The sequence below is a fragment of the Aminobacter sp. Piv2-1 genome, assembly GCF_037625995.1.
GTDB lineage: Bacteria > Pseudomonadota > Alphaproteobacteria > Rhizobiales > Rhizobiaceae > Aminobacter.
Window position 1 is genome coordinate 1 of the sequence record NZ_JARKMU010000017.1, and the last position, 57,671, is coordinate 57,671.

Sequence of the window (57,671 nt, forward strand, 5' to 3'; positions counted from 1 at the left end):
GAACGAAACCGACACCCCAAAATGCGCCGCGGCCGCGCGGCGTGAACGGCCGGCCTCGACATAACCGACAACACGTTCCCGCAGATCCATCGAATAGGGCTTGGGCATCGCAAATCACCTCCTGCCGGAAGTGAATCACCAACGTTGCCTCAACGGAATCCCTCTTGATTCAATCTGAGCGTCCGCCGCTCTAGAAGTGTACTAGAAAGCCAAGGACGATCCGACGGATGTCAAAGCCGAAGAATTCGACATCTCACGGCTCTTCAGCACGTCTATTGTGCATCGGCTTTCCCAGAGCCCTTGGCCAGCTCCAGTGTCAACTTTCAAGGCGTGACAGGATTCAACTCGACGGCCTGGATAAGGCCGTTGGCCTAACGTCGGCTTTGTCAGTGTCTTGGCCAGAAACGGACAGGCTGCAGTCGGCCCCTGAGCCGTCACTCAGCCGTCCTAAGCTCAAGTCACTGGCGGGCGGTCCGCCACCAGCTTGCTGCGCGCTTCTCCGAGCACTTAGGGACATCCATAGTGACCCCTGAACCGGTCGCGGTAGAAATGATATTCTTCTGCGACCTGCCACGACAGCGCCGTGCCATCGCCTGCTCTGGACGCTTCAAACACAAATGCCCGGCTGGCTTCCAGGGGCACTTGGGGCGCTGCGTTGGCGACACCAGCCATTTGGCAAAGCACCGTGGGCATGGCGATCATCGTTTTCAGCATGCGTCAACCTCCTTCTGTCTCGACTAAGGTTTCGGGCGCAGCGTAAGTGGCGCTTAAGAGTGCGGATGCCGGCTACGTCAGCGGCCCCTGTAGGCCGTGCGCCGTCTCACATCCGTCCGGGGTGAAATGCAGAAAGCTCGCCTGTGGTTGATAGGCGGGCCTCCCTATCTGGTAGTTGTCGCAACTGCGATAATCATGCCATTTGGTTAGGCATGCTCCTTGCGGCGCCCACCCTTTTTACGGTTCCCACAGGTTCGAATGCTCGGACTGAACTTCTGTACTCTCCTTGCAGCGAGTGGGGATCGTGAACGCCCCGTCGTGTCGGATTGATCGGTGCCGGCAAGTTCGGCGTTACACACCAGATCGAATGAGCGCTGGCCGGTTTCACCGATCGTTACGACCAGTCGCGAAATTGAACACCAGCGGATAGCTGATTGCCACTCAAGCCCGTTCCAGCATTCGCAGCTCGCTCGGCAGCACGCCGAGATGATCGCGAAACGTCTTCGAGAAATGCGAGGACGAGACGAAGCCGCAGGCCACGGCCACATCCATGATCGGCATGTCAGTAAGTTCGATCAACTGCCGTGCCCTTGCCAATCGCAGGGCCAAATAGTGCTGGAAGGGAGTGCGTGATAGATGGCGTTCGAAAAGCCTCTCGATTTGCCGGCGCGAGATCGCTACACAGCGCGAGATGTCCTGCAGCGACAGCGGATCCTCCAGATTTGCTTCCATCAGCTTGATGATCGGCAACAGCCGCTTTCCGGCCCCGCTGTAGCGCAGGCCCGGCGGCACTGACTGGCAGCTGGCGCCGTCACGCCACCGATCAGCAGCCACATGCTGGCAGATGCTGCCAGCGAGGCCAGCGCCCGCCCGCTTCTGGACCAAATCCATGGCGAGATCGAAGGCGGCGAACTCTCCGGCACAAGTGACGATGTGTCCATCTTGGACAAACAGTGCATCATCGACCGCAATATCTTCGAACGTTTCGGCGAGGGCGGCCATTCGTCCCCAGTGGATGGTGCAGCGCGCGTTGCGCAAGACAGATGCATCTGCCAGCAACCACGTTGCGGTGCCGAGCGCGTAGATTGGGGTCCTGGCGCGCACTATTTGGCGTAGACTACTGCGCAACGCGGCACCGCCGAACCTTTCGACATTTTCGCCGGCGCACATAACCAGGCTGACGTTCGTATCTAGGTCTTTTGCTGCATCCTCAAGTCGCCCGGCCACCCCTACCAACACACCGCTCGCGCATCGAACGGGTCGGCCGTCCAGGCTGATGATCTTCCAATCGAAGACAGCGGAACGCGTCAGCGAATTGGCTAACCGCAGTGGCTCAAGAAACGACGCAAGGCAGAGCTGGGAAAAGCCAGGCATTACCAGGACAACGAATTCCGTCAGCGGCGTCGGGTCGGGAAGCTTGGCTGAGACATTGGCGTCCTTTAGCGGCACTGCTGCGGAAAATGCCGCATGCTTGTTCGGCGCGTTCATGCGTTTCTCCTGATGCGTTAAAGTCGGACACTACGCGACTGCTTGCGCGATCCTGTTCGCGCTTCGCGTTTGGGCCAGCTGGCGCGGCCATTTCCGCCCGCACCAGCCTTTTTGAACGAAAGCGAAGCGCACGCTTTCGTCCGTCTACAGTCAATTACATTGTCGCCAGCCAATGGGAGACCGCCACGACCACAACAGCGCCGGCAAGCGCCAGATAGGGCAGCATGCCGGCCTTGGTGGCGACCCCCTCTTCATGCCCCAGGTGCATGTCTTCTTTCATGGCAGCGGGAAAATGCCCCTTGTCCTGGATGTAGTGACGGAACGCGAAGACAGGCAGGATGAGCGACGCGAAGAACAGTCCGGTCACCAGTGTCCCCTCGCCCCAGACGTCGGCACCCATGCCGAGGAAGACGAGGTTGACGTAGCCGAGCAAGGTGCCAGCCGCGAGCAGCCAGTTGGGCGCCCGGAATGGACGCTCCCAGTTGCTGCGGTCGATACGATGAATCCACCCGGAGTTCAGGTTCATGAAGATGAAAATGATGTAGCCGACATTGGAGGCCGCCAGGATGAAGACGATGTCCGACAACAGAAGCAGCATCAGGTTGAAGCCGAGATCGGTCCACATCGCGCGGGTGGGCGCTCCATGTTCGTTGACATGGTCGAGGTAGCGCGGCAGCCAGCCGTCGACGGCACCTTGATACAGCGTGCGCGACGAGCCGGCCATCGCCGTCATGATCGACAGCAGCAAGGTGCAGACGAGCATCACCACGATGACATTGGTCATGACGCCGCCGGCATGGACCATCGCCGCCATCGCCTTGGCCACGCCCATGCCGCTGTAGATATCAGGTGCGAGCATGCCGTCGAGCCCGAGCGAGCCCTGGAATGCGAGCGGGACGAGGATGAAGATGGCGAGGCAGAAAAGGCCTGAATAGAGCAGCGCCTTGAAGGTGTCGGCGGCAGGGTTCTTGAACTCGCGCGTGTAGCAGACCGCCGTCTCGAAGCCGTATGTCGACCACGCCGCCATCAACATGCTGCCGGCGACGACCACCACGCCCGGCCAGTTCCAAGCACCGTTGACGACGTTGCCACCCGCATCGTGGGTCAGCGGAACGAAGGGCGTGAAATTTGATGACACGACGTCGCCGGTGAAGAGCGGGACGATGCCGATCAGCACCAGCGGCAGCAATGACGAAACGGCGAAAATCTTCTGCAGCTTTGCGGTCGACAGGATGCCGCGATGCTGAATCGCAAAGACGACCAGCATCAGTACGAAGCCCAAAAGGAAAGTCGAGTTGATGCGAAGCGTCAGACCTGTGCGCAGCCATCCGAGATCGACGAGTGTGATCTGCCAGGTATTGACCACCGAGTCGGCGGGAAACAGGACGCCGAGGATGTAGCCGGCACCGAGACTGACGCCGATTGCCAGAACCGGCGACCAGGCAAACCAGTTGCACCAGACCGAGATCGGCGCGAGCAGCTTGCTGTAGCGCACCCACGCGATCGCTCCGTAGACCGACGCCCCGCCCGACTTGTGCGGGAACAGGCTGGCGATCTCGCCATAGGTAAAGGCCTGGATGAACCCGATGACGATCGAGGCAGTCCAGATCGCCACTGAAATGTTGCCTGCGGTCGCAGCGATTGGCCCGATGGTGAACAGCACCAGCGCCGGCACGCCGCTGGTGACCCAAAAGGCGTCAACCCAGGTCAGGGATCGTATCAGTTTGTGGTCCCGGTTTGCGGGGACCGACACAGCTATGTCCGTCATTGATTTTCTCCTCCCAGAGCTACGCCGGCATTTTGATTGCCATGGTCGGTGAACCCTCCTCACGGCTGTCGGCAGCGCTTTTATTAGTATTGCGCTACGATTAAAGCAAGGCGAATGCTGAAGATCAGGGGCGGCACGGCATGGATTTTTTCAAGGGGAAGCGCGAAAAGTTTTTTTGTCGGCGATCGCCAACAACCCCACGAGAGCGAGCGATCCGCAAGGCACTCCACCTAATTAACTGATAATAATGGCTTATTTTTCTAACTCGGTTCCTGACTGCGCGCTCCAGACGGTCGCAACCCAGTCACCGCGGTCATGAACGGCCGCACTCGGCAACCAAAATGCCACTTGATATTATCGTATTTCCATACTATTTACGGCGCCACATGGTTGATCAATGGCGGAAATGTTCCGCAGCTCGGCGTCATGTGGAATAACGGGAGGAAGGAATGAAATTGTCGGTCACGAGGAGTGATCTCGACGAGACCGTTAGCTCGCTCGTCGGAAACTTCTCCATAGAAGCTCTACCGAAAGATACGCAGAAACTTGACGACCTTCGGGATCATCTTCCGGCGGGAACGCGCGTCTACGTTGCCTACACGTCGGGCTCGACCTCGGAGATCGTCGACGCTGCCGAAAAGCTCAGGCATCAAGGCATGGAGCCGGTGCCACACATCCCCGCGCGGCGCTTCTCGAGCCATGATGAACTTAGGGAGTTCCTCGGCAAGCTCGCCGCACGGGCCGCGGTCAAGCAGGTCCTGTTGGTTGGTGGTGACGTTTCGCGACCTGAAGGCCCATACGCCGCTTCGTTGGATGTGCTGAGGACAGGCATGCTGGAAGGCCATGGCATCGAGGCTGTCGGTCTGGCTGGACATCCTGAAGGCCACCCCGCAGTCAGCCGCGACGAGCTGCGCAACGCCCTGATCGACAAGTGCGAATATGCAGACAAGGCCGGCCTGGAGGTGTCGCTTGTCACGCAGTTTCTGTTCGACACGGACAAGCTGTTTGCCTGGCATGCCGATTTTGTCGAAAAGACCGCGCCCGGGATCGCCGTAGACGTCGGTTTGCCTGGCCTCGCCAAGATCACCACGCTCATGCGTTTCGCCAAGGACTGCGGTGTTGGCGCTTCGCTCGGCATGCTGACGCGCCACGCCGGTCGCGCCTTCAAACTGGCGACATCCTTCTCTCCCGAAGACACGCTGCTCGACCTCGCCGGCGGTGTGCATAAGGCTGGGCGACCAATCTTCCGCTCAGTTCACTTCTATCCGTTTGGCAGTTTCGAGCGGACCGCCGATTGGCTTCGCGTCTTGCGATCGCAAGGCGCGGTGCACGATCCGCGGGATCTGGCCGAGGCGCTCTGACCTCAGTCCGGCATTTCTGCCCAATCACCAAAAACCAAAGTCGTCATCAAAGGAGGAACCCATGACGGACAATCTCACGCGCCTTGTCGTTTCAGCCCATGAAGAACCCGGCTGGGACTATGGCACCATCCGCAGCCCCTATTCTCGCTTCCATGTCGCCAATGGCGCAAAGTACTGCGTCTACAACAATCGGCTGATGCCGGTGTCGCAGAAGATCGACCGCCTTGACGGTTACTGGGCCCTGCGCACCAAGGCCGGGCTGTTCGATACCGGTGAGCGCCCGATCCAGATCAAGGGGCCGGATGCCGCCAAGTTCTGCAACCGCGTCTTCACCCGCGACTGCGCCAAGCTGAAGCCGGGCCGCGCCGGCTACGGCCTGCTCTGCTACCCCAACGGTACCATCCTGTGCGACGGCGTCTTGATGCGCCTCGAGGAAGACAATTACTGGTACGTCCAGGCTGACGGCCCCGTCTTCTCGTGGTTCATTGCCCATTCGCAGGACCTTGATGTGGAGATCTCCGACCCTGACTCCTGGGCCACCCAGATCCAGGGCCCGGCCTCGCTCGACATCCTTGCCAAGCTCAGCGATACCGGCGTGCCGGCCGAATTCAAGTACTTCGCCGTGGCCAGGACGACGATCGGCGGACAGCCGGTCATCCTGTCACGCACCGGCTGGACCAACGAGATGGGGTTCGAAGTCTACACGCTGCCGAACGGTGGCAAGTTCGATGGTGCGGCCATGTGGGAGCGTTTCCTTGCCGCCGGCAAGCCGCACGGCATGGAAATCTGCGCGCTCGACACCATGGACATCCGCCGCATCGAGGGTGGAATTCTCAACAGCGGTTCGGACATGGACGAGACGATGACCCCGTTCGAGGCCGGCCTCGGCGCCTTCGTCGACCTCACAAAGGACGACTTCGTCGGCAAGGCGGCGCTGGCCAAGGCAAGCGGCACGAACCGGGTGGTCGGCCTCAAATGCCCCGGCGGTGAACCGCTGCGCCTGGGCGCGGTTTCGGTCGGCGGCAAGAAGGTCGGCTTCGTCACCGCCGGCGCCTGGTCGCCCTATCTCAAGCAGGGTGTCGCCATCGTCCGCCTCGACAAGTCCATGGTCGCGGGCACGGCGGTCGAGGTTCTCTGCCGGGACGGCAAGTCGCATGCCGCACTGCTCGACGACATGCCGCTCTACGACAAGGAAAAGAAGATCCCGCGCGGGCTCGAGCCCAGCATCCCCGTCCAGCACGCGGCCGAGTAAGTTTGAAAGCGTCGGCCGGACGTTGCTCCGGGCGATCCCTGCAATTTTCGGACCGTGGGCGGCAGCTGCTGCCCACGGTCCGTGTCTTTTCAGCAGTTCAAATTCACGAGACCACATGTCCCGAGCGCAGCGCCACCCACGCGGGAAGGTCGTAGCCTGCCGCACACTGGAGCTGCGTTCCGAAACCGGGTATTGCCAAATTATGCCGCAGGCTTCAGCATCCGACGGCTTTTATGCTTTGCGAGGCACCGCAAGATGCTTTCGCAACCTGATTGCGCATGAGGAATATTTGAAATGCCAAAATTGGGCATGGCGCCCATTCGCCGGAAGCAGCTGATCGATGCCACCTATCTGGTGCTGCATCGCGAGGGCATCGATAACCTGACGCTCAAGAAAATCGCCACCGAGGCAGGGGTCGCCACCAGCATCATCACCCACTATTTCGGGACCAAGGAAGCGCTGATCGCCGAGACAATGTCGGATCTAGTCGGCTGCCTGCTGCGGGAGGTCCGCGACCGGCGCAAGCAGGCCAAAAGCACGATCGACGAGATCGTTGCGATCGTCGACGGCAATTTCGCGCCCTCGCAGGTGTCCCCCATGGCCGTGTCGGCTTGGCTCTATTTCTGGAGCCGCGTCCCTTACGATCCAGCTTTCGATCGCATGCAACGCCTGTGCGATTATCAATTGCGCAAGTACCTTGCCAGGTCGCTGAAGGATCTGGTGTCGAAAGAAGAGGCCGCTGATATTGCCGAGACCATCGTCTGCCTGTCCTACGGGTTCTGGCTGCAATTTGCGCATCGCCAGGGCGAATTCGACGTCGCCCGCGCCCATCGAATGGCACTCCAAGTCATCGAGGCCCGTATTCAAACTGCTTGGCAGAAGAACCTCCACCTCACGGAGCGGACAACTCTGACAGGGTGAACACCTTGCTGTTGGACGGATCCGGCCATGATGGGTCCTCCGAACTCATTCAGCCTCGTTTTGACGCGGCACATATCTTCGTGCTGAGCAGAGAGCCAAGGCAAATCCAATCGACCATTTACAAAGAAACCTATAGCTCCTGGTTCGGGAACGGGTCGGCTACGGTTCGCTAGGTCCTTCGCTGCATGCGCCACGGCCTACATATGAGCTGGTAGAAATATCCCGCCAGCACTGCACGCCCAACCAAAAGAAACGCTCCGATCTCGCAGCGAGATCGGAGCCAATATGTGGGTCGGCGTGTTTGCGGCAGCCTAATCTTCCTGCCGCCTGGCAATCAGGCGCCCCATGAGAGGACTGCTTTGAGTTCACAATAATCGTGAATGCCCCAACCGCCATATTCGCGCCCGTTGCCAGAATGCTTGTAGCCGCCATAGGGTGCGAAGAGGTCCCAGTCCGGATCGCCCAGATAGGGGTTGTTGAGATAGACGTGCCCGACCCGCAGGCGGCGGGCGATGGACTTCGCTTCCTCGTGCGGCCCGGCAATATAGGCGGCCAGGCCGTAGACGGTGTCATTGGCCTGCTCAATCGCCTCCTCGACCGAGTCATAGGGCTGAATTGCCAGAACCGGTCCGAAGATTTCCTCCCGCGAGATGGTCATGGTATGCAATACGTCGCCGAAAACGGTGGGGCGAACGAACCAGCCGCGTTTGAGACCGTCGGGACGGCCTAGGCCGCCGGCAACGAGGGTCGCGCCTTCGTCAATCCCGGCCTGGATATAGGCCTGAACCTTGTCGAACTGGATTTTCGAAACAAGCGGCCCGATCGCCATCGTCTCGTCACGGGGGTCGCCAACCTTGATCGCGTCGGCGACTTCCTTAGCAATCTTCAGCGCCTCGGCGTGCCGATCACGCGGCACGAACATCCGGCTCGGGGCGTCGCAGGATTGGCCGGCATTCGACATGACAGCGGTTACGCCACCGGCCACGGCCGTGGCCAGGTCAGCGCCAGGCAGGATGATGTTAGGGCTCTTGCCGCCCAGTTCCTGTGCCACGCGCTTCACCGTGGGTGCGGCGGCGGCGGCAACGGCGGTGCCGGCGCGGATCGAGCCAGTAAAGGACACCATGTCCACTTCGGGATGTTCCGACATGCGCGCGCCAACCTCAGGCCCAGATCCGTGCACGAGGTTAAACACGCCGGCCGGCACGCCCGCGTCATGGCAGACCTGCGCGAAAAGCGTGCCAGATATTGGCGAAATTTCCGAGGGTTTCAGCACCATGGTGCAACCCGCGAGGAGAGCAGGCGCTACCTTGAGAACAATCTGGTTAACTGGCCAGTTCCAGGGCGTGATCATGGAACACACACCGATGCCCTCATAGAGGATCCGGGTTTTACCGCGACTATGTTCCCAGACCATCTCCTCGGCAGCCTGGATCGCGGCCTCCAGATGCGCCTTTCCGGACCAGGCCTGCGCATTCCGCGCCCAGCTGATCGGCGAACCCATTTCGGCCGACATGACCTGCGCAAACTCTTCCTGCCTGCCATCGTAGACTTCAAGAATCCGCTTCACCAGCGCAATACGTTCCTTGACAGGCGTGTACGTCCAGCCGTTGAAAGCGGCACGGGCAGCCAAAATAGCGCGGTCGGCATCCTCACGGTTGCCCATCGCAACCTCGCAAAGGATTTCCTCCGTCGCTGGGTTTTCGACGGCCAGCCGATCCCTCGAAACGGGATCGACCCAATCGCCGTTGATATAGAATTTCAGCATTGTGGAGGGGATCATAAGCAGACTCCTGAACATTGGAATTCGGTAGTCGCATTAAATAGTAAGGGGCCGGAACGGAGAAACCGTTTAATCTCGCTCCGGCGTTCAGGGAATCTATATGTTCGGACAACAAAATGGAGAGTCACTTCAGCAAAGCGCGACCGCTCTGCCGGCTGGTAGAATCGTGAAACCCTGCTGTCTTCGAGCTGCCCTCAGCGCGGAGATGCAGCCAACGATCCGCTCGCTTCGGCTGTCACCCATTTTACGAAAGCGGCCACCTCGTTGCGCTTTAGGGCCAGTTCGTTGACCACCAGATCATAGCCTATGTCGGTCTTCACACCGCGCTGAAACGGGTTAATCAGCAGGTTAGCCTGAATCAAGTCATGCAGGATCGGCCGACTGCCGATGATCATGCCCTGGCCAGCAATCGCCGCCTGCACTGCCAGATTATAGTCGCTGAACTGCATGCCGCCACGCGGATGGATGTTTTCCGCGCCCATCTTGGAAAGCCAGTGTTCCCAGTAATTCCACTTGCGCGTATTTTCGGCCCAGCTGAATTGCGAGAGGTCCCAGCGCAGCAGCTCGACATGTTCAAGATGTTCCAGCTCCGTGATACGCGGTGGGCCTTCTGCAAGCCGAGGGCTACAAAAGGCGCAAAGCTCTTCATCGAACAGTCGATAAGATCGAAGCGGGCCATGATCTTTGACACCAAACCGGATGCCCACATCGGCTATGCCGTGATCGAGATCGACGATTTGTGGCGTTGAGTCGATCAGCACATCGAAAGTCGGATTGGCTGCCTTGAAGCGTTCGAGCCTTGGAACTAGCCAAGAGGCGGCGAACGACGGCGTAGTGGACGCTACCACACGCTGGCGACCACTCATGGCCCGCATCCGCTCGACCGTATCCGCGATCTGACGAAACGGCAGCGACAGGCCTTCGCGGCCGACGACACCAGTGGCTGTGAGTACGAGCTTGCGCCCTTTTTTCTCCAGCAGCGGACCGCCGATGGCCTCCTCCAGTTTTCGAACGAGCTGGTTTGCCGCGCCAGGGGACACATGCAGTTCCTGGGCTGCTTTCCGATAATTAAGGTGCCGGGACACGGCCTCGAATGCGCGCAGACCGTGCAGGGACGGGAGCCAGTTACTCATGATATCGCCCAGTAGGTCGCATATGTGCGAGTCTGTTAGCGCCGCAACATTGGGAGCTTGACGGGCGGCAGACCCGGCCAGCCTGATGGTGACGTCCCAGGCGGAAGGATCTCAATAAGCGATGCATATCATCTATATAGCTTCCATCGTCGGATATTCCTCCACATCCGAAAACAGCCAGCTACCCTCCCGTTACTGCGACTTCGTTCGCCACCTTTCGGCACATTAAATGATCAGCCGATGTGCGCAACCACCGGCACAGGCTTTCATCTTTCAGAAGCCTCGTTCGCCTGGTCGAGCCTTCACGAGGTCGTCCCCAGTCGCCTTTTCGTGCCGGCCTACGGAGAAACGCGACGTAGAGACAAACCCGGTAGCGACGGTCACATCGACGATCGGCAGGAGGAAAAGCGGAGCAGTTCGTGGATCGTGTCCAACCGCAACAAGGCTCCATCGCGGGTGCCGACACTCAAGGTTTCGATCGCCATGTACTGCGCGAGATCACGCCCGAAATAAGCGTACATACCGAATTCGCGCGACGGCCCTCAAGTGGAGGTTGCACTAACGGGCGACCGAAAGCTCCCTAGTATTGAGAATGGCAGACGTAATCCGAAACCACCGCGACACCCTTCGGCAAAACAAATGTCACTGTTATCCGGTCAGTGCATTTCGAACAGTCTTAGACCATTCATAGTGCCACGGTGCGCACCGGTTTGCCGGGTCTCTGCTGCAGCCGCCAACCTGGGTCCTGATAGGTCGCGACCTCAATCGGGGATAGCAGCCCCTTGCCCAATACATGATCGGCTCCCTTCTCACCGATCATGATGGTCGGTGCGTTGAGATTGCCGTTGGTGATCGATGGCATGATCGAACTGTCGATTACGCGCAGCCCGTCCATTCCATGTACACGTGTTTCAGGATCGACCACGGCCATCGGCTCTCGACCCATCTGGCAGGTGCCGCAGGGATGATAGGCCGTCGCCGCATTCCGTGCGACGAAATCGTCCATTTCATCATCGCTGCGCACATCCGGCCCAGGCAGTATTTCGGGACCGCGATAGGCGTCGAAAGCCGGCTGGGCAAAGATCTCACGGGTAAGCCGAATCCCGTCACGGAACACCTGCCTGTCATACTCGTCGTGAAGATAGTTGAAAAACAAACTTGGGGCTTCGCGGGGATCTCGCGATTTCAATTTCAGCTGGCCCCTGCTCTTGGGTTTTCCGGGAATGACATGCGCCTGAAATCCATGGCCCTTGAATGAGGACGAACCGTCATAGGCGATGGCGCCGCCCAGCAAGTGATACTGGATGTCTGGATAGGGAATTCCGGCGCGGCTCCTGATATGCCCATTGGCTTCCAAGTGATTGGAGGCCCCCAGCCCGGTTTTAAACAGCAGCCATTGCAAACCGATCCAGGCTTTGCTCACCGGGTTCAGTACTCCGTTGAGCGATATGGGCTGCGTGCATTCCTGTTGCATCCAGATTTCGAGATGATCGTGTAGATTGGCACCCACGCCCGGCAGGTGATGGACGACTGGGAGGCCGAGCTGCTGCAAGTCCTGGGCAGGACCGATGCCGGACAGCATGAGAAGCTTTGGCGAATTGATCGGCCCCGCGGAGACAATGACTTCCCGCCGGGCCTTCGCCCGCATCGTTTCACCTTCGCCGCGTGAATATTCGACGCCCACCGCACGGCGTCCATCGAGCAAGATCTTGTGCGTCAGCGCATGGGTCACAAGCCGAAGATTGGGCCGTTTCAGGCTGGGTTTGAGATAGCTGTTGGCCGTTGACCATCGCACGCCATCTTTGATCGACATGTCCATGATGGCGAACCCCTCTTGCATGTAGCCGTTGTAATCGGCGCCGACGGGATAGCCCGCCTGCCGTCCGGCCTCGATAAAGGCGCCATAAAGCGGGTTGCTCATGAGCGCACGAGAGACATGCTGCTCGCCATTTTGACTGCGATAGGCGTCTGCACCCCGCACATTATGCTCGGCTCGACGAAAATAGGGTAGGACGTCTTTGTAAGACCATCCCGTCGCGCCGCCCTCATGCCAGCTCTCGAAGTCAGCTGCATTGCCCCGAACCCAGACCATGCCGTTGATCGATGACGACCCACCGATCACCTTTCCTCTCGCTTGGTGAATGCGTCGTCTGGCCAGCCCCGGTTCGGGTTCGGTATGGAACCCCCAGTCGAACCGTTCCATGTTCATGGGGATGGACAGCGCCGATGGCATCTGGATGAACACGGAATTGTCCCATCCGCCGTGCTCGAGGATCAGAACTTTTGTGTCCGGATTTTCCGACAGGCGCCGTGCCAACACCGATCCAGCCGATCCGGCTCCGACAACGATGTAATCGTACTCTTCCATCTCGCTTCCCGCTGTTTCCGGCTCTTCAGAATCGCGCGGCATGCCGGGCGGTTACCGCCACGGCTTCCGACATTTGACTATCGCGCCAGTAAAGATGCTTCCGCTACGTCGACGGGGCTCGAGGCCGCCGTGCGTTTCTAGATCCGGATTCGCTGCCGCAACCGATCAAGAAACACCGCCGCCACGATGACTACACCGAGAACCACCTGCTGAAGGAAGCCGTCGATGCGTGTCAGGTTCATGCCGATGGACAAGACCGAAACCAGGAGTCCGCCGAGAACGACGTGACTGACGCGCCCCTCACCGCCGCGTAGCGACACCCCACCTGCCACGGCAGCGGCGATGCTGAGAAGCACGAGTCCCGCGCCCGTGCTGGGCTCACCGGTGCCGGTGCGCGCCATCATCAGGATGGCGCCGATCGCAACCAGGATAGAGCAAGCCACATAGGACAGCATTGTGAAGCGCCGCCATGGCAATCCGCCCACCTCTGCGGCTTTCGGGCTCGAGCCGATGATATAGAGACTCCGGCCAAAAACTGTGCGGTTCAGCACCAGAGACGAAATCAGCATGGCAGCCAGGCAGATCGCAACGGGCGGCGGCACCGGGCCGAATAGGGACCCGTTCTGGCCCAGCAAGCCAGTCAGCGCTGGCGGAAGGTCCATCACCGGAAAGCCGCCCGATATGGTGGTGGCGATCCCGAAGGCAACACCCTGCGTGCCGAGCGTCACCACGAAGGGATTAATATCGAGATATGCTACCAGTGTCCCGTTGATCACCCCCGCGAGCACGCCCATCGCGATTGCCGCGCAGAAGCCGACAAGCAGCGACAGCGCCACGGAACCTTCTCCGCCGGGCGCGATGGCCACGATCAACATCGCGGTCGCAACGCCGATCGCCGACACTACCACGCCCAACGAAAGATCAAATCCACGCACCAGCAGCACGAACATCTGGGCCAGACCCAGTACGATGAGATAGCTCGACTGCTCGATGATATTGAGAGCGTTGTCGAAGGTCAGGAAGCGCGGCTCCATCAAGCCAAACGCAATGCACAGCACGACGAGGATGATTGGCAGGAATCCGTAGTTCGCCAAAAAACGCAATGCCGCCTGTTTTGAGCCGCCATTCTGAATACCATTGGCCGAAACCAGATTTGTCATCGCCGAGCCCTCCGCGATTGGAGACGGTCAATGCCGACCGCCAGGATAAGGACAACCCCAACCACGATGGCCTGGAGCTTGCTGTCGATTCGCATCAAGTTGAGGCCATTGTTGACGAGCGCCAGGAAAAGTGAGCCAAGCGCAACCATTTCAACCCTTCCGACGCCGCCACGCAGCGACACGCCGCCGATCACCGCAGCCGCGATACTCTCCATCATCATATTGCCGCCAAGCGTTGCTTCACCCGAACCGACTCGCGCGGTTAGAAGCACACCCGCCAGTGCCGCGAATGCACCACACGCCGTATAGGTAGAAATGACGATCAGATTGACCGGCACGCCAGACACCCTTGCCGCGTGCGGATTGCTGCCGATGGCGTAGACGTAGCGCCCGTAGCGCGTCCAGTTCATCAGCCACCACATCACGATCAAAACGAAGGCTGTGAAATAGATGATGGCGGGAAGGTTGAGGAAGTGCCACTTGGCGAAATCACGCGTGAAGAGCTCCGGCATCCCATAGATCGGCACACCTTGGGTCAAATAGAGTGCCAGGCCTGAGGCGATCGAGAGCGTTCCAAGCGTGACCATGAAGGGATTAACCTTCATCAGCGCCGTGACGAGCCCATTCATCAGGCCGACGGCGGCGCCCGCGACAATCCCCGCAGCACCGCCCAGGGCAATGACCAGAAGTGGCGAGTCGGGCATAACGATCAAGAGGGCAGCCATGGACAGCGCCGCAGCCACGCTGGCGAAAGCGACAACCGCACCGACTGCCAAATCAAAACCGCCAATGATGAGAACGAGCATCTGTCCTGTCGCAACCAGCATCAGGAACGAGGCGTTACGGAGGACATTGATGAGATTGCCGGCGCGCAGAAATTTCGGCTCAACAATGCTGAGCAGGACGAACAGCGCGATAGCGACGATGGGCAAAAGTCCAATGGCCAGACCACGGTGCCCGTACCATGTGGCAAATCGCGTTTGTTGCGTGAGAGCGGGACTACCGGTCATACGGCGTTCCTCCGTGCAGGGACCTCGGGAAGGGCGTGATCGCGTTCGAAGAAATGTGCGAGGATCGTTGCCTCGTCGATCGACTGGCCTGACAATTCCGCGACAATAGCGCCTCGCTGCATCACGTACGCCCGGTTCGACAAATGGATCACCTCCGGCAACTCCGAGGAGATCACCACCACTGCGGCGCCCTGTTCGGCCATGCCGGCGATCAGCTTGTAGATTTCCGCCTTGGCGCCAACGTCGATGCCGACCGTCGGTTCATCAAAGATATAGACCGAGATTTCGCGCGCCAGGCCGCGGGCCAGCATGACCTTCTGCCGGTTGCCGCCTGAAAGGAATTCGACGCGCTTTTCAGGATCGGCCGGCGCGAGCGCCAGCTTGGCGATCATGGCAAGCGACTGAAGGCGCTCCTGCTGGAGGCGCAGGAAACCGCGCACCGCGATCGGTGGCTTGTCGAGAGCAGTGAAGGACATATTCTCGCGCACCGGCCGGCCTAGTGCCAGCCCTTCGGTACCACGGTCCGATGGAAAATAGCACAGGCCGCTACGCAACATCTGCGCCGGCGATGGCGAGCGGATTTGGTTCCCATCAAGATGAATGGTGCCTGATGCCAGATCCTTCAGGCCGAAGATCGCACGCGCCAGTTCGGACTTGCCACAGCCGACGAGGCCGGCAATCCCCACAATCTCACCTGCACGAACCTGAAAGTCGACGCCGCGTACCAGCCCATCGACGGTGCTGAGCCCGGTGGTCTGCAGCATCACCTTGCCCGGGCGATGGCTGATAGTGGGAAACACGGCCCCGACCTGGCGGCCGGTCATCATTTCGATCAACCGGGTCTCGCTGACTTCTGCGGCGGCCACGGTGCCAACGAGGCGGCCATCGCGCAGCACGGTAACCCGATCGGCGAGCCGCTTGATTTCCGCCATTCGATGCGAAACATAGATGATCCCAACGCCTTTGCGTTTGAGATCAGCGATAATCTCGAACAGACGCTCTGATTCACGTTCGGTCAGCGAGGCAGTCGGTTCGTCGAGAATGAGCACCCGGATGTCGTGCAGCAGCGCCTTCGCAATCTCGGTCATCTGCTGTTGGGCGCGTGAAAGGCTACCCACCAGGCCGTCGAGCGGCAGATCGAAGTCGAGGTCAGCAAGCAACTTGCTGACCTGGCTACGCATTTCGCTCTTCTGTAACACGAAGCCGCGGGTGCGCTCCCGACCAAGAAATAGGTTTTCCTCAACCGTGAGATCGGGCGCCAAGCTGAATTCCTGAAAGACCGGACAAATTCCGATTTGTCGCGCACGGTGCGGGTTCAGGTCTGTCAGCGATCCACCATTGTAGGCATATGTGCCCGCATCGTGCCTGTGCGTACCCGCAATGACATTTATCAACGTCGATTTTCCGGCGCCATTCTCGCCGAACAGCACATGGACTTCGCCGGCACGCAGATCGAAATCGACGGAACTGAGCGCGATGACGCCGGGAAACCGTTTCATGATGCCGCGCATTTCGATCAATGGCGGCGAGGGAAGAGTTAGGGTCACGACATTTCTTTCGAGATTTACCAGACTAGGTTCCGGCCGCCGCGGCATGTTCGAGGCGGCCGGACTGTACTGTTTGTGGGAGCAACAGAAGGCGTCACTCTACTGTGTAGGTCACATTCCAACCCGACGGCGGGCTGAACTTCGTCATGTCGTTGTTTTCGATGAAAGTCTTGTCGATCCAGACCGGCGGCATGCGCAGTCGCGCGGGTACGGTTTCCCCTTCCAGCACTCGGATCGCCAGATCCATCGCCACCGCCGATTCCACCGTCATCGGATTGGAAGCGAAGCCCAGAACGTCGCCATTCTTCACGCCCTGCATCGCGCCTTCGGTCAGATAGAAGGCGGCGATCACGACTTTGTCCTTCTGCCCCACCTGATCAAGCACGTCCGGGGCCACCTCCGCCATGACTGGCACGCCGACATAAGCGTCGATGTCGTCATAGGTCTGGGCTACGTCCTCGACCAGCTTCAGTTGCTCGGCCTTGCCGGTCTCGCCATACTTCAGCTCGACCACTTCGACGCCAGTGCCCTTGAATGCTTCCGCCCAGCCGCGAACGGCCTGCTCCGCCCAGCCAGCACCGGCAACGCCGGCGAAGTTGATCACCCGCGCCTTGTCCTTGCCATGGGCCTTCAAGTATTCAACCAGGGCCCGGCCGGCGACACCGGCATCGACGTTGTAGTCGCCGAACACTGCGGCATCCAGTTCCACGCCGGAGATAGGATTGCCGACCGCGACCACCTTGACGCCCTTGGCGCGCGCCTGCTCGATCTTGGGCTTCAAGGCACCTTCCGAGATGGCCGAGATCAGGATCGCGTTGGCGCCCGACGTGATACAGTCGTCAAATTGCGAAAGCTGCTTGTTCAGTTCGGTGTATCCACCAGCTTGGAACAACGATGCCTTGACGCCCTGCCGCTTGGCCTCGGTCATTGCGCCATAGGCGATGCCGACCCACCAAGTGTCTTTCAAATGCGGGAGCAACACGCAGATGTTCCATTTGCGGCTCGGCGGCACGAGGCGGGGCGTATAGTCATACGTCTCCACCTTGTCGCCGACGATCTTGTCCGCCGAATTCGGCCACCATGGCTTGGCGTCCTCCGCCAGGGCAGCACCTGCAGTTGATGCCAGAATGCAGGAAACGGCAGCGACTTTCAGCGTGCCTTTCAAAAACTTCATGATTATCCTCCCATTATGCCGTGTTGACCGTGAGACGGCAAAGCCGGAGCCTCGAATTGGCGAAGCACTGTGCAGCACCGCTATTCTGAACGAAACTCGGCTGTGACCGCTTAGCCTTCCTCCCGAAGGCGCAGCCCGTCCAATCTTGTTCCAGCGAATATTTGGCTTTGGAGGAACAAGATCGGGAAGAGTATGCCGAACGAAACCGTGCGAAGTAAACGCGGATAATCTGATCCAGTCGTTTAGAGAAACTAAACGATGCGCTCGCCTCGGATGTCTGAAAGGGCGTGGCTCTTCCTAGATTGATCGAACCGCTTTTGCCTGTTACGGAATGATCGGTGAGTTAGAAATTCTATCTAACGCGAAGAGATAATCCCGTTTCCCCTTCCCCGCACATTTTTCTAGAACCGGAAAGGGTCTCGCCGGCCTTTATCTGGCCCCGAGACGGTTGATTGCGACGCGATTGCGATACCCGCAGCGTCTAGAAAAAGGGTGGACACGATGCCAAATACTGCACCATCGCACGATCTTGACAGAGTCATTCACGCGCATTCTCACAGCGTGCTGCAGCTTAATACGAAGCGCTTTGACAAATCGCCTTACTTCGACAAATGGGCGACGCCCTCGACCATTTTCGGCATCTACAATACCCGCCTCTATCCGGTATCGTTTGGCGAAGATGTGATCCGCCATTATTGGAAACTGCGCACCGGCATCATGCTGTATGACGTGCCGGAAAAGCCTATCAGCATTCAGGGTCCGGATGCGATCGCGGTTCTGGAACGCGCTTTGACGCGCAAGATCTCCGATATGAAGCTCTGGAAGGCGCGCTATGCCATCGCCTGTACGCCGCAAGGCGGGATCATCATGGATGGCGTAGTCATCCGGCTGGCCGAGGACCATTTCTGGTATGTCCAGGCGAATGGCGGCTTTGAAAACTGGCTGAACCTTTTGTCCGAGGGCATGGACGCCGTTGTGAGTGATCCCCAGTCGCGCGTGCTGCAGATTCAGGGTCCTAAGGCGCTGGAATTCCTCGCCAAGGCCTGCCCAGGCCAGATGCCGGAGAAATTCGGCTACTTCAATGCCGGAAGGTTCAGCTTCAATGGAATGGAAGCTGTGGTCTCGCGAACGGGCTTCACGGGCGAGATGGGCATCGAGATTTATGGAAATCCGGCCAATGATCCGCACAAGTTTTGGGACTACTTGTTCGAAATCGGCAAGGAATTCGACCTCGAGATGGGCGCGGGCGGATCGATGACGCTGCGTCGTGTCGAAGCCGGCATTCTCGACTATGACATGGACATCAATCCGAACACGACGCCCTACGATGTCGGACTTGGCGCGCTGGTCGAGTTCGATGGTGCAAACTTCATCGGCAAGGAAGCGCTTCAGAAGGCTGACAGACGCCAGCGCCTGTTCGGTCTTACCAGCCAGACCGGAATTCCGCGGGTGGGAACCCAGGTATTGGACGGTGGTGTTTCAGTCGCTCGCATGACCATCGGCGACTGGTCGCCCACGCTGAAGAAGGGCATCGGCTACGCGTTGTTCGACAAGCCGGAAGGCGTTGCTGGCGCATGGGTCGGACGGACCCTGAAGATCAAGACCCCTGACGGGCAGATGCATGATTGCAACATCGTTGAACTGCCGTTCCTCGATCCCGAAAAGCGCATCCCCCGCGGATTGGAACAGGGCCTGGTACAGGCTCCAGCCTAACCGCCTTTGCCCCAATGCGGCGTTCGTGCGACACGCATTGACCACTGGAAAAAGAAGCAGGGCGGGATGTCTGTGAACATGCTCGCTCTGCCTGCTCACGCGGTGCACTCATCTGGCGACATTTTTCCAGGCACGTAGTTTTTCACCGCGTAAAAACGAAGATTGTGCGATGACCCGCCCACTTTTGCGGCGAGCACGGTGGCTTCGCGGTTCAGAGGAACTACCGCCTCCAGATCGTTTTTCACCCCGCTTGAACAATCTAGAATGCGGTGTTGCGCGGCGACTCTGATGCGGTATCCGCCACGCAGAGGGAGTTTTGTCGACGGTGATCAGTTCGATTCATTTAGGTGCAAGAGACCCAATTCGTATCAGCGCACATCGCTTTGAAAAGTCACCTTTCCAGAGTTGCTGGCAGCAACCCGACATGCTCATGGGTGTCTATGCCGGACGGTGCTACCCGATCGATGTGGGCGATGACGAGGCTGAAAAGTACTGGCTCCTGCGCCAGAAGTGCGCCCTCTATGACGTTCCTGAACGACCCATCGAAATCCGCGGGAAGGATGTGGTGAGATTCCTGGAGCGGATCTTCGCCCGCCATGTCGCCGACGTGAAGGAGGGTCGCGGCCGCTACGTCATTGCCTGCACCCCGCAGGGCGGCATCTATATGGACGGCGTACTTTTTCGCCTATCCGAAGACAGGTATTGGGTTGTCCAACCCGATGGCGCTTTGGTGCCCTGGTTGATTGCATATAGCGGCGATTTCGACGTAGCGATCAGCGATCCGGCTTCGCGGGTACTCCAGATACAGGGACCGACATCGCGCGATGTGATGCGGGCGGCGACCTCCGGTGCGATCGGCGACGACTTCAAATACTTCCATTCCGGTTTCTTCGACATAGGTGGCCAGAATCTCTATGTGTCGCGCACGGGGTGGACCGGTGAGATCGGCTATGAGGTCTATACGCAGGGCAACGCGACCGATTGCCCACGGCTTTGGAACGATCTTCTCGAGGCGGGCCGGCCCTATGGACTGCAATACAGCACGATCCGATCGATGGAAATCCGCAGGATTGAAGCCGGGATATTGGACAACCTCACTGACTTCGACTGGACGATGACACCCTTCGAGGCCGGCCTCAGCGCCTTTCTCGACCTGGACCAGCCCAATTTCGTTGGCCGGGACGCCTTGCTTGCCGCTAGCAGACTCACCCGGCTGTTCGGCGTGAAATGCGCGGCGGCAAAGCCATCGATGGGCGACGTCGTCTCCTATGCTGGCAAGCCCGCGGGGCGGATAACCGCCGGCGCTTGGTCGCCCTTCCTCAACGTCGGAATCGGCTATGTTCGCTTCGACGAGGCGAATGCCTGGCTCGGGCATGATATGAGCATTCACACGGACGGAACCGATCATCCGTGCAGCATTGTTGCACTTCCATTCTACGATCCCGAAAAAAGGATCCCTCGCGGGCTGGGGTAACCGGAAAACTTGCGGTCCCGCCTACTCAGCTACGCCGAGGACCCGCAGTTGTGCGGGATCGATGGCTTTTGTGTAGAAAAACTGAACAACTACGTCAGAAAATGCAGTTTCTTAACGGCCACCGCCCCGTCTAGTTTTGCTACGATAGGTGCTGGCGGGGCTGATGCTCAGTCATTGGCGTCGCGAAGCTTGGGAGCGAGAGCGTGCCAATCCTTATCCATGACCGTCAATGGAAGGTAGACAACCAACACGGGGCGAAACGCTCCGGCGCATCGCATTCGCTACAATCTGAGCCTAACCGGATACGACATAAACCAATGCGGCGCCCGAGTGACGATCATGAACGGCATATCGTCAAATCCTGCGCTGGCCATCGAGGCCGAGGGAAGTACCGTCACGACGCTCAAAGGCTTGATGGAGGGCGGCGAGATGCATCTGATGCCGCCGTTGCGCGGTCAGCATGGCTTTCAATGCGGAATTTGCGTGCCGGGCGTGGTGATGAGTTCGGTCGACCCGTTGAGGCAAGAGCGCGATCCGCCCCAGGAGGGAAATCTAAGCTATGAACAAGTTGCTGGTGGGCAAACCGCTCAAGCGGGTCGAGGACCAACGACTGTTGAGCGGCAAGGGAAGATATGTGGACGACATCCGAAGATACGGCGAGACATTCGCCGTTTTCGTGCGCTCACCCATTGCCCATGGCGATATCGCCTCCATTGACACGAGCGCGGCACTAGCAGCGCCCGGCGTGCTCGGCGTCTATACCGGCGCGGACATCCTGCGCGACGGCTGGAAATCCATCCCCTGCGGATGGAAGGTGATCGACCGGAACGGCGAGGCACACAAGGCGGTGCCGCACTACGCGCTGACCCCAGACCGCGCCCGCTATGTTGGTGACCACCTCGCCGTCGTCGTCGCGGAAACGCTGGCGCAGGCACGCGACGCGGCGGAGCTGGTCGAGATCGTTTTCGATGAACTCGCGCCGGTGGTCGACCTCGCGACAGCCACCGACGGAGAGCAAATCCACGCCCTCGCCCCGCGCAATCTCTGTTACGACTGGGTTCTGGGCGACGAGGCAGACATCGACAGGGTCTTTGCTCAGGCGCACCACGTCGCCTCTCTCGATTTGGTGAACAACCGGCTGGTACCCAATCCTATGGAACCCCGGGCGGCCATCGCCGAATATGACTCTGCGATGGGCAGCTACACACTGTGGTCCACAAGCCAGAACCCGCATATGCTGCGCTGGATGCTCAGCGATTCCGTGACCGGTATCCCTGAGACGAAGATTCGGGTGATTGCGCCGGACGTGGGCGGCGGCTTCGGCATGAAGATCTACTGCTATCCGGAGGAGACGACATGCCTCTGGCTGGCCAAAAAGGTCGGGCGCCCAGTCCGGTGGACGGCCGACAGGTCCGAGTCCTTCCTCGCCGACACCCATGGCCGCGATCATCTGACAACGGTTCAGATCGCGCTGAACACCGAGGGGCTGTTTCTGGGGCTCAAAGTCGATACGACCGCAAACATGGGCGCCTATCTGTCGAACTACGCCACGAGTATTCCAACCTATTTCTACGCAACGCTCCTATCCGGCTGCTATAAGATTCCCAAGATTTACTGCAATGTACGGGCAGTTTTCACCAATACCTCCCCCGTCGATGCCTATCGTGGTGCCGGGCGGCCTGAGGCAGCCTATCTGATAGAGCGCATCGTCGAGGTCGCGGCGCAGGAGATGAATATCGATGCCGTCGAAATCCGACGACGCAATTTCATCAAGCCTGGCGATTTCCCATACGAGACACCGGTCCATCTGACTTATGACATCGGTGATTACGATGCCTCCCTGGATGAGGCGCTCCGCATGATCGACTATGACGGTTTTGGCGCGCGCCGCGCGGATTCGCTTGCTCGGGGCAAGCTGCGGGGCATTGGTCTCGCCTGCTACATCGAGGCCTGCGGTGTGGCCCCCTCGCAACTGATAGGCAAGATGGGCGCCGGTGCCGGCCTCTGGGAGTCGGCGCAAATTCGTTTCAACGCGACCGGCACGGCCTTTGTGTTGACCGGCACCCATGGACATGGGCAGGGCCACGAGACGACATTCGGGCAGATCGTCGCGGACATGCTCGGCATACCGATTGAGGACGTGGAAGTTGTGCACGGCGACACGAGCCAGGTTCCGATGGGGATGGGCACTTACGGCTCTCGCTCCCTGGCTGTTGGCGGCTCCGCGATCGTACGGGCGGGCGAAAAGGTCATCGCGAAGGGGCGAAAAATCGCCGCCCATATGCTGGAGGCACCAGAAGGCGACGTTGTTTTCGAGCACGGCTATTACATGGTCGAAGGCAGCAACAAGCGGGTGTCGATCAAGGAAGTGGCCAAGCGGGCCTATGTGCCGCTGGATTATCCGGCCGACCTGGAACCGGGTCTCGACGAAACGGCGTTCTACGACCCCGCCAACTTCACCTATCCGGCGGGCACGCATATCTGCGAGGTCGAAATCGACCCCGACACCGGCGTTCTCGAAATCGTCGATTGGGTGGCGGTCGACGATTTTGGAACGGTCATCAACCCGATGATCGTCGAAGGGCAGATCCATGGCGGACTTGCTCAGGGCATTGGCCAGGCGATCATGGAGAATGGCGTCTATGACTCCGAGAGCGGCCAACTGCTGACTGGCTCCTTCATGGACTACTGTATGCCCCGGGCGGACGACCTGCCGAACTTCCGGGTCGGATACACGGTGACGCGCTGTACCCACAACCCGCTGGGCGCCAAGGGTGCTGGTGAGGCTGGAAGCATTGCGGCTCCCCCCACGCTTATGAATGCGATCGTTAACGCTCTTGGCATCCGCCACATAGACATGCCGGCCACGCGCGAGAAAATCTGGCGCGTTGCGCGCGGACGGACGGCAAACGAGACTGAGGGCAAGCAAGCATAGCTTTGACTATCTCGATCCGACGACGCGCGAGGTGGCGGAAAAGCGTCACGCGGCCGAGCAAGCCCCGGCCTTTCTTGCTGGCGTCCAGACGGTGCCGCCACCTGACCTGAAAACGGGTCGACAGACTGAAAGGGACTACCGGGTCCCGTCATCGTGGTCGCGACGACGGCCCAGGCGATCGCAATTCCTCGACCGACAAGCAGGAGGATAGCTTGAGCAACTTGATTGGAACCGATCTGTACCGACCGTTCAGTTAAACAACCTTAGATCTTTACGCCTGTTCTTGTCACTGACCAAACGCATTCAGCGCTCGAGGCATATCGCTACCGCCTGACCACCGCCGATGCAAAGCGAGGCAAGGCCCTTTTTAGCATTGCGCCGCAGCATCTCGTGGATCAAGGTCACCACGATGCGGCAGCCGGAACCCGCAAGCGGATGGCCAAGGGCGATGGCCCCGCCATTGACGTTGATCCGGTCGGTATCCCAGTCCATGTCACGGTTAACCGCGATCGCCTGCGCGGCAAATGCTTCGTTGATCTCCATGAGGTCAACTTCGTCGATTGCCCAGCCGGCCTTCTCCAGTGCGGCGCGCGAGGCATGCACTGGCGCAAGCCCCATATCCATCGGCGCAATGGCCCTGGACGCATAGGATGCAATTCGCGCCATCGGCTCGAGCCCTAGCGACCTCGCCCGGTCCGCTGACATGGCTAGAACTGCGGCGGCGCCATCATTCAGACCCGACGAATTTCCCGCCGTGATGCTGCCATCAGCGGAGAAGACGGGCCTTAGTTTGCCGAGCATTTCAACCGTTGTATCGGGGTTGGGATGCTCGTCGGTCCAGACCATCGCCTCGGACCGGCGCGAAACGACCGCTACTGGCGTGATTTCCGTGCCGAACTTGCCGGCCCGCTGCGCAACGACCGCCTTCCGCTGCGAATTTGCGGCGAAGACGTCCTGCTCGTCGCGGGAAATGCCATAGCGGCGAACGATATTCTCCGCGGTGAAACCCATATGAACATTATGAAACGCATCCCAGAGACCATCGACGACCATGGAATCCACAACGGTCTCCGCCCCCATCTTGAAGCCCCCGCGTGCCCCGTAGAGCAGATGCGGCGCACGCGACATGCTGTCCTGACCGCCGGCAACGACGATCCCGGCATCGCCGAGACGGATCGCCTGCGCCGCGAGATGGATCGATTTCTGGCCTGCGCCGCAGACCTTATTGACTGTCATGGCAGGCACTTCGACCGGAAGCCCCGCACCGATTGCCGACTGCCGAGCCGGGTTCTGCCCCGCGCCGCCGGTCAGAACTTGGCCCATGATCACTTCGTCGACCAACGCCGGATCGATCCCCGCGTCCTCGAGCACGGCCCTGATCACCGCACCACCCATCTGCGCCGCTGACAACGACGACATCGCACCATTAAGCTTGCCGATCGGCGTGCGCCGCGCCGCGACGATCACTGCATCCTTCATGGAATGCTCCTTACGCGCGGTCCGACCGTACGGCCCGACGGGTCAGGTCCGCGAACATGCCGGCAATCGCCTCGACGCGGATCGAACCTTCGGTCTTCACCCATAGGAACGAGTAGAAAAACATGCCGAGAAGTGCCTTGATCTCAAGACGCGTCATCGGCCTGAACTCGCCGCTCGCCGCACCATCCCTGAAGATCCGATCCCAGATTTCCAGATATTCGGAATGCAACCGCAATACGCCCTTCTGCCGCGCCTCGCTCAGGGCATGAACTTCGCGGAAGCAGACCGTCATCTCAGCCCGGCTGGCGAACATGATCGACATGAAGTTGCTGGACAGCGCACTGAGGCGCGCCGCAGCAGGTAGGTCGCTCTCGGCAATGCCACGTGCCGCGGCAATCAAGTCCATCATGTAGATGGTCATGATGTCGAAGAGCAGGTCCTCCTTGGACTTGATGTGGTAATAGAGAGCCCCCTTGCCGAAGCCGGTCGCCTCGCCCACCTCGCTGATACCGACGCCGTCATAGCCACGCTCAGCGAAGAGCTTCGCCGCGACCGTCATGATCATACGCTTCGTCTCGGAGGCTTCGGCCGCCCGTTCCGATCTCGCTTCAACTCCCGCTTGCTGCATCTTGATTCACCTCAACCTGTTCCGGGCAACCTAACCCATACCACCGAAGAACAGGCATGATTTCCGATTGACATCCCAGATTATTTTTGCATTGTACCGATCGGTCGGTACTTTTCAAGCGTTATGTGCCGCCGACGGGAGAGCCTTCATGCAGGACGACATTCTCTGGACGCCGGATGACGACGCGTTCGCCCATTCCAACCTCGCGCGTTTTGCCATCGAGAACGGTTTCGATCCGCATGATTACGATGCCCTGCATCGCTGGTCGGTCGCCGAAAAGGGTGCCTTCTGGCGCGCAGTCTGGGATTTCACTGGCGTGGAGGGCGATCCGGGTGCAGTGTCGCTGACAGAGGACGAAGGCCATCCGATGACCGGCGCGCGCTTCTTCCCCGCAGCCCGCATCAACCTCGCAGAAAACCTTCTCAAGGGCGAGGACAACCAGCTCGCGATTATCGAGGCTGACGAGACTGGCCACTACCAGACCTTCACGATGCAGGACTTGCGGGACCGCGTGACGCGTGTCTCGCGCGGCCTCAGAGAATTGGGAGTGACCGAAAACGATTGCGTTGCCGGAATCCTTCCCAACCGCCTCGACGGTCTCGTTGCCTTGCTCGCCACCGCCGCGCTTGGTGCAACATGGTCGTCCTGCTCGCCCGACTTTGGCACGGTCGCCATTCTCGACCGCATCGGCCAGATCAAGCCTAAGGTCCTCTTTGCCGCCGGCGTCTACCGCTATGGCGGCAAAGACCACGACATTACTGCGCGGCTCGCCGAAATCTGCGCGGCCATACCAAGTCTTACCGATTACATCTCCTGCGGCGAAGCCACTGACATCGCGCCGCCTGACGGCATCCGATCCCACCACATTGCATCCTTCGGCAGCACTGGCGCTCTAGAATTCACTCGCGTGCCGTTCCGCCACCCCTGCTATGTGCTCTATACGTCGGGAACGACAGGCGCGCCTAAAGCCATCGTGCACGGTGTCGGCGGCGTATTGCTGCAGCATATGAAGGAACATGTCCTGCATGGCGACGTGCGCCCCGGCGATGTTCTTAGCTGGTACACGAACACCGCCTGGATGATGTATCACTGGCTGATCTCGTCCCTGGGAGCCGGTGCCACGATCGTGCTCTATGACGGTGCACCGATTCTCAAGACGTCCGACGGCCTCGACCTCTCACCGATGTGGGCGGTGGCCGAGCGCGCCAGTATCACCCATTTTGGCACCAGCCCGAAGTATCTCGCGACGCTGGCCGACAACCATTTCTTCCCCGGCGACCGCTACGACCTCTCTGCTCTCAAGTCGCTGCTCTCAGCCGGCGCACCGGTTTCACCGCACCAGTTCGACTGGGTCTATGACCATATCAAGAAGGATATGGTCTTCGCCTCAATATCCGGTGGCACCGAGATCATCGGCTGTTTCATGCTGGGCTCGCCTATCCATCCGGTGCGCCGTGCGCAGTTGACCGTTCGCGGCCTCGGGCTGGCGGTTAACGTGATGGACGATCGTAACGCGCCTGTCATCGGCAAGCAGGCCGATCTCGTCTGCACCGAGCCATTCCCGTCCATGCCCGTGACCTTCTGGGGACCGGGTGGAGACGGCCGCTATCACGACACCTATTTCGCCGCGCGCCGCGAAATCTGGACCCATGGCGACATTGCAGAGATGACGATCCACGGCTCCGCGATCATCTATGGAAGGTCGGACACCACGCTGAAGCCTGGCGGCGTGCGGATTGGCACTGCCGAGATATATTCTGTCTGCGAAGCATTTGAAGAGATTGACGATTGCGTCGTTTTCGGCGCGCCTGTCGATGGCGACGAGGAGGTAGTGCTTTGCCTCAAGTTGCGTGAGGATCAGGCCCTGACATCGGACCTCGCTAGCCGCATCCGCGCTGCGATCCGTTCGGCGGCGTCGCCGCGCCATGTGCCGCATCGAATCCATGCGGTGACCGCAATCCCCTATACGCTCAATGGCAAGCGGGTGGAGGGTGCTGCCCGCACCGTTGTCGCAGGTGGCGTGGTCAAGAATATGGGATCGCTCGCCAACCCCGAAAGTCTCGAAGAGTTTCGCGCGCTCGAAAGGAGTGCCGCAGCATGACATCGGTCCGATCGAAAGGCGCAATCGTCGGCATCGGCGAACTAAAACCGCAGCGCCGTACCGAGGGAGTTACCACGCTCGAGCTCCTGGCCAAGGTCTCGGCCCTGGCCGTTGAAGACGCCGGCATCGAACCTCATGAAATCGACGGCCTGCTTGTCGGCCCCCAGGTCGGGGAAACACCGCAGCATGTGCCGGCGACGATCGCGGAGTATCTCGGCCTTAGACCCAATATGGGTAATGTTGTCGATCTCGGCGGCGCGTCCGGTGCCGGCATGGTCTGGCGCGCGGCCGCGGCCATCGAAGCAGGGATGTGCGAGACCGTGCTGTGCGTGCTCGGCAATGCCCGCGACGACAATCCGCCGCGCTCGCCAAACCGCAATCCGATACGGGAATTCGACGTACCCTATGGGGCCTCGGGCGCGAATATTTCCTATGCGCTGTTCATGCAGGCCCATATGGCGCGCTATGGTAGCAGACCCGAGGATTTCGCCACCATCGCCCATTGGGCGCGCCACAACGCACAGTTCAATCCGGATGCGATCTTCTACGGCAAGCCAGCCAGCATCAATGATGTGCTGGCGTCGCCGATCATCGCATCGCCGCTGCACCTCTATGAGATCGTCATGCCGGTTGCCGGCGGCGAGGCCGTCATCGTCACCTCGGTCCAGCGCGCCCGTGCGCGCAGTCAGAACATGGTCCACCTGCTCGGCGCTGGCGAAAAGATCACCCATCGCGCAGCATCGCAGGCGCCGGACCTCACCACGGGGCCGCTGAAGCAGGCTATGGCCCGCGCATTCGCACAATCGGGCACGTCGGCTAGCGATATGAACCTTCTCTCGCTCTACGACTGCTACACAATCATGGTGGCGTTGACGATCGAGGATGCCGGCCTCTGCGGGCCTGGCGAATTCGGCCACTGGCTGAAAGGCCGCAATCTTTCGCATGAGGGTGACACCCCGCTCAATACCCATGGCGGCCAGATCGGCTTCGGCCAGCCGGATCTCGCCGGAGGCATGACACAGGTGGTTGAGGCGGTCCGTCAGCTGCGCGGAACTGCCGCCGGCCGGCAGATCGCCAATCCCGACCTGGCGCTGATCACCGGCAATGGCGCGACGGTTAGCGAAGGCACCGCGCTTGTCTTGGGAGCAGACTGATGGATTTTGACCTTATCAGGGCCCCCGGCCCCACCATTACAGCGCTGACCGCCCCTTTCTGGAACGCCGCCGACCAGGGCCGGCTCATCATCCAGCATTGCGAGGATTGTGGTCGCGCGGTTTTCTATCCACGCCCGATCTGCCCGCATTGCTGGAGTTCACGGCTCGCGTGGAAGGACGCCAAGGGAACCGGCATGCTCAGAAGCTGGTCGACCGTCCACCGCCCCGGCCATCCCGCTTGGCAGTCCATCGCACCCTACACGGTCGGTGTCGTGGCACTTGCAGAGGGTCCGACCATGCTTAGCCTGATCCTGAAGCCTGAGGCGCGCGACTATGCTCTCGATGCCCCCGTCAAAGTCAGGCCGACCCGCGTCGCGGGCCGCACCTTGCCCGCTTTCGAACTGACCTGAACTGACATGAGGAGACTGCCATGAGTGACGCAAAACCGGATGGATGGGCTTTGACCATCAAGGGCAAACCCGCCGTCGGCTCCTTCGCGGAGCGCTCGCGCCGTACAAAAATGGAGGACATCATCGCCTTCACCGAAATGACCGGCGACCGCAACCCGCTGCATTACGATCGCGAGCTCGCCGAAGCCTCGGTGATGGGCAAGCTGATCGTCCAGGGCGGTGTGACTTCGGGTATCCTCAATGCGCTGGTCGCCGAGGACATTCCGGGCCCCGGGACGGTCTTCCTCGGCATCGAATGGAAATTTGTCAAGGCGGTCGGCGTTGGAGAGGTAATCACCGGCCGCGTGGAAGTCACCGAAGTGCGCGACGACAAGCCGATCTGCAAGCTCAATACCAGCGTCCGTAACGAAGCGGGCGAGGTCTGCCTCGCGGGCACCGCGACAGTCTATACCGTTCCGCTCAAGAAGGCCTGACCATGCCGCATGCCGCGATGACCGACCGAGCCCCGCTTGCCGTCGATGTGGTTGGACGCTGGCAGGCTTTGTCGATCATCGCGGTGGCAGTCGTGCTGTCGCTGACGACCTGGTTTTCAGCGACCGCCGTAACGCCTGAACTTACCGTCGCTTGGCATCTTTCCAGCACCTCCGTTGCCTGGCTCACCAATGCAGTGCAGCTCGGCTTCGTCGCTGGCGCATTGCTGGCAAGCTTGGTCAACCTGCCCGACATCGTCCGGCTCAACCGACTGATGGCCGCCTCGGCGGCGTTCGCCGGCCTCGCCAATGCCGGCCTGCTTTTGGAACCCGGCGCGGGAGGCGCAATCGTCTTCCGGCTTTTGACCGGCGTGGCGCTCGCGGCGGTCTATCCGCCGGCGATGAAATTGGTTGCCACCTGGTTCATTCGCAATCGCGGGCTGGCGCTTGGCACGGTCATCGGCGCGCTGTCGCTCGGCTCGGCGCTGCCGCATCTCTTCCGGGCCATCGGCCAGACGTTTCCCTGGCAGGCCGTAGTGGGCGCGACCAGCCTAATGGCTTTCGCTGCCGCATTGGTCTTCCTCGCGATGGTGCGTGAAGGGCCCTACCCATTCAGCAAGGCGGTATTCAATCCACGCCAGATCGGCGCCGTTTTCCGCGACCGCAACCTGCTGCTCGCCAATATTGGCTATTTTGGCCACATGTGGGAGCTCTATGCCATGTGGGCCTGGCTCCTCACCTTCCTGCGCGCGAGCTTCAGCGTCTCTGGCGGCAGCATCAATCCCTCGGTCCTGACCTTCTTGGTCGTGGCGGCGGGCATACCCGGCTGCATCCTCGCCGGCCAGTTCGCCGACCGCGTCGGCCGTACGCTGACGACGACCGTCCTCATGCTCATCTCCGGTAGCTGCGCGCTTCTCGCCTGCCTTTTCTTCGACGGGCCGACATGGCTGCTCGTCACCATCGTCCTGATCTGGGGGCTCACCATCGTCGCCGATTCTGCTCAGTTTTCCGCCGCCATCACAGAGCTCGCCAATCCGTCCTTCGTCGGTACGGCGCTCTCGGTCCAGATGGGCTTGGGCTTCGGCCTGACCGTCATCGCCATCTGGTTGATGCCGATTCTGGCTGACGTGTTGGGCTCTTGGCGCTGGGTATTCCTATCTCTGGTTCCTGGCCCGCTGATCGGCGCCTGGGCAATGATGGCCCTGCGGCGACGGCCTGAAGCCTTCAGGCTCTCCAACGGGAACCGGTGAGGTGACTTTCCGCTAGCACCCAGTCCTGAGCGCCTGACTGTTGGTCGCTCGAACCTGCTATTGGATTCCTGCAATCGCCTGTTTCGCCTACGGTCCGTTGCTTCCGGCAATGAAGAGCCTGGCCTCGTCCTGTTTCCAATCTGGGCGAGTACTCGCTCGGCAACTTGGCAGCGATCGAAACCGCCAGCGCCACCGTGCGCTAACTGCCCACGACTTCAAGCGATCGAGAACACCTTTCTCCAGCCCTTTGCCCACTGAAAACCGAGCGAACCGTCAAAACATTCTGGACCGCCATCTGCGACCTCATGCCAGCCCTACACCACAGAATGCGCCCACTGTTTCGCAGCCGCTGGATGCCCGACCCTGCTCGCGCTGAGCTGGCGTGAAGGGGATTGTGCGGCGCACTCGTCAAACTGGTGTCTTCTAAGACGGTTCGTTCGACGCACAATGCGGCCCTCAGGAAGCAAAACTGAGGTGGGAGAACCCGGAAACCAGTAATACAAAACAGCTGGTCATTTCGCGCTCGTAATCTTGGCCTAACGCACGAATTTTTGGACCTATTCGCTTCCTGAGATTGCTATCAAAGCCCATTCCGCGCGAAGACTTTGCCCGCGTTTCGCCGCTGCTTTACGCGCCCGAAATGGGCGTATAGTGAGGGCTCAGTCTCTCCTAAAAGCGCAAGATCACCACACCAGCTGACGAGCATTGCTGCATAGATGTCGGCGGCGCTGAATGTCTTCCCGATCCACTCGCTTTTGCCTAACAACTTTCCAAGAATAGAGAGGTCGCGCCAAATGTCTTTCTCTGCCGCCGCCTTAACACCCGCAGCTCCATTGGGATTGACCGAATAACGATTAGGGTAGAAAAACCGCAGATAGGCTGGATATGTGCTAGCGGCGAGAAAAAAGATCGCACGCAGATAATGCGAGCGGCGAGAGTCTGACGGGCGCGGCGCGAGACCAGCTTCTGGCATCAGGTCAGCCAAGTAGATCATCATTGCACCAGACTCGGTCATCACAGACCCATCGGGCAGTTCCAGGACAGGCACCTGTGACCGAGGGGAAATGGCTTTGAAATCTGAGGAAAACTCCCCGTGTGCGTCTTGGCCGACGATTTTCAAACGAAATGGCAGACCCAATTCGGAAAGCAGTGCTTCCACCGCCACCGAACCGCTCCCGTCGTATCCATACAATGTGAACATCCTTAGATGTCTCCCTCCCGCCCATGCCGAAGCGCTGTTGTTGAGCTGACGACGCCGTGGGATTGGGCGTCGATGATGTTTTTGAGATCCGGCGAATGCGCGGTTCTTAGCTTTTCAGGTTCTGTCCGACAGTTTGAGCGATGACCCGCATCGCTGGATGTTTGTCCGGACAGACATCGCGCGATGCGGGGGACGAGGGGGCAAGCAGAGAGATTTACGGCAGCCGACAGACATTCAGGATTCTGCACTTTGTCCGGGCAGGAATCACCGCCGCTTCCTAGCTCCGCTCAGGCAGCCAGTGTCGCCGGATCATTCGATCCAAGGCTTCCAGACCGCCTCGTTCTTGGCAAGCCAGCTGGCGGCGGCTTCTGTGGCAGTCATCTTGTCGACATCCACCAGTTTCGCCATTTCGGCGATCTGCGCGTTGGTGAAGGAGACTTTCTGGAAACTCGCATAGGCTTTCGGCCATTCGCCCTCCATGCCACTCCAACCCGCCTTCTTGAGATAGCCTGACGACGGGGCGCCGCAATCATAGGCTTTGGCCGGATTTATCCCGATCGACGGGTCGTCATTGCAGCCGGGCTGATAGGGTGGAAATTCGACGAATTTGCCTGAGTGGATCGCCTCGACAAAGTTAGGTGTCCAGTTCTGCAAGACGATCGGCTTTCCAGCCTTCTCGGCATCGGTGATCGCGTTCCACAATGCCTCGGCTGAAGCTGCGTGCACCATCTTGAAATTCAGATCGAGCGCATCAATGCGCTCCTCGTGGTGCTGCGGCCAGTCTTTCGGCCCAGCGAGGAACATGCCTTCGCCCTTCGTGTCCGTGGTCGCGAAGAGCTTCGCGCATTCGTTGAGAGCCTTCCAGTCCGGCAAGCCAGGACACGCGGCTTCGACAAAGTCGGGATACCACCACTCTTCGCGTGTCGTGGCGGTGTGAGAGCCAGCGTCGACCAGCCCGCCCTCGCTCTTTGCTTTGTCGAAAAGCTTGCCAAAAACGCCCTCCCAAACCTCCACTTCAAGCGTCACCTCGCCCTTGCGGATCATGTCATAGGTGGCGTTTGCATCGGTCTCGACGTACTCGACCTTGTTGCCGAGCTTTTCAAAGATGTTGCCAACCACGTGACTCATGACGATCTGGCTCGACCAGTTGTGGGTCGGGATTTTGATTGGGTTCGAACTGTCAGCCGCGATCCCCGTTGTCGGGAAAGCGATGGCCGAAGCAAGAGCAGCAAGAATTGTATGCCGTATCACTATTAAGTCCTCCCTTGGAAATCGGCGAACAGCGATGGCTGATGCCGACGGCGGTCAGCTTAGGCAGGCGGAGGGGATGCCCACAATGTTGAAGTTCTATCTGATAAGTATAGGTTTTCTGCATGCGACCCGTGCGTGGGTCGCTCCTCAAAACGCGGATCTGCAGCCGCAATCGGTTGAAAAATACAGCTCAGAAAACTGCCGATCGCGCCAGGTTCATTCCGACAGACAGGATCAAGACCAGCAGTCCGCCGAAAATCACGTGAATGACGCGTCCTTCGCCGCCGCGAAATGAAACACCTCCGTCCACGGCCGCAGCATGCCGAACAGGACGAGGCCGCTGTCTAATCGATACGCGACTTGGTCCACCCACAAAGCCAACCACCCACCGGGCAGCCCAGGTCGGTTTGCGCCATCACCATCGGCAGTTCGCGTGTAAGCGCGTCTTTCCGTAGGTCGTCCGAAGCTGAGAAGCCGTCGCGCATCGGCCTTGATCGGCGCGATGCCACGCAATCGTGTGCTGACCGAAACCGACGCTCCATTCGCTTCTGCGTTGGATGAAAATTGCCCCACCAAGGCGTTGTCCGCGTCGGTGACCGCATTGGCTCGGCTGTGAGGGCTCGACGAACGCACCGCGCAGAGGCACCTCAACGACAACCTTCGCAGGATGGTGGCCGAGGCGGATCGGTTTCGAGCACGGGCTAGGGCGTGGTCGAAATTGGTCGGTCGGCCGTCAACAGACCACCTACTAGCGCAGCTGTCGGGTGTCCGCGGTGCCACGGCCCTAACGGCGCGTCTGCTTTTCAGACGAAAGGGAAATTGCCTCAATGACCGAGTTGGGGTGCTTACCGACCCGGCAGCTTTCACATTGGTCAGGGCAAAGCTGACCTGCACACCGCATCAGATGAGTTGGTCGCATCAAATGCAATTCACAACACCACGGCTGATCGTAATTGCGGAGATTGATCTTACACTCTTTCGATGCATACGCGCAATGGACAGAATTATTATTGATTGAAAATAGCCTTCACTATTTGTTCTATATTCCAAAAATTAATCGACCCCATCACCAATTCTTTGTCAGCTTCGACGCCTTTAAAAAATACTTCCGGCCCTACTAGACCTGCCCTTGGCGAATCACTCAAGCTGACCATGCTTCCCCATGGGAGGCCGTGCCGCCGTCGTTCGATGGCCAAGCAAAGCGAACATTCCAGCTTGATCTGATGCCGCGACATCCTGTTGGCGGTGCGAGGAGGTTATTGCCATGAGCAAACTACGCGCAAATCATCCCGAACTCGAACTGATGCCGATCGACCGTTTGCGTGTGCCCAAGCGCGCGTTGCGGAAGGTCAGCGAGCGGCACATTGAGAGGGTGGTTGCGTCCATCGGCGAGTTCGGCTTTGTCGGCGCCATTGTCGTCGAGGCCGACCTGACCGTGCTGACAGGCCAGGTGCGGCTTGAAGCGGCGCGACGCCTTGGCTTTTCCGAGCTGCCCGTCATCAGGGTCGATCACCTGACCCCAGCGCAGGTGAAGGCATACCGCATCGCCGACAACAAGCTGGCCGAAGGCGTTGCCTGGGATACCGATGCACTCAGGCTGGAATTCGAGGAAATCCTGATCCTCGACAGTGATTATGAGCTGGAACTCACCGGCTTTTCCACCGGCGAACTCGACCTGGTGCTTGACCCTTCTGATCGTACCGATCCGGCTGACGAGAGCGAGATCGTGCCTGCTGCGTTCGCGATCACACGCATAGGCGACATCTGGCAGATTGGTCCCCATCGCCTGATCTGCGGGGACACCAAGGACCCTCAGACCTGGCAGCGTTTGATGCAGGGCCGCCAGGCGAGACTGGTGGTGACCGATCCACCCTACAATGTCGCCATCGACAGCATCATGGGACTTGGCGCGACCCGATACCGGGAATTTGCCGAGGCCTCTGGCGAGATGAGCGCCGACCAGTTCGAGCAGTTTCTGGCAACAAGCTTATCGGCCATGTCGGAGCATCTCGTTGCCGGCGGTCTGATCTATTCCTTCATGGACTGGAAGCACATCGAGACTCTGCTTTCGGCCGGCCGCAGTCAGGGTTATGACCTCTTTAACGTGGCCGTCTGGAATAAGATGAAGGGCGGAATGGGCTCGTTCTACCGCTCCGCCCATGAGCTTTGTGCCATCTTCAAGAAGCCAGGCGCTGCCCACATCAACAACATCGAACTGGGACGCCACGGTCGCAATCGAACCAATGTCTGGGATGTACCCGGGTTTAGCAGTTTTGGTCGCAACCGCGACAAGAGTCTGGCCGATCACCCGACCGTCAAGCCGGTCGAGCTGATCGTCGACATCATCAAGGACGCCAGCCGACGCGACTACATTGTCGTCGATGGATTTTGTGGGTCTGGGACAACGCTCATCGCAGCTCAAAAGTCCGGGCGGGTTGCCTATTGCGCGGAGCTGGACCCGCTTTATGTCGACGTCGCCTTGCGGCGCTTCGAAGAGCGCTTCGGCATCAAGGCCATCCATGCCCAAACGGGCCTCGACCTTGCAGCGCTGCGCGATCAGCGTGAGGCGGGAGAGGCCTCCTGCGAAGAAATGCCACTGTCCGACCCGATACCGCAGGCGGGCCGTTCGCCCGTCGTTTCGCTAACAGCGCCTGCATCTCCAATGGGCGCCTTGCCCGATGCGCCACGTCGTCGCCGGCGTCCACCGAGTTGGGTCATTGCACAATCGGCAAAAGTAGTAGGTAGCGAGGGAGGCCGCGCATGACCAGGATCGTCCGGAAAGTGCGCGGTGAGGCTGTTCCCAATCCCCCTCACCCTAGCAGACCGAGGCGCGTGCCACCGTGGTTGCGGAAAGGGCCAGCGACTGCAGCTCCGTCGGAGCCTCCTTCGGAACCGTCAACGCCAATCCATCCACGGCGCGGAGTATCCGTGGTCGGCGATGATCGCGGCGCTCAAATTCAGCCTATTCGGCACCGGCAGGCGACCCGGCCGAACGGTGATCAAGCAGAGGGAGCTAAGTCGTCCGACTACGAAGTTGGCTATGGCAAGCCACCTCGGAAGTCACAGTTCAAGCCGGGGCAAAGCGGCAATCCCAAAGGCCGGCCAAAGGGAAGCTTGTCGTTCAGCGCGCTTTTGCGCCAGGAACTCAAGCAACTCGTCGAGATCAGAGAAGGCAGTGGAACGCGCAGGATCAGCAAGAAGGAGGCTGCGGTCAAATCGCTGGCAATGAAGGCTCTCAAGGGCGATCTGAGTGCGCTGAAGACCATCACCATGCTGGTTGGTGATGAAGTTGAAGCCAACCAGCCAGCCAATGAACAGCCCCTGTCAGCCGCAGACGAAGCACAACTGCGTCGCCTCCTGGGCGATGAAGCGTTCGACCGACAGATCGGCGCAAGGAGCCATGGGAGGTGACCGATGGCACTCGCCAAGTCTTGCGTTCCTGATGTGCCACGCCCACGCGCCTTGTTGAGAGAACTTCGGCGACGGTCGCTGAGTGCGTTCGTCGAGGCATCCTTCATGGAACTCGGAGGTGAAGGCTTCGCGCCCAACTGGCATATCGATGCCATCACCTGGCATCTGGAAGAGGTCGAGCGAGGTGCAATCAAGCGCCTGATCATCACCTTGCCACCCCGCCATCTCAAATCCTTCACGGCAACGGTCGCTTACCCCGCCTGGGTGCTTGGCAGAGACCCTCGCCGCAAGGTGATTGCCGTCAGCTATTCTCAGGATCTGGCCAAGAACCTGTCAGGCGAGTTCCGACGCATTGTCGAACTGCCAATGTATCGGCAACTGTTCCCTGATGCCCGATTGAGCAGCAGGAAAAACACCGAGACCGAGCAGGCAATGACTTCCGGTGGCTTTCGATATGCCACCTCCGTCGGCGGCACCCTGACCGGGCGTGGCGGCGATATCATCATCGTCGATGACCCCATCAAGGCCGATGCGTCGATGTCGGATGCAGAGCGAACGTCAGTGAATGACTGGTTCCGCAATTCGCTGTTGTCGCGCCTCGACAACAAGAAGGAGGGCGCCATCGTCATTGTCATGCAGCGGCTGCATGAGGATGACCTGGTTGGGCATTTGACGGAGCGCGATGACCATGGCTGGACTGTCCTGAAAATCCCGGCGATCGCAACAGAAAACATCCACTACCGGATCGGCAATGGCGCCGAGCGGCGCGTCTATCATCGCAAGGCCGACGAACCGATCCAGGCCATTCGCGAAGACTTGCATCAGCTCAAATGCCTCAAGCGCGATGTCGGAGAACTGCGTTTTGCCGCACAATACCAGCAAGAGCCGATGCCACTTGCCGGCAACCTGATCCGCCGTGAATGGATCAAGAGTTATGCTGCGCCACCAGAAGAGTTCGATGCGATCATTCAGAGCTGGGACACGGCATCTAACGGGGAAGAGCACAACGATTTCTCAGTCTGCAGCACGTGGGGCGTGTTGGGCCAAAAGTACTATCTGCTCGACCTGTGCCGGAAGAAGCTCGACTATCCCGATCTGCGCACAGAAGCGATCCGCCTCGCCCGCAAGCATCGACCAGGCATCATCCTGATCGAACGGGCCGGCGTCGGCTTCTCGCTCATCAAAGACCTACGTCTGCAACATGGCGAAGCGCACTACCCTAAATCGACACCGCGCGGTGACAAGCCCAGCCGGGTCGCGGGCGTATCGTCAATGATCGAACAAGGCCGCATGCTGATTCCAGCGGATGCCTGGTGGCGTGATACCTTTCTCAAGGAGCTTCTGGCCTTCCCCAGCTCAAGACATGACGACCAGGTCGACAGCGTCGAGCAGTTTCTACGCTACATGCAATCACTCGGCCAACGCGTTCCGAAGTTCGACCAAAGTGGCCGCCTGGTGCGTGAACGCCGCAGCGTGACCAATCGCAGGTAGTCGCACCGTATTTGCCGCCAGCCGAGCCGCCTCCTCTAGGCAGGCGTCCTGGCCGGTCGCACTTCGCTTGATGACGACTTGCGTGCCAGCGCCTCAAGCGTTGCCACGGCCACCTCGAGCTCCGCCTGTCCCAGTTTGGTCAGAAGCTCACGCGCCACCACAACGAGGTCCTGGCCGTTAGCTGGTCCGGCAGTGCCGAGATCATCAAACAGCTCGGTCGTCGAGACTTTTAGAGCTGCAGCGAGGCGCTCGATAGTCGGAACCGACGGCCAGTTCTTTCCCCGCTCAATCATGGAGACCGCGTCCAGACTGCGGTCGAGCTCTGCCGCAAGGTCATTCTGGGTCAGCCCACGCAGCTCGCGCAGCGTCTTTATCCGTCGTCCAAGTGCCTGTTTGAGCTCCATGAGCCGTATCATGAAGCCGGGAACAATAGCGAAGAACTGACCTATCATACGGAAATGACTTGTAATTCGTATCTACAGTACGCCAATGTTCGGCCGACAACTGTTCTTGGTCCGATTAGCGGACGTCGACGACATTGGAGACCGAATCATGGGGGTAGAAAACGAGCTGGCGGCCTTCCTGGCTATTGGATGGCTGTTCGCATTCATGCTGGTTATCGCCAGCCTGTTCAGGCCGGTGCCACCGTTCCGCACGCGGCTCCAGGCCCTTTTGCTTGGGCTGCCGACGCTGATATTTGGACCCTTCCTGATCGGGATTGCGCTCGGATGGGCGCCAGAGCCGCGAGACACTGCCCGGTCCCAGCCATCTGCGTCGCAGGCGGCACCTGTCGCAGCAGCGCCCGACACTTCAACAGCAGCACAAACCGCCGATGCAGGATCCTCATCGCAGGCCGCAGGCACTGCTGAACCGCAGGTCGCGCCCACGCTCAAAGTGGTCGCACTTACCCATATCAATCGGGCCACCGGCAAACGCGTCACCTACCTCGAGCCGCGGACCAAAGTCCTGGTCAAACAGGATGTTCCAGAAGGGGCCTGGACGGTGGCCAGCAGCTCGCTACAGGTCGTGTGCTTCGCCGACGGCAACAATGCCGTCTTGTTCACCATGGATGGCCGCTTCATCGCCGCCAATGGCAAGGCCAGGCAGTTTGTCCGTTATGGCGACGGGGATGGCATCATTTTGGACAATGATACGGTCGTACCGGTCGAAGAACTCGAGCGTGGCAAGCATGTCGAACTGGTTAGTGCGGTGATCGATGCCGGGCTTGAGTTGTGTGGGCAGAAGTCAATCGAAGAGATCGGTGACGCCCTGCGCAAAGCAACAAACGACCCCGCTCCGACTTCGCCTGCCCTGGACAACGAAGCCCTGCTCAACGCGGCGCTAGCGATCAAGGGTGGAGAGCACTGCCAATTCGATTTCGATGCACCAAAGCTGGTCGACTACCTTGAGGAAAATGGTGTCGATCAGGCCCGCTTCACCGCGGAGATTGAACCCTACCTGGCAATTGCGGTCGGCATCATCGCCGGGAGCGGCAAGGACTACTGCAGGGAAAAGCTGCTGCCGAAGTTTGGGCCGGCGGGGTTCGGTATTGTCTCCGTGCGATAGGCGGTCGCGGGTTTGAACGCGCCACCACCGCGCAAGGCTGCAGTTGGTGGAAGCGCGTTACCCTCCAAAGATCCCGCTGAACGGCCCCTTCGCTGCTCAGCCCCGGAATTGAGACCGGCACTGCAAGTCACTCCCATGACGACGATCTGCAGTTGGTGGTCCGTAAGCAGGCACTCAACATGAAACAATCATCCCTGCGACTGGTCACTGGGTCAGCACGTTCCCGGCGCCGCCTAACTCCTGCCTGGCTGACGATCATGGTGGGACTGTTGCTTCTAGGAGCGGCGGCTGCCGGATATTCTGGCTTTGGCCACGGGTCGACATCCAGACCGAAGGCACCCGTCCAACCGCTCGTCGGCCGCGCCTCCGTCATCGATGGCGACACCATCGAGATCCACGGTCAACGTATTCGTCTCAATGGCATCGATGCGCCTGAAACGGCCCAGACATGCACTGATGAAATAGGAGCAACCTACCGCTGTGGCGCAAGTTCTGCGGCGGCCCTAGCCGACTATCTCCAACAGTCGTCTCCATCCCGCTGTTCGTTCGTCGCGCTGGATCGCTACGGTCGGATTGTCGGCAACTGCCGGCGCGCCGATGGCAAGGATATTGCCGCATGGCTGGTTCGCCACGGCCATGCGCTTGATTGGCCGCGCTACAGCAAAGGGATCTACGCGCCCCATCAACTTACCGCCCAAGTCGAACGCGTCGGTATCTGGTCCGGTTCTTTCCAGCCGCCCTGGGAATGGCGGAAACAACGCCGATAAGCCGCGTGTGCCTCGACTACCGAGTTACATAGGGCCGATAGCCCCCTTTCGGCCGGGTGCTCGTGACCGTAGGCTGCCTGGTGGTCATGATGTTCGTGTGAGCGGGGCCAATGCGGGATGAGTTCTCAATCCGGCATAAGTTAGCAAATGACCGAGATGGGGCCGTGTCCGGACCCTCCGGTTTTGGGAAACGCTCAGCGGTGGGCTACGATTGCTCGCCGAAGAACCGTCTCTTCTGAAGCCGACGTACTCCGTTGCGTCAAGCGCGACGTTGCGTCTGAGGTGGTGCCGTACAAGCTGAACGGCGATGACTTTTGCCCGTTGATCTTGCAGGAGGCGTAAACCCTTGGCAGTTGGCCAGAACGGGGATTAGTTAGCCCCGCCGTTGGGGGAAACATGATCAAGTTCAGGCTAACTGAGACAACTCTCGACTTTGAATATCGAGCTGACCGACCTGGAAATCACTGGGTCTGGAATGACCTCGAAGAGAAGCGTTCGGTCACGATTTCGTCTGTGTTCTTCTTTGACATCGAAGACCTCAGGAACCCGCCGACTGCCTCTGAACCCATGGGCGATGAGGACTGGTATGTCTTCAGGTTTGGCACGCGCGAGGGCGATTATATCCGAATCCATAGTCAGTATCTGGGCATCGACAATGATGTCCTGATGCCGTCGAGCACGGACTTCCGGCGACCGCTCTTCGCGGCCGAGAGGAATATCTCGATCTTCCGCCGGCTGTCAGCGCTCCTGGAAAACGACGACCCCATCGTCATTGGGGGGCCGGCCAAAGGCGCCATCCCGATGGCAGTCTACGAGAATCTGCTTGAGCAGTTCCCCAACACCTACGAAGTGACCCGCTATGCCGCAGCGCGGGTGCACACCGTCCTATCAGCCCATCTCGACGGCATGAAGGACGCACGTGGTCGCTATGAGGACTACCTCGACAAGAGGGAGAAAGGCCGATCAACTAAGATCGATCTCGGTTTCCTCAAGAAACTGGAAATCGAGAAGTACATCCTCATTCGGGACCATATCAAAGAGGCCCTCCGTTCGAAGGCCGACATGTCAGAGGGCCAATGGCAGTCCGTGATGATGTCGTTCCTGCTCCTCCTGTTCCCGAAGTACATTAAGGTACTCGAAAACGTTACGATCAGTGACTATTACAGCGATCGAACGAAGACGACCTCCCGATTCATCGACATCGCCTTGGTCGACTCCAATGGCAATCTGGATGTCATCGAGGTCAAGAAACCGTTTGACGACAAAATTCTGCGCAGGTCCGAATATCGCGGTAACAGCATTCCTACGTCCGAGCTCAGCGGCAGCATCATGCAGGCCGAGAAATACCTGTTCCACCTGTCGAAGTGGGGTGTGAAGGGGGAGAGGGCACTTACTGCGAGATATGCAGATCAGTTGCCGAAAGGGATGTCGATCCGCATCTCGAGCCCCAAGGCGATTATCATCGTCGGCCGAGACCAGATCGGCGGCGCCGACATGACGGACAGCCAGCTGCTCGACTTCGAGATCATCAAGCGCAAGTACGCGAACATGATCGACATCATCACCTACGACGACCTGCTCAGGCGCCTCAACAACACTATCATCGCCCTCGGGGGCGATGTGGGCGAGGACAAGGAAGACCTGGAGGACGACGACTTCGGGCTAGACCTCGAAGACGATGGTGATGATCCGGACGTCGATCTGCTTAGCGATGGCGACATCAATCTCGATTGAGCCTACGGCCACATCCTGTCCTGCCGCTGCCGAACCATGCGGAATTCCTCGAAAGAACCACGGGCCATGTAGACTTCGACGGTTGTGTCGTGGACGGCATCGATCACTTCTTGACGTTTCCCCTTGTAGCGCGAGCCTACGATGACCTCCCGAAGGCGGAGGTTGGTCGAGAACGGCAGAAAGTAGTGGACCGCGCCGTTGATCTCGACGCCATCCTTCAGTGCGAGATACGCTCGATACTCCCGCTCATAGCTCCACCCATCGGCCTTCGTCCGGGTCAGCCGCTTGATGTCCTCGGGGGTGATATCGTCCAGCGCCGATAACCCCATGTCAGCCAGGCTCGGTCGCTTGCCTGTGTAGTCGACCTTGTAGAAGGCCCGCTCAGGCACGTCGAAGCCAAGCACCATACCCTTGTGGCTCTCGGCGTAATGCGCCCACATGAGCGGGCTGTCCCAGGCTTCGCTCATGCAGAGCACGCCGCTCTTGACGTGGAGGTGACGGCGCACCTCCCGCAGCGCGATCCGGTCCGTCTTCTCCGCCAGCGCGAGCCCGAGGAACTCGAAATCGTCGTTGAGTTCCTCGATGCGCCCGATCCGGAGGCGCTTCTCCTGCAGAGACCTGAACCCGTACTCAGCACTCAAGAATCGATATAGCCGCATTAACGCCCCCCATCGGATCCTGTGTAGCGGATCCGGGTTCGTGCCGCTCCGCTCTTTCTCGCGATCAAGCGCTCGATCCTCGGAGACGCAGACGGCGATCGGCGTGACGAATTCCGCGAGGCCTCGCCGCTGAACCTTCCCGGCGTAGCCGCCCAGAATCTGCCAGTTCGCTTCCCGCCCCACTTGGAACCTAGGGGAATCCTATGTCCTCGAACTTGCAAAGGATTCGTTTGGGCAAGATCGGGGCCGTATCCAGACAGTCTGGTTTCCAGCATCGAGGCTCAGTTAGCTGCCGTTGAGCGCGGGGTGACTTCAGCGATCGCTTCCGACGTCATTGCAGTTGATATTGAAACGCGACGTGCGTGCCAAAAGCTGGCGTTGGTTCGCTCAGACTGGCAGCGGCACAGCGCCTCTCTTCGGCCGTTCGCAATTCACGAAAGCCCTATCGCGCATCGTCCGAGCTCAACTGATCGGGAGACTGGAATAGGTCGGCTTGCACATTGATGCTATGTCGAACTGAAGAAGGCGGATGATGGGGCGTAGCTATGGCGGTGTGGGACGACTACAAGATCACGATTCCAAAAGCTGGCAATCGGGGAGACGACGTCTCTGAGCTGGAGGATGTTAAACATGTGGTTCACCCCGCCGCTGCGCGACGCATTCTCGAAGATAAGAAGATTCGCGCGGGGATCGTTTACGATGAGAGCCAAATGAACCAGACCCGGCACACGGTTGTCTGGTTGTCAGCAAATACCTGGAGCTACGGATCGATCTACGGCACCGTGCAATTCACGTTTCCGTGGAAGGAACTAATCAAAGGGAAGCGCTTCTACTGGGTTGAGGCGATGCCATACCAGAACGCTGCCTACCGGATATTGATATCAGACAAAGATGTGAGCCACCTTAAGTTTCTAACCCCATATGATCCTTCGACTGATAAAGGACCAATCCGGGAACGGAACGACACTTGGTATTGGAATCATAAGTACACGTCCGAGTTCATGGTGGATTCCGATCTCAAGCTCTCTGACTGCATCAGCTTCAAAGGCATCGCACATAAAAGAGATGGGTGCAGAATATATGGTGGCAATTGCCCAGAACGTGAGGTTCTTCATTTCATAACGAGTGGCCGGATGCTCGCATTTTTGATGAGCAGCGGGAACCATGCTGTCGATCCCGCCCTGCGGGTCGCGCCTCCCAGATCATCAAAGACTTTCTCTTATGATTTCGAGAACGCAGTCAGCGGCATCTGGTTTGCGCTTGTGCAAAATAAAGACACACGTTTTGAGGGAGGCATCAAAAGGCCAGAAGAGAGTAAATCGATTGTAAGAGGTGCGTTGGCGCTCTTCGGGGCCGATCAACCGGGTGAAGCACGTGAGCTCGTTTCGCTATTGAAAGATGAGGCAACGTTCCAGGTGGCCCTAGAAGCCATCGTTAACGACCATTTCGGTGCTTGCGGCTGGAAACTTCCGTCCTGAGCTGGCGGCGCGCAATACAAACCGGTCTGCCACCGATTTGCTGACAGTCTTTGAGAGACCTCAGCCCGTGCTGCGAGATGCCCGGCCTGAACCTCGACATGGTCCTCGATAGAGCTCATCGAGTGAAGCGACCGTGCGGGTGAACTGCGCCCGGAACCAATCGTCCGACAGCTCCTTCTCCGCGAATCAGTATTCGCGGATCCCGGCAGTGGCCGGCCCGGCGAGCATGAGCTCGATCTGGCTTTCACCGACGAACTCGCACGTAGCCAAAGACCCCAATACTTCACTATGCTCGAGTATTTCGTTCTCGCCACGTCAACCAGAGGGCCTTTTGGGATGATTGATGATCTCTCGGTCGCAAAGACGGCCGTCTTTTTTTCTATCCGACGCGATCTGTCAGACAAGTCCATTGAGGACCTATTTCGATCAATACGTGCCGCGCACGGCGCGACCGGGAACAACATCTTCCGCCACACACGAGAGCATGCAGGGGACACCCGGTGGTCGGCAATATGCTTTACGTATGAGAGAGCGCCCGCATTCTTAGACGACTCGACCGACATCGTAGAGACGTTGTGTGGCTACGTGATGCTCGTCGAATATCAAAGCTACGTTGCCGTGTTCTCGTCACGTCTGAGCATACCGGCGCACTTCAAGACGAAATACCTTGCACCGGTATCAATAAATCGGGTCGAGCGCGCAATCGCCAAGCAGAACGCCGTTTTTCAGAAGATGCGCACGCGCAACATGTCCATCTCGCGACACGCCATGCGCTACAAGATGGTCGAGGCTGCCGATCTTTCAAACGTCGTCGGTCCGGCCGGTAGCCGCAGGCAGGCACCACAAACATACAGCGTCGACGTAGACGGCACACACATGACCGCAACTCCCGGCACGGGGCGCATTGCCCTCCGGTCCGATCGGGCAGGGTACGAGGAGATCATTGGGTTCGCCAAGGAGATGATCGACGCCCTACGCGCCGACGCGGGAGAAGTCTCTGCTTTTCTGCAGACCTTTGCGCGACCTATGACTCTTGCTGATGCGCTCTCCGTCGCCCAACCAACAGCGCTCGGCATCGACACATCGCGCTTGACCGACGCTGCAACGGGCGATGCACCAGCAATCCGGATTGTTCGCGCTGGGGATAACCCCACCCAACTAACCACCGCCGAACTTCGCACTCTCATCGAACAACTCGACCGGCCGCTTGATATCAAGGGAGACGATAAGCTGCGGCACGCGACACTGCCTGACACCGAAGAGCAGGTAGCTTCGCTCAGCCTCAATAAGACTCGCATCGCGCTTCGTTCGCTCGATCTACCGGTAGCAGCCACCGTTGAAGTCGAGTCAACGGCGTTTCCCTTGGGTGCAGATCCCGACCGCCAGCCACTCTACCGTTACCTCGATGAGAACGGCGCCATCATTGTGTTGTTCGACGACGTGCGCCTCGCGTACATCGACGGGATAGTTTTCCGTGACGAGACACTTCGGGACGGTGGGGCGGCGTTTTTGCGCTACCTGCACGTAGAGCCAAGTCTAGACGGCGTTGAGAGCGAGAAGGGGGAATTTACCGCAGCCAAGACGGCGTTTGACGCCGACTCTACGTTTGGGGTTGTCGTCAACCAACTGGCGGCCACCGATACAATCCTAGTCTGTGATGATCTCGATGACGAATGGGCCGACTTCATCGGCCTACGGACAGATGGCACGCTCACCCAAATCACATTCTATCACGCCAAAGCTGGCGACCTTTCCCTCGGCGCGGGACAGTTCCACATCGCAGTAAGCCAAGCGCTCAAAAATCTGGGGAACATGACCTTTCCAGCTGAGCGGATGAACGCGAAGGTTCAACGTTGGTCGAACCTCTATAACAATGAGGGACACGCCACGCAGATATCTCGCACCATCAGGTCTAACACGCCCCATCTCGGCGAGGCGATTGCGCAGGCAAGATCCGCTCCAGAAGCCATTCGGCGTGCGGTCATCGTCACTTCATCCTTGAGCAAACAGGCTGTGACGAATGTGCTCAACAATGCGCAGAACGGAGTAAGGCTGAGGCCGTCCTTCGTTCAAATGTACTGGTTGTTGCAGTCCTTTTTCTCTGACTGCGCCGAGGCCGGGGTGTCCGGCTCGATCGTCTGCCGACCCTAAGGGAAGTTCGCATTGGGGCCGATATCAGCCTGTCCGCTTTCGATCACGATTAGCGACAAGCGGCCATTCGGCATACGAACCCTTAGCCGATCCCAGCGACAATCCAGAGCGACTGAGCCAGCTGAAAGGAGATGCTCTTCGGCGAACTGTTCCTCCTGCCGTTGCTCCAGGACTAAGGCAGCATGCAGGCCTTCCCGGCTTCCGGATCGTTCCACCCCGCGGTGATCGCAGTAACGCGGTCCTTTCGATCGGGATGCGTGCGTGATGGGCGTTTATCGAGGATTTGTACGGTCGACAGCGCGGCCTCGAGAGACTTCCCCAGAAGCTTCGCCGCGGCGCCTGCGAAAGCATCTGCCTGGAGTTCCTTGCGCGGATCCACTGGCCTGCCCAGATGTCGACAGTGATGGTGCCCGAGTTCATGTGCGATGATCATTTCGGCACCGTCGCTGCCGACCAAAGGTGACAGCTCGCGGTCATAAACGATGACCTTGTTTCCGTCGACGACGGTTGCGAGGGCATTGCCTCCGATGGACGCGTTCATCGGGTAGATCAGGCAATCACCACCATCGATTGTGAAACCGACGGCATCGCAAATGTCAAACAGCATGAACGAGTAGTCTTCGAAGGCCGGGTACGCGGACACGATCTGCCCACCTGCCGGGAAGTGCACCGTCGGCACCTCTGAGAAGTCGATGTCGAAACCTTCCTGTGCCGAGGCAGACAAAAGCGCAAGCGACAGAATGATCGACAGCACTCCCAGGCCGATAGAGATGACCGCTAGCCACGTGGGAACATGCACGGCAGTATAACGCATAGCGTTTCGCCTTTCCATTATGCCATGTCGGCGCTTCGCGGGGGATAATTTTGACTGCGCGAGCCTGATAGGCTTGCCTGTATAATGCGTGTGGGGACAGGATGGCCAAAAATATTCTGATTTTCGCTGACGGTACCGGCCAAATCGGCGGTCTTCGTCCCGATCAACGGCTCTCGAACGTTTACAAAATGTATCGCGCCATGCGGCCAGGCCCATCCTCGCCGATCTCCTATTGCGATCAAATCGCCTACTACGATCCAGGGCTCGGCGCCGGTGAAATCGAGGGGGTGACGCCTTCAAAGATTAAGAGCGGTCTCGAATCGGCCGTGGGGGCGGGCATCGAAGACAACATGATCGACTGCTACGTTAAGATCATTTCTTACTACGAGCCAGGCGATCGCATTGTCTTAATTGGCTTTTCGCGTGGCGCTTACACGGTGCGCGCGCTCGCCAACATGATGAACCTATGCGGAGTGCCAACCCAACTTTCCGATGGATCGCCCATTCCGCGATATGGCCCGAAACTTTTCGCGATTGCGACCGAGGCGGTAAAGTCGGTTTATAGTCACGGCACGGGAAAGCCGCGCAGCGAACAGCCTTACTTTGCGCAGCGTGAAGAAAAGGGGCGGAGGTTCCGACTCGCCTATGGGTGTACAGCCCGCGACGGGTCCGAAAATCTACGCGGCAATGTGGAGCCCGATTTCGTTGGCGTCTTCGATACAGTCGCGGCACTTCAAAATGCGGTGGTGACGTGGCTAGTCCGCGGGGCATTTGCCGGCACCGCGCTTCTGCTCGCCGCCAGCTTCTTCTTTCAGTGGCACTGGGAATGGAGTTTGGCTTTTGGAATGCTCACCGGTGCCGCACTCATCGGATATGTTCGAACGGTGAAACGGCAAATACGCTATTTCGAGGAAGATCCCGACGCGCCGCTCAACCTCTGGAATCCGAAAAATTGGCGAAAGGCCCTTCGCAACACGCACCGAGCATATTGGCGCAGCGAAAACTACGACCGGTGGCTCTCACCTAAGGTTGGCTTTGCCCGCCATGCACTCTCGATCGACGAAAACCGAGCCGACTTTCCACGTGTAGAGTGGGGGATGCGCGCCGCCGTGCAGGAAAATGGGGACAAGAAGCCCCGTTGGCTCGACCAGATTTGGTTCGCCGGCTGTCACAGCGATGTTGGCGGCAGCTACCCAGAAGACGAGTCCCGCCTGAGCGATATCGCGCTCGAGTGGATGGTTGGGGAGCTCAAGGCCTGCATTCCCTCGATCATCGTTAGAGAGGAGCTTCTCGTCACCACGCCAGACGCGCTGGGCCTGCAGCATGACGAGGTTTGGATGACTAATCGATGGTATTTCAGGAGAAGATGGAAGCGTCGTCCTCGACTTGTTGAATCAGAGTTTCGCCTGCATCCGAGCGTCCTAGAACGGCTCGAAGCGCCCGCCGTGCCTGACCCAGAATTCTCCCGACCCTATCGTCCCCCGCAATTAGCTGACCATCCCCAAGCAAGAGAATTCTTCGTTTAGCGATTTCTGCTCTCTGCGACGGAAAGGGAGGCCGCTAGCGGACTAGCAGCTTTGGGAGAGATGCTAGCTGCAAGCAGACGTACCGGTAGTCTACGCTGCAGGGCAATGCTTCGACCGACGGGATAAGGCAATCGGACTCGTGATAAGGGAGCCAAAGTTGATAGCAGGGCTGCCCCGTTAATCGCGACGCCCGCGAGACATGTCGGGTCATCGGAAGCAAGCGGTCGTTGATGCTATCCTGCGCATCGGACTACCTCCGACCATCAACAGCGCTGAGGGGGGCATGTGGGCAGGCAACGATGAGTCGACCATCCAAAAAGCACCATTTCGTTCCTCAGGCCCAGCTTCGGCACTTTGCGGCCGATCCGGAACGGCGCTCGATTTACGTTTTCGCCAAGCGGGCCGACCGGTCTTTTCTGGCGTCGATTGTCAACGCCGGCTCCGAGAACGACTTCAATACGGTGAGCTTGGGCGACACCAAGTGGAACTTCGAGGACCTATTCCAGGAGGTCGATGCGCGTTCCGCCCGCCTCGTCGCCGAAATCGTCTCGCGGCGCTCGCTGGCCTGGATGACGGCGGATGATCGTATTGCACTGGCCGATTTCTTCGCGACGCAAATGCTGCGGACGCATTTCAGCCGAACGACACCAAAGTATCTGGCCGGGCAATTGCGGGAGATAACGCGCCAGGTCGGCTACCATCCAGATGCCGATCCGCACCTGGCCATGCCCTCTGACGTGGCAGTGAGACTTGGGGCGGTCAAGGCCTTCCTTGAGAGGCAAGATCACACGGTCGCCCTGCTTGGGCTTCATCCCGCCCTCTATGCGAGCGACGGCGAGCACCGCTTCATCATCTCGGACCATCCCGTCACTCGTTTCAACGCCTTCCCCTACGGTGATGTGGGGCTCACTTCGCCGGGAGTCATGGTGATGCTGCCGGTTTCACCTGACCTGACGGTTGCGCTGCATTGCCCGACGATTGCCCAGCGTTCCGAACTTGCGGCGAGCGCAGGCATCGAGCCTGAACGCAAGGCAAGAATGATCCGCTGTCGGGACGGCCTGCGGTCCGGTGAGCCGATCGCCATCGATGGCGACATGGTGCGCTACCTTAACGGTCTCCAGATCTCGCAAAGCGCCGGCTATCTTTATGCCGACACCGATGCGTTCGACTTCGCACGCGAGATTCTGCGGGAGGACGAGGACCTGCGGAGCGTGGAGACGCATGCCGAGCTCGGAAAAATGGGGCACGCACCGCCGCCGCGACCGGGCATGCCCGCGGGGACGCACCTCGTCGTCTTTGGTCCCTTCAATCACTGCACGCTGGCGATCGAAGAGATCGACGAGAGCGGCGAAGGCTTGACAGCACGAACCAGGCAGATCGATCTGCTCGCCCAGGTCGCCGCCGACAAGGGGATGTTGCGGGTCGAGCTGTATGTCGACCGGCAGGTGAGGCGTGGAATGGGCCAAGTGATGGTGGAGCGATTTGGCGACCCGGCGTCCGGCTGGTTTCGGGTCGTCCATCGCGACCCGAGCCTGAGATCACTCAGCGTTCAGCTCGATGCCGAGCGCCATTGAGATCGCCCGGAGCGGACAGAGCGCTTCAGGATCCGGTCGAGATCGGCGTAGGTGAAGGCGGGGGCGCGGCCGATGAGGAACGACGGGGCGAACACATCGATCACCTTCTGACCGGGTTTCCGAGCTTCACGTATCCTGCGTCGGAGCTGTTTCAGTTGACCGACATCATGCCTCACCTGTTCGAGCGCCAGGTCGAGTCCCTGCAGGACGGGGTTGCCCGCTTCTATGCAGCCAGAGGCTATGCGGAGGCACCTCCGCCCTACGCGGAGCTCAACGATCGTGTCTTGTTATGATCCCCAGCTTGTTGTCATCTCGCGCGGTAAGGTGCTCTCGAATCTGCTAAGCGGTAAGTATTGTTGGGCTCGGACTATATGGCTGCAGTCAAGAAGAAGACGAATTCGCCGCTAGATGCACGTTTCACATTCGCAGAGGACTCATTTGCCCGGCTGACGGGCGGGTGGGACTCTCATCTACGACCTGCTGTGGGCGTAGTGGACGGCGAACCGTATCTCCTGCGGTTGTTCAAGAAAACGGGCACTCCACTCGATGACGATCTGAGGGTGATTGTCGGGCGTGGACTGAGGCGCATTCGCCGTGTGCTTTCCTCCCGTCGCGCGAGAGACGTCCTGGTCGAAGTTCTCGAAACGGTGGAAGACCAGCACGAGCTGGCCATCGTCATGGCGGGCCCTGGGAGTCCGATTTCCGCAGCACCACAACGCCGGACGAGGCAAGGGCGCTATCTTACGAGTGCAAGTCGTGGCGTCTTCTGGCGCAATATGGTCCGGGTGGCAGAAGCGCTCGCGCTCTGTCACGACGCCGGCATCGTGCACGGCGGTGTCAGCCTGCATTCGATTTTCTCGCACCGGGACGACAGCGCTGATTATCGCCTCGGTGGCGTCGAGGCGTGCGTTCATATAGCAGACGGCGATCTCAAGGAGTCCGGTCATCTGCTTCGCGCCTCTGGCGTGATCTCGTTCCGGCAAGACTGGATCGACCTGTCTGCGGTTGCCCGCGCGCTGCTCGGCCTCGATGGTGACAACCCGCCCGCGCTACTTTCCGTCGAGCGCCGAATGTTGGAACGGCTGGCCAGTCCCCCGCAGTTTCAACTGTTCGACGGTGCGGTCGTCCTCGACGAGTTGAGAAACGTCGTGACCGAGCTCGACAGGGTTGGCTCCAGCTCGGAGGGTGAGCTCGTTCTTTATCCTTCCCGGGACGTGGTTCAGAGCGATTTGCCGGCCCTGTCGTCGGGAACGATACCCGCAGCGGATGGCGGTGCGATCATGCAGTTTGTTGCCGACGATCTGCTGTCGTCCGGCGTCCGCCTTGTTCCGGCCGACCAGGACACGGTTCGCCTCATGACGGACCTGGCGGTTTATCATGTTCGTGTCATTAGCGAATCGATCGGGATGATCGTAGCGGCACACCAGCGGCGCCCAAACGAATGGATGCACGGCGCTGTCGACATCGTCCATCGAGTGCATCTCTCCCGAAATCGAGCGAGCGCCGAAGAGCGGGTCCAAAACCTCGGACCAGGCGCCAAGCACTGGCGCGATCTCTTGGAACCCGTCCAGTCTGCCGACCGGACGAGCGACGTTCCAGTATGGTTTGCGCTCATCCTCCTGGAAGCCTTTACCCTGCTAAGGGAGCAGTTTCGCCTCTATCCTGTCCATGTGCTCCCAACAGCCAATGCCGAGGCCAACATCGTGTGGCTGGCGCCCGCCGATGATGCCGCTCGAGATGCGCAGCGAGAAACGATAGGGCTGCGCCGGGCTGCCGACGCACTCAGGCGCGAACTGAAGGATGACGACGGAAAAGCAAACTGGACGTTGTCGCAAACGGCGCGCCTGGCGATGGGCCGCGAGCGCGTGCCGGAACTCAGCTACGAAGGCAGCAGCCTGATCAACGGGAAGATCGCATTCGCATTCGGCACCAACCTCGCGATACAGGTCGGGCAACAGCTTTTCCTGCGGCCCCGTAAGGACACCGGCACCGAGCGAGCCATCCGGCGACGGCTGCAGAACATTGTCGCCGCTAGGTCCAATGTCGAGCTTCTGAGGGCTTTGGACGATCCCGCGCAGGTCCGAATGGATGACGTGTTGCGCGACATCGCTGCGCCTGGCGCGCCGCCAGCCGACGCCGACATGGAGAAGTCCAAGATCGAGGCGTGGGACTCCATCGTCGAGGGCAGGTCCATCAACGTCGTTGTCGGACCGCCCGGGGTGGGTAAGACCTTTTTGATCTCGCACCTAGTGAAGAGCATTCTGCATGAGACGCCCGACGCTCGTATCCTCGTGTCGTCCCAGAACCACGAGACGCTCGTCCATATGGAGGACGAGCTGCGCAAATTCTTACCGGCGCCCCCCACCATCGTCGTTCGCGTCGAGAGATCGCGCTCCAGTGAGAAAGAGAGCACGCTGAGGCGGAGCTCGCAGTCCCTGTTGCGCTCGGTGTCGAAGCCGGATCCGGCCAGCGCTGCGATCATGGCCAATCAGCTCAATCAAATCATCCAGGCTCTCAAACCCTTAGATACGTCCGAGCAATCGACCGCCGACCGCGCGCTCCGCGACACCGACAATCTGATGCTGCGCTCGTCGGATGTGACGCTTGCAACTACGTCGTCGCATATCCTTGAGGAGATGATTGCCGACGGCGAGCAATTCGACTGGGTCTTCATCGAGGAAGCGGCACGGGCCAATGGTGCTGAACTGATCGGTGCTCTGCTCTTGGGGAACCGTCGGGTGATCATCGGCGATCATAATCAGCTCTCGCCGTTCGATGCGGCGGATCGTCAGAAATTCTACGATGCCAGCCGGGCGGGTGAGCTCCTGCGCGATGCCAAGGAGAAGCTCGCCGCGATCTCCGACTTGCCGAGCGAGGTAGAGTTGGCGCTTGAGGCCCTGAAGGCAGATCAGTTTCTGCTCAGCGACGTTCTCGCCATTGCGTCTCGGCTCGAAGAACCCTTCAAGTCGATTGCCGCGCGAGAGGAGATCCGCGCAGCGGATAGCGGGCGTCCGAGCACGATCGCCAACACGCTGCGTGAGCAGAGCCGTATGCACCCAGCGATCTGCGAGCTGGTTTCCAACACCTTCTACAAACGGCTCCTGGTGTCCTCAGACCGCGTGAAGGCTCGCAAACCGGCCGTCGAGTGCGTGGATGGATTTCCGGCTTCTCCCATCGTCATTTTGGACCTACCCTCGTTGAGCGTCGTCAAGCGCCGGGCCTTCGAGCAAACGGCGAAACGCTCGTATCGAAACGAAGTCGAGGCGACGGCGGTTCTAGCCGCCATGCAGAAGCTGCGTCCCATCATCCGCGAAGGCAAGCCGGTACCAACGCTAGTGGTGCTGTCTCCGTACTTGGCGCAGGTCAATCATCTCGAACGACTGCTCAAGCCTCACATCGACACATCCACGGGCACGCTGTTTGGCTTCAGCAGCCCGCGAGGTGATGGAAAGTTCGTCTACACCAGCGACAGCTTCCAAGGGGGCGAGGCCGATGTCGTCGTCGCGAGCCTCGTGCGCAACAACGTTCTCGTGGGCACCAGAGCCCTTGGCTTCATCAAGAATCCGCAACGCCTGAACGTGTTGCTCAGCCGTGCCAAGCACAAGCTCGTTCTCGCCACCAGCCGGCAGTTCATACGCAACGCGGTTGAGGGGATCGACCCCGATGCGGTCAATGACGAACTCGGCTTTCTGCGGACCCTGCTCGACGAAGTGACCCGGCTGTCCGAAGTTGACTTTGCGCCGGTTGGGAAAGGCGCCTCCATCATCCACGTGGATGAGCAGGGGAGGCCATCTCCATGAACAACATCTACATCCCGGCCTGGCACTATCGCGCACCCGGCATCGTCCAGCGGACCTGGGGCTGGAGCCCGGTCGAGGAAATGATCCTGCTGTCACTGGACCGAAGCCCGGGGACGATCAATCACGTCTCCGAGACGCTCAAGATTCCCCGACAGGTGGTCGGCTCGACTGTGGCGCGGCTCATGCAGTTCGGACTTGTCGAAGTCCGGCTCGCGCCGCGCCCAGTTCTCGTCACCAGCAGTATTGGTCATGACTTCATCCGGACCGGCCGCGCACTTCCTGAACGCTCGGCCGATCGTGAGATCGGCATCAGTGTAGTCTACGAGAAGGTCGGACTCTCCGTCTTCAGGACGAGGGACGTTGACACGATCCCCGTCACCAAGCTTCCCGCTAAGGGCGCAATCATTCGGTTTCCGGAAGGGGAGCCACCAGAGACGAACTATTCGATGATGCAACGCGTCAACGAGTTCATGGTCGGTATGCTGAGGCCCGGAGAATGGCTACGCGGCGTGCAAGCCAACAGCTCCTTCTTGGAGGCGAGATTCCTCGTGCTTGATCTCGATGAGGTAGGATCTGGCGTATTTCCGCAAGGTGCGAGCGACCAACTCGTCGAGGCCCTCAAAGCGACGATCAAGACCGGCGTTCTACCGAAGACCACAACACCGCCGCCCGAGCGTCCCGTATCTATCCAGACCCGGCTCAGCGCCAGCGACATCGTTGTCGGGGCCGAGCAGCACTTGCAACGCTTCGAGCAGATTGTTGGCGCCGCCAAGTCCAATGTATTCGTCCTGTCCACGTTCGTGGCTTCCCAGTCCGATGAACAGGGCCGGGATCGTCGGGACCGCATCGTGCGAGCCCTGGAGGATGCGTGCAGGCGCGGCGTGAGATGCCACCTCTTCTTCGGCACCTCGCTCGATCGCTCCAAGCACGCCGCTGCCATGCAGGAACTCTATCTGCGCCTGTCCGCGGTACGGCAAACCAGAGGATTTCTCCTCGTGCAGAGGGATCCGGTCGAGAGCCATGCCAAGTTCCTCGTTGCTGACGACGGCCACGACGGCGCGGTGGTGATGATGGGATCGTGCAATTGGCTCCACTCTCCCTTTTCAGCCGTTGAAGTTTCGGCCGAACTCAGAGAGCCCAACGCGGTCGCAGAAGGGCTTGATCTACTCCGTGAGATTGTGTCCAGGCTCTCAAGCGCCAGCCGATCCGTGGAGGCACTGCTGTTCATGGCGTCCGAGCTGCGGCGCCAGCGAAACATGCTGTCGACGTCTGAAGAGGCGGAAGCGCCGGCAGCGACACTGACGATCCTGCTTGCCGCTGACCATGAGCGCCTGCTGCGCGTTGCGGCCCACGATGCGCAACAGCGCTTCGTCTGCTGTACCAACAAGGTCGGCGCGAACATGGTCCCGGCGCTGTTCGATCCCGCCGAGATCGCCGGCCGGCGGCTCAGCGACGTTCGCATCTATTATTCACGCCGGACCGGACCGGTAAAGCGCAGCCACGTCACAAAGCATCGGGAACGGCTCCACGGCATAGTGGACCTCACAGGTGTGCCCGAACCGCAGTTGCATGCGAAGTTTCTAGCCTGGGACGCCGACCACGTCGTCGTCAGCAGTCTGAACTGGGGGTCCCAGTCAGGGCTCGAGGACAACCCGCTCGATGAAATCGGCCTCTATCTCGAGGGACCCAAGCTGGCGACGTCGTTGCTAAAGACCTTCGAGCGTGAGCTCGAATGAGATGGCCGCAGCGCTTTGCTATTTCAGGGGTGCCGTCTGCTCGCAGTTCGGGAACTGGCTGCAGCCCAGGAAACGGCGATTGGCGGGTCCGGTTCGCTCGACCAAGTGACCGGCCCGACACGCTGGGCATTGACGCAGTAGCTCGCCGTCTATCGTCTCAAAGCGGAGGTCGTTGCCGGCAATCTCGGAGAGCTCACGGATGTAGCGGGATGGTTCCCGGGCGTTGGCGAGCAGGAAGACGCCGCGGCTGGCGCGAGTCAGGGCCACGTAGAACAAAGCGCCGCTCCTCCGCATATTCGAACGCTTCCGGTCGCGGCATCACGAGATTGAGCAGCTCATCGTCCTCGATACGGCTCGGCACCCCATAGTCGCCTTCGCTGACATCGAGCAGAATCGTGTAGTCCGCCTCCAACCCCTTGGCCCGATGGAACGACAGTCCCGACACCTCGATGTTGTCGAACCGGGGCGTTGAACCCTTGAATGGGTCGAGCTGGTTGTAACGCCATAGCACCATCACCTTGAGCTTCTGGCGCATATCGCTCCGCCACTGTTCCGAGAGACCACCAAGGAAGCTGTCGAGGCGCCTCAGGAGCCGCCAGCAGGCGTCGCCAAAGTCCGGTTTGGTCCCGTTGCCGTCGATCGGAACAACGCGGATCGACCTGGCGATCGCTGCCCGTGTCGATCGTACCGACTTCTTGAGCTGTGCGGGGTTGCGCTGGACGAAGTTCGCGGCCGTTTCGACAATGAGCTGGTTGCAGCGATAGGTCTGCTCAAGCCGGCCCTGCCAGCTCGCGCCGAAATTTGCCTCGAACTGCGTGAAGATTGTGATGTCGGAACCCGCAAACCGGTAGATCGACTGCCAGTCGTCGCCCACGGCGAATATTTTGGTAAATGCCCTCTGGTGCTTTAGCGCCTTCACGAGGTTCGCACTCGGCTCGGAAATGTCCTGGAATTCATCGGCAAGAATTAGGGCGTAAGGGCTCTGATACTTGCCGGTTTCTACGAGGCGCGTCGCGTTGGCAATCATCGAGTCGAAATCGATGCGGTTGGCTTCATCGAGCTTACGGGAATAGGCCTGGGTGATGAACCAGACCGCCCGCGCGAATTGCTTGGCACGGGTCTTATCGTGCAGCGATCCTGCGCGCTCAATCAGCATGTCGAGGGTCAGATGACTGGCGCGGATATGCTTGATGCAGACCGCGATCAGCTTGTGATAGTGCTT

Annotated in this window: 44 protein-coding genes and 1 pseudogene (1 of these 45 running past the window's edge); 25 read left to right on the forward strand and 20 right to left on the reverse strand. The window is 59.6% G+C overall.

The window, feature by feature from the left end; all coding sequences use genetic code 11:
- The 4 genes and pseudogenes from AmiPiv_RS23630 to AmiPiv_RS23645 all read right to left on the reverse strand — a co-directional run.
- Window positions 1–108 (reverse strand): annotated as a pseudogene (locus tag AmiPiv_RS23630) (IS630 family transposase); the annotation flags it as partial.
- Between the two features lie 399 nt (window positions 109–507).
- Window positions 508–714 carry a protein-disulfide reductase DsbD domain-containing protein gene (locus tag AmiPiv_RS23635; RefSeq protein ID WP_340041494.1) on the reverse strand — a complete coding sequence of 69 codons (207 nt, stop codon included), beginning with the start codon at window positions 712–714 and terminating at the stop codon, window positions 508–510.
- 441 nt (window positions 715–1,155) lie between these two features.
- On the reverse strand, window positions 1,156–2,202 hold the full coding sequence (locus tag AmiPiv_RS23640; protein WP_340041496.1) for a GlxA family transcriptional regulator: 1,047 nt from the start codon (window positions 2,200–2,202) through the stop codon (window positions 1,156–1,158).
- 154 nt (window positions 2,203–2,356) lie between these two features.
- Entirely contained in the window at window positions 2,357–3,970 is a 1,614-nt protein-coding gene (locus AmiPiv_RS23645) for an APC family permease (RefSeq protein ID WP_340041498.1), read from the reverse strand.
- Between the two features lie 449 nt (window positions 3,971–4,419).
- Between AmiPiv_RS23645 and AmiPiv_RS23650 the strand changes: the two genes are divergently transcribed.
- The 3 genes from AmiPiv_RS23650 (at window position 4,420) to betI (ending at window position 7,504) form a co-directional block, all read left to right on the forward strand.
- Window positions 4,420–5,331, forward strand: coding sequence for a methylenetetrahydrofolate reductase (locus AmiPiv_RS23650; RefSeq protein WP_340041500.1), 912 nt, complete (start codon window positions 4,420–4,422; stop codon window positions 5,329–5,331).
- A gap of 61 nt (window positions 5,332–5,392) precedes the next feature.
- On the forward strand, window positions 5,393–6,583 hold the full coding sequence (locus AmiPiv_RS23655; RefSeq protein WP_340041502.1) for an aminomethyltransferase family protein: 1,191 nt from the start codon (window positions 5,393–5,395) through the stop codon (window positions 6,581–6,583).
- A gap of 294 nt (window positions 6,584–6,877) precedes the next feature.
- On the forward strand, window positions 6,878–7,504 hold the full coding sequence (gene betI, locus AmiPiv_RS23660) for a transcriptional regulator BetI (protein WP_340041503.1): 627 nt from the start codon (window positions 6,878–6,880) through the stop codon (window positions 7,502–7,504).
- 334 nt (window positions 7,505–7,838) lie between these two features.
- On the opposite strand, the gene AmiPiv_RS23665 is transcribed toward betI, so the two are convergent.
- From AmiPiv_RS23665 to torT, 7 genes are all read right to left on the reverse strand, one after another.
- Complete coding sequence (locus AmiPiv_RS23665) at window positions 7,839–9,269, reverse strand: aldehyde dehydrogenase family protein (protein WP_340041504.1); 1,431 nt, start codon at window positions 9,267–9,269, stop codon at window positions 7,839–7,841.
- A 209-nt stretch (window positions 9,270–9,478) separates the two neighbouring features.
- Entirely contained in the window at window positions 9,479–10,417 is a 939-nt protein-coding gene (locus tag AmiPiv_RS23670) for a LysR substrate-binding domain-containing protein (RefSeq protein ID WP_340041505.1), read from the reverse strand.
- A 685-nt stretch (window positions 10,418–11,102) separates the two neighbouring features.
- A complete protein-coding gene (gene betA, locus AmiPiv_RS23675; protein ID WP_340041506.1) occupies window positions 11,103–12,785 on the reverse strand; it encodes a choline dehydrogenase in 1,683 nt (560 codons plus the stop codon).
- Between the two features lie 137 nt (window positions 12,786–12,922).
- A complete protein-coding gene (locus tag AmiPiv_RS23680) occupies window positions 12,923–13,945 on the reverse strand; it encodes an ABC transporter permease (protein ID WP_340041508.1) in 1,023 nt (340 codons plus the stop codon).
- Window positions 13,942–14,955, reverse strand: coding sequence for an ABC transporter permease (locus AmiPiv_RS23685; RefSeq protein ID WP_340041510.1), 1,014 nt, complete (start codon window positions 14,953–14,955; stop codon window positions 13,942–13,944). Before AmiPiv_RS23685 ends, AmiPiv_RS23680 begins: the two co-directional genes overlap by 4 nt.
- Entirely contained in the window at window positions 14,952–16,502 is a 1,551-nt protein-coding gene (locus AmiPiv_RS23690) for a sugar ABC transporter ATP-binding protein (RefSeq protein WP_340041513.1), read from the reverse strand. Before AmiPiv_RS23690 ends, AmiPiv_RS23685 begins: the two co-directional genes overlap by 4 nt.
- A gap of 94 nt (window positions 16,503–16,596) precedes the next feature.
- Entirely contained in the window at window positions 16,597–17,676 is a 1,080-nt protein-coding gene (gene torT / locus AmiPiv_RS23695; RefSeq protein ID WP_340041515.1) for a TMAO reductase system periplasmic protein TorT, read from the reverse strand.
- Between the two features lie 501 nt (window positions 17,677–18,177).
- Between torT and AmiPiv_RS23700 the strand changes: the two genes are divergently transcribed.
- The 3 genes from AmiPiv_RS23700 to AmiPiv_RS23710 all read left to right on the forward strand — a co-directional run bounded on the left by AmiPiv_RS23700 (window position 18,178) and on the right by AmiPiv_RS23710 (window position 23,798).
- Window positions 18,178–19,389 (forward strand): aminomethyltransferase family protein, encoded by a 1,212-nt coding sequence (locus AmiPiv_RS23700; protein ID WP_340041517.1) that lies wholly within the window; start codon window positions 18,178–18,180, stop codon window positions 19,387–19,389.
- A gap of 325 nt (window positions 19,390–19,714) precedes the next feature.
- Window positions 19,715–20,863 carry an aminomethyltransferase family protein gene (locus AmiPiv_RS23705; protein WP_340041587.1) on the forward strand — a complete coding sequence of 383 codons (1,149 nt, stop codon included), beginning with the start codon at window positions 19,715–19,717 and terminating at the stop codon, window positions 20,861–20,863.
- Between the two features lie 559 nt (window positions 20,864–21,422).
- A complete protein-coding gene (locus AmiPiv_RS23710; protein ID WP_340041518.1) occupies window positions 21,423–23,798 on the forward strand; it encodes a xanthine dehydrogenase family protein molybdopterin-binding subunit in 2,376 nt (791 codons plus the stop codon).
- Between the two features lie 303 nt (window positions 23,799–24,101).
- On the opposite strand, the gene AmiPiv_RS23715 is transcribed toward AmiPiv_RS23710, so the two are convergent.
- A complete protein-coding gene (locus tag AmiPiv_RS23715) occupies window positions 24,102–25,277 on the reverse strand; it encodes an acetyl-CoA C-acetyltransferase (RefSeq protein WP_340041519.1) in 1,176 nt (391 codons plus the stop codon).
- Window positions 25,278–25,287: 10 nt separating this feature from the next.
- Complete coding sequence (locus AmiPiv_RS23720) at window positions 25,288–25,842, reverse strand: TetR/AcrR family transcriptional regulator (protein ID WP_340041520.1); 555 nt, start codon at window positions 25,840–25,842, stop codon at window positions 25,288–25,290.
- Window positions 25,843–26,053: 211 nt separating this feature from the next.
- Between AmiPiv_RS23720 and AmiPiv_RS23725 the strand changes: the two genes are divergently transcribed.
- The 5 genes from AmiPiv_RS23725 to AmiPiv_RS23745 are packed head-to-tail and all read left to right on the forward strand — an operon-like array spanning window position 26,054 to window position 31,290.
- Entirely contained in the window at window positions 26,054–28,006 is a 1,953-nt protein-coding gene (locus AmiPiv_RS23725; protein ID WP_340041522.1) for an acetoacetate--CoA ligase, read from the forward strand.
- Window positions 28,003–29,160 (forward strand): thiolase family protein, encoded by a 1,158-nt coding sequence (locus AmiPiv_RS23730; protein WP_340041523.1) that lies wholly within the window; start codon window positions 28,003–28,005, stop codon window positions 29,158–29,160. Before AmiPiv_RS23725 ends, AmiPiv_RS23730 begins: the two co-directional genes overlap by 4 nt.
- Window positions 29,160–29,570: a Zn-ribbon domain-containing OB-fold protein gene (locus AmiPiv_RS23735; RefSeq protein ID WP_340041526.1), complete on the forward strand. Its 411-nt coding sequence runs from the start codon at window positions 29,160–29,162 to the stop codon at window positions 29,568–29,570. Before AmiPiv_RS23730 ends, AmiPiv_RS23735 begins: the two co-directional genes overlap by 1 nt.
- A 20-nt stretch (window positions 29,571–29,590) precedes the next feature.
- On the forward strand, window positions 29,591–30,043 hold the full coding sequence (locus AmiPiv_RS23740; protein WP_340041528.1) for a MaoC family dehydratase: 453 nt from the start codon (window positions 29,591–29,593) through the stop codon (window positions 30,041–30,043).
- A 2-nt stretch (window positions 30,044–30,045) separates the two neighbouring features.
- A complete protein-coding gene (locus tag AmiPiv_RS23745; RefSeq protein WP_340041529.1) occupies window positions 30,046–31,290 on the forward strand; it encodes an MFS transporter in 1,245 nt (414 codons plus the stop codon).
- 580 nt (window positions 31,291–31,870) lie between these two features.
- Here AmiPiv_RS23745 and AmiPiv_RS23750 read toward each other — a convergent pair.
- Both AmiPiv_RS23750 and AmiPiv_RS23755 read right to left on the reverse strand, forming a co-directional pair.
- Window positions 31,871–32,491, reverse strand: a complete 621-nt coding sequence (locus AmiPiv_RS23750; protein WP_340041530.1) for a glutathione S-transferase family protein — start codon at window positions 32,489–32,491, stop codon at window positions 31,871–31,873.
- Between the two features lie 309 nt (window positions 32,492–32,800).
- On the reverse strand, window positions 32,801–33,742 hold the full coding sequence (locus AmiPiv_RS23755; protein ID WP_340041532.1) for an ABC transporter substrate-binding protein: 942 nt from the start codon (window positions 33,740–33,742) through the stop codon (window positions 32,801–32,803).
- Between the two features lie 34 nt (window positions 33,743–33,776).
- Between AmiPiv_RS23755 and AmiPiv_RS23760 the strand changes: the two genes are divergently transcribed.
- The 4 genes from AmiPiv_RS23760 (at window position 33,777) to terL (ending at window position 38,644) form a co-directional block, all read left to right on the forward strand.
- A complete protein-coding gene (locus AmiPiv_RS23760; RefSeq protein ID WP_340041534.1) occupies window positions 33,777–34,037 on the forward strand; it encodes a hypothetical protein in 261 nt (86 codons plus the stop codon).
- 969 nt (window positions 34,038–35,006) lie between these two features.
- Entirely contained in the window at window positions 35,007–36,506 is a 1,500-nt protein-coding gene (locus tag AmiPiv_RS23765; protein WP_340041536.1) for a site-specific DNA-methyltransferase, read from the forward strand.
- A gap of 164 nt (window positions 36,507–36,670) precedes the next feature.
- Entirely contained in the window at window positions 36,671–37,153 is a 483-nt protein-coding gene (locus AmiPiv_RS23770) for a DUF5681 domain-containing protein (RefSeq protein ID WP_340041537.1), read from the forward strand.
- 3 nt (window positions 37,154–37,156) lie between these two features.
- The gene (gene terL, locus AmiPiv_RS23775) at window positions 37,157–38,644 is read left to right on the forward strand and encodes a phage terminase large subunit (RefSeq protein ID WP_340041538.1); all 1,488 of its coding nucleotides are present in this window, start codon (window positions 37,157–37,159) and stop codon (window positions 38,642–38,644) included.
- A 35-nt stretch (window positions 38,645–38,679) separates the two neighbouring features.
- On the opposite strand, the gene AmiPiv_RS23780 is transcribed toward terL, so the two are convergent.
- Complete coding sequence (locus tag AmiPiv_RS23780) at window positions 38,680–39,048, reverse strand: helix-turn-helix domain-containing protein (protein WP_340041540.1); 369 nt, start codon at window positions 39,046–39,048, stop codon at window positions 38,680–38,682.
- 148 nt (window positions 39,049–39,196) lie between these two features.
- Between AmiPiv_RS23780 and AmiPiv_RS23785 the strand changes: the two genes are divergently transcribed.
- The 3 genes from AmiPiv_RS23785 to AmiPiv_RS23795 all read left to right on the forward strand — a co-directional run bounded on the left by AmiPiv_RS23785 (window position 39,197) and on the right by AmiPiv_RS23795 (window position 42,711).
- Window positions 39,197–40,210: a hypothetical protein gene (locus AmiPiv_RS23785; RefSeq protein ID WP_340041542.1), complete on the forward strand. Its 1,014-nt coding sequence runs from the start codon at window positions 39,197–39,199 to the stop codon at window positions 40,208–40,210.
- A 257-nt stretch (window positions 40,211–40,467) separates the two neighbouring features.
- A complete protein-coding gene (locus AmiPiv_RS23790; RefSeq protein ID WP_340041545.1) occupies window positions 40,468–40,977 on the forward strand; it encodes a thermonuclease family protein in 510 nt (169 codons plus the stop codon).
- A gap of 396 nt (window positions 40,978–41,373) precedes the next feature.
- Window positions 41,374–42,711, forward strand: a complete 1,338-nt coding sequence (locus AmiPiv_RS23795; RefSeq protein WP_340041547.1) for a Shedu immune nuclease family protein — start codon at window positions 41,374–41,376, stop codon at window positions 42,709–42,711.
- 2 nt (window positions 42,712–42,713) lie between these two features.
- Here the strand turns inward: AmiPiv_RS23795 and AmiPiv_RS23800 are convergent, their stop codons facing one another.
- The gene (locus tag AmiPiv_RS23800) at window positions 42,714–43,553 is read right to left on the reverse strand and encodes a DUF2971 domain-containing protein (protein WP_340041549.1); all 840 of its coding nucleotides are present in this window, start codon (window positions 43,551–43,553) and stop codon (window positions 42,714–42,716) included.
- A 362-nt stretch (window positions 43,554–43,915) separates the two neighbouring features.
- Between AmiPiv_RS23800 and AmiPiv_RS23805 the strand changes: the two genes are divergently transcribed.
- Together AmiPiv_RS23805 and AmiPiv_RS23810 are read left to right on the forward strand one after the other, a co-directional pair.
- The gene (locus tag AmiPiv_RS23805; RefSeq protein WP_340041551.1) at window positions 43,916–44,848 is read left to right on the forward strand and encodes a hypothetical protein; all 933 of its coding nucleotides are present in this window, start codon (window positions 43,916–43,918) and stop codon (window positions 44,846–44,848) included.
- Window positions 44,849–45,184: 336 nt separating this feature from the next.
- Window positions 45,185–46,999 carry a hypothetical protein gene (locus AmiPiv_RS23810; protein ID WP_340041553.1) on the forward strand — a complete coding sequence of 605 codons (1,815 nt, stop codon included), beginning with the start codon at window positions 45,185–45,187 and terminating at the stop codon, window positions 46,997–46,999.
- A gap of 172 nt (window positions 47,000–47,171) precedes the next feature.
- Here AmiPiv_RS23810 and AmiPiv_RS23815 read toward each other — a convergent pair whose 3' ends face one another.
- The gene (locus AmiPiv_RS23815; protein WP_340041555.1) at window positions 47,172–47,813 is read right to left on the reverse strand and encodes a hypothetical protein; all 642 of its coding nucleotides are present in this window, start codon (window positions 47,811–47,813) and stop codon (window positions 47,172–47,174) included.
- A 101-nt stretch (window positions 47,814–47,914) separates the two neighbouring features.
- On the opposite strand from AmiPiv_RS23815, the gene AmiPiv_RS23820 reads away from it, so the two are divergent.
- From AmiPiv_RS23820 to AmiPiv_RS23840, 5 genes are all read left to right on the forward strand, one after another.
- Entirely contained in the window at window positions 47,915–49,339 is a 1,425-nt protein-coding gene (locus tag AmiPiv_RS23820; protein WP_340041558.1) for a DUF2235 domain-containing protein, read from the forward strand.
- A gap of 299 nt (window positions 49,340–49,638) precedes the next feature.
- The gene (locus tag AmiPiv_RS23825) at window positions 49,639–50,913 is read left to right on the forward strand and encodes a DUF4238 domain-containing protein (RefSeq protein WP_340041559.1); all 1,275 of its coding nucleotides are present in this window, start codon (window positions 49,639–49,641) and stop codon (window positions 50,911–50,913) included.
- A gap of 155 nt (window positions 50,914–51,068) precedes the next feature.
- On the forward strand, window positions 51,069–51,206 hold the full coding sequence (locus tag AmiPiv_RS23830; RefSeq protein WP_340041560.1) for a hypothetical protein: 138 nt from the start codon (window positions 51,069–51,071) through the stop codon (window positions 51,204–51,206).
- Between the two features lie 78 nt (window positions 51,207–51,284).
- A complete protein-coding gene (locus tag AmiPiv_RS23835) occupies window positions 51,285–54,713 on the forward strand; it encodes an AAA domain-containing protein (RefSeq protein WP_340041561.1) in 3,429 nt (1,142 codons plus the stop codon).
- The gene (locus AmiPiv_RS23840) at window positions 54,710–56,449 is read left to right on the forward strand and encodes a phospholipase D-like domain-containing protein (RefSeq protein ID WP_340041562.1); all 1,740 of its coding nucleotides are present in this window, start codon (window positions 54,710–54,712) and stop codon (window positions 56,447–56,449) included. The genes AmiPiv_RS23835 and AmiPiv_RS23840 overlap by 4 nt, the downstream gene beginning before the upstream one ends.
- 18 nt (window positions 56,450–56,467) lie before the next feature.
- Here AmiPiv_RS23840 and AmiPiv_RS23845 read toward each other — a convergent pair whose 3' ends face one another.
- Both AmiPiv_RS23845 and AmiPiv_RS23850 read right to left on the reverse strand, forming a co-directional pair.
- Complete coding sequence (locus tag AmiPiv_RS23845) at window positions 56,468–56,743, reverse strand: topoisomerase DNA-binding C4 zinc finger domain-containing protein (RefSeq protein WP_340041563.1); 276 nt, start codon at window positions 56,741–56,743, stop codon at window positions 56,468–56,470.
- A protein-coding gene (locus tag AmiPiv_RS23850; protein WP_340041565.1) for a UvrD-helicase domain-containing protein crosses the window boundary here: on the reverse strand, window positions 56,643–57,671 show its final stretch. It continues 1,425 nt past the right edge of the window; 1,029 of the gene's 2,454 nt are visible here — the last part of the coding sequence; its start codon lies beyond the right edge, outside the window; it ends in the stop codon at window positions 56,643–56,645. The genes AmiPiv_RS23845 and AmiPiv_RS23850 overlap by 101 nt, the downstream gene beginning before the upstream one ends.

Excerpts from the sequence above, each read along its gene's own strand:
- AmiPiv_RS23635 (WP_340041494.1), bottom strand. The coding sequence starts at position 714 with ATGCTGAAAACGATGATCGCCATGCCCACGGTGCTTTGCCAAATGGCT.
- AmiPiv_RS23640 (WP_340041496.1), bottom strand. The coding sequence starts at position 2,202 with ATGAACGCGCCGAACAAGCATGCGGCATTTTCCGCAGCAGTGCCGCTA.
- AmiPiv_RS23645 (WP_340041498.1), bottom strand. The coding sequence starts at position 3,970 with ATGACGGACATAGCTGTGTCGGTCCCCGCAAACCGGGACCACAAACTG.
- AmiPiv_RS23650 (WP_340041500.1), top strand. The coding sequence starts at position 4,420 with ATGAAATTGTCGGTCACGAGGAGTGATCTCGACGAGACCGTTAGCTCG.
- AmiPiv_RS23655 (WP_340041502.1), top strand. The coding sequence starts at position 5,393 with ATGACGGACAATCTCACGCGCCTTGTCGTTTCAGCCCATGAAGAACCC.
- betI (WP_340041503.1), top strand. The coding sequence starts at position 6,878 with ATGCCAAAATTGGGCATGGCGCCCATTCGCCGGAAGCAGCTGATCGAT.
- AmiPiv_RS23665 (WP_340041504.1), bottom strand. The coding sequence starts at position 9,269 with ATGCTGAAATTCTATATCAACGGCGATTGGGTCGATCCCGTTTCGAGG.
- AmiPiv_RS23670 (WP_340041505.1), bottom strand. The coding sequence starts at position 10,417 with ATGAGTAACTGGCTCCCGTCCCTGCACGGTCTGCGCGCATTCGAGGCC.
- betA (WP_340041506.1), bottom strand. The coding sequence starts at position 12,785 with ATGGAAGAGTACGATTACATCGTTGTCGGAGCCGGATCGGCTGGATCG.
- AmiPiv_RS23680 (WP_340041508.1), bottom strand. The coding sequence starts at position 13,945 with ATGACAAATCTGGTTTCGGCCAATGGTATTCAGAATGGCGGCTCAAAA.
- AmiPiv_RS23685 (WP_340041510.1), bottom strand. The coding sequence starts at position 14,955 with ATGACCGGTAGTCCCGCTCTCACGCAACAAACGCGATTTGCCACATGG.
- torT (WP_340041515.1), bottom strand. The coding sequence starts at position 17,676 with ATGAAGTTTTTGAAAGGCACGCTGAAAGTCGCTGCCGTTTCCTGCATT.
- AmiPiv_RS23700 (WP_340041517.1), top strand. The coding sequence starts at position 18,178 with ATGCCAAATACTGCACCATCGCACGATCTTGACAGAGTCATTCACGCG.
- AmiPiv_RS23710 (WP_340041518.1), top strand. The coding sequence starts at position 21,423 with ATGAACAAGTTGCTGGTGGGCAAACCGCTCAAGCGGGTCGAGGACCAA.
- AmiPiv_RS23715 (WP_340041519.1), bottom strand. The coding sequence starts at position 25,277 with ATGAAGGATGCAGTGATCGTCGCGGCGCGGCGCACGCCGATCGGCAAG.
- AmiPiv_RS23720 (WP_340041520.1), bottom strand. The coding sequence starts at position 25,842 with ATGATCATGACGGTCGCGGCGAAGCTCTTCGCTGAGCGTGGCTATGAC.
- AmiPiv_RS23725 (WP_340041522.1), top strand. The coding sequence starts at position 26,054 with ATGCAGGACGACATTCTCTGGACGCCGGATGACGACGCGTTCGCCCAT.
- AmiPiv_RS23730 (WP_340041523.1), top strand. The coding sequence starts at position 28,003 with ATGACATCGGTCCGATCGAAAGGCGCAATCGTCGGCATCGGCGAACTA.
- AmiPiv_RS23735 (WP_340041526.1), top strand. The coding sequence starts at position 29,160 with ATGGATTTTGACCTTATCAGGGCCCCCGGCCCCACCATTACAGCGCTG.
- AmiPiv_RS23740 (WP_340041528.1), top strand. The coding sequence starts at position 29,591 with ATGAGTGACGCAAAACCGGATGGATGGGCTTTGACCATCAAGGGCAAA.
- AmiPiv_RS23745 (WP_340041529.1), top strand. The coding sequence starts at position 30,046 with ATGCCGCATGCCGCGATGACCGACCGAGCCCCGCTTGCCGTCGATGTG.
- AmiPiv_RS23750 (WP_340041530.1), bottom strand. The coding sequence starts at position 32,491 with ATGTTCACATTGTATGGATACGACGGGAGCGGTTCGGTGGCGGTGGAA.
- AmiPiv_RS23760 (WP_340041534.1), top strand. The coding sequence starts at position 33,777 with ATGGCTGATGCCGACGGCGGTCAGCTTAGGCAGGCGGAGGGGATGCCC.
- AmiPiv_RS23765 (WP_340041536.1), top strand. The coding sequence starts at position 35,007 with ATGAGCAAACTACGCGCAAATCATCCCGAACTCGAACTGATGCCGATC.
- terL (WP_340041538.1), top strand. The coding sequence starts at position 37,157 with ATGGCACTCGCCAAGTCTTGCGTTCCTGATGTGCCACGCCCACGCGCC.
- AmiPiv_RS23780 (WP_340041540.1), bottom strand. The coding sequence starts at position 39,048 with ATGGAGCTCAAACAGGCACTTGGACGACGGATAAAGACGCTGCGCGAG.
- AmiPiv_RS23785 (WP_340041542.1), top strand. The coding sequence starts at position 39,197 with ATGGGGGTAGAAAACGAGCTGGCGGCCTTCCTGGCTATTGGATGGCTG.
- AmiPiv_RS23790 (WP_340041545.1), top strand. The coding sequence starts at position 40,468 with ATGGTGGGACTGTTGCTTCTAGGAGCGGCGGCTGCCGGATATTCTGGC.
- AmiPiv_RS23795 (WP_340041547.1), top strand. The coding sequence starts at position 41,374 with ATGATCAAGTTCAGGCTAACTGAGACAACTCTCGACTTTGAATATCGA.
- AmiPiv_RS23805 (WP_340041551.1), top strand. The coding sequence starts at position 43,916 with ATGGCGGTGTGGGACGACTACAAGATCACGATTCCAAAAGCTGGCAAT.
- AmiPiv_RS23810 (WP_340041553.1), top strand. The coding sequence starts at position 45,185 with ATGATTGATGATCTCTCGGTCGCAAAGACGGCCGTCTTTTTTTCTATC.
- AmiPiv_RS23815 (WP_340041555.1), bottom strand. The coding sequence starts at position 47,813 with ATGCGTTATACTGCCGTGCATGTTCCCACGTGGCTAGCGGTCATCTCT.
- AmiPiv_RS23820 (WP_340041558.1), top strand. The coding sequence starts at position 47,915 with ATGGCCAAAAATATTCTGATTTTCGCTGACGGTACCGGCCAAATCGGC.
- AmiPiv_RS23825 (WP_340041559.1), top strand. The coding sequence starts at position 49,639 with ATGAGTCGACCATCCAAAAAGCACCATTTCGTTCCTCAGGCCCAGCTT.
- AmiPiv_RS23835 (WP_340041561.1), top strand. The coding sequence starts at position 51,285 with ATGGCTGCAGTCAAGAAGAAGACGAATTCGCCGCTAGATGCACGTTTC.
- AmiPiv_RS23840 (WP_340041562.1), top strand. The coding sequence starts at position 54,710 with ATGAACAACATCTACATCCCGGCCTGGCACTATCGCGCACCCGGCATC.
- AmiPiv_RS23845 (WP_340041563.1), bottom strand. The coding sequence starts at position 56,743 with ATGCGGAGGAGCGGCGCTTTGTTCTACGTGGCCCTGACTCGCGCCAGC.